This is a genomic window from Pararcticibacter amylolyticus (assembly GCF_003130405.1).
GTDB classification, from domain to species: Bacteria; Bacteroidota; Bacteroidia; order Sphingobacteriales; family Sphingobacteriaceae; genus Arcticibacter; species Arcticibacter amylolyticus.
Genome location: NZ_QEAS01000007.1, coordinates 89,754 through 146,290 on the forward strand (window position 1 = coordinate 89,754; position 56,537 = coordinate 146,290).

Below are 56,537 nucleotides of genomic sequence, written 5' to 3' on the forward strand. Positions count from 1 at the left end.
TTTTTGAAAAACGTAGCTATCTTTGTCGTCGAAAATCAGAATAAAATTTTCATTTTTTTATCAAACAGCAAATTTTTATGAAGAAAATTTTACTTTCCTTAGTTGTGGTAGCAATGATTGTTGCTTCTGCGGTGAATGCGTATGCTCAGGAAATAGTGAAGGGTAAAGTTGTAGATGCTTCGACAAAAGAAGCCTTACCCGGGGCCTCTGTGCTTCTGAAAGGGACAAAAAAGAGTGTATCTACGGGTTTAGATGGTTCTTTCTCGATTTCGGCAACTTCCCCCGGTACCCTTGTAATTTCCTACATTGGGTATATCCAGAAGGAGATCGAATTCAGTGGAGCGATTAATTTAGGTAATATTCAGATAGAACCTAATGCTACCTCCATGCAGGAGGTGACCGTTACCGGTAATGTGGCTATAGACCGGAAGACTCCCGTTGCATTTTCTACCGTCAAGGCTGTGGATATTGAATCCAAAGGGGTGAACAGAGAGTTTCCCGAACTATTGAAAAGTACCCCTTCGGTCTACACAACTAAAGCCGGCGGTGCTTTCGGTGACTCACGTATCGTTATCCGTGGTTTTTCTCAGGAAAATATAGCGGTAATGGTGAACGGGGTTCCTGTAAATGATATGGAGAACCAAAGAGTTTACTGGTCTAACTGGGCTGGCTTAACTGACGTTACAAGCAGCATGCAGGTTCAGAGAGGCTTAGGTGCTTCAAAGTTGTCTGTTAGTTCAGTAGGTGGTACTATTAATATCGTTACCAAACCTACAGAGATGACCGCTGGTGGTTCCGTAAGCGCTAATATGGGGAACGACGATTTTATGAAGTATACGGTGAGCTATTCAAGTGGTAAATTGCCGAGCGGACTGGCTTTGACGGTACTGGGAAGTTTAAACCAGGGAGACGGATATGTTCAGGGGACTCAGTACAGAGGCTGGAACTGGTTTGCATCTCTCGGTTACGAGATCAATTCAAAACACTTGTTAACTTTCACAGCAACCGGTGCTCCTCAATGGCATAACCAGAGGTCTTTCTCTTTACCGTACCAAACTTACTACGGAAATCCTAATGATCCTTCAGTTATCGCTAGAGGAAGTAAATACAATGACTCATGGGGCTATTTAAATGGCGAGGAGTTCAACGCTAAGAAGAATTTCTATCATAAGCCGGTGTTTAATTTAAATCATTACTGGAATATCTCTGATAAACTTGAGTTAAATTCAATCGCTTATTATTCCATTGGACGGGGTGGCGGTACTGCGGCTAGTGGCCGCATTAATAATACCACTTATGAAAGATTGCCTAGAACAGAGGATGGCCTTATCAACTGGGACGATATTTCAAAATGGAATTCTGGTACTGCAGTGAATGGCTTCGGTGCCCAAACCGCGAATACGCCTATTGCTTCGGGAACTTATCAGGGACAATATCAGTTAAGTACGTCTGGAAACAACTCAGGAATCTCTCGGATTTCTTCTATGAACGAGCATAACTGGTATGGGTTAATCAGTAATCTTGGTTATAGAATCAATGATAAATTCAACCTTTCTGCCGGTATCGACTATCGTGGTTATAAGGGATTGCACTACCAGAGAGTTGAAGATTTCATTGGTGGAGATGTCTTCTTTGAAACGAAAGATGCAAACGAAAATCCTAAGTACATCTTAAATGGAGATAAAAAAAGTACAGTAGGATATGACAATCCCGGCTACGTTCAGCAATATGGTGGTCAGGCATCTTTAGAGTATACATATGGTTCATGGGATATTTTTGTAGCAGGTGCTGCTAATAATACAAGCTATCAGAGAGAAGATAAATTTTTAGCTTCGGATGATGAGAACCGTAAGACGCCTAAATACAACTACTTTGCCTACACAGCTAAAGGCGGAGCTAACTATCGTATTGATGAAAAGCACAACGTGTTTGCCAATATTGGTTATTTCACGCGTGCTCCTTTCTACAACGCGATTTTTGCGGCGAACAGCAACTTGCCTAATAAGATCAATAAGGATCTGGAAAATGAGAAGGTCTTTGGTACAGAGTTGGGTTATAGCTTCCGCAGCAGGGTGTTCAGTGCGAATGTGAATCTTTACAGGACTATGTGGTCAGATAAGACCATCTCCGGATCTTCCTATGTAGAACAAGGTGTCCGCTATCGTGATCTCACTGTAGGTGCAAAGCAGTTGAGCCAGGGATTAGAGATTGACATGGCAACTACGCCGATTCGTAAACTCGAGCTTACTGGTATGTTTTCATTAGGTAACTTTGAATACAAAGATAATGCGCAGGCTTTAAAGATTAATGACGACACTAATACACCTACCAGCGACTTTAAGACAGTATACATTAAAGGTCTTAAGGTAGGGGATGTTGCTCACGTGACTTATGCATTGGGCGCTAGCTACGAGGTAGTAAAGAATGTTCGCGTAAGGGCAGATCTCAACTCTTTTGATAAGTTGTATGCAAGATATCTATACGAGCAGCGCACTGCAGTGGAGAGCGCTGGTACACAGCCATGGCAGCTTCCTTCTTATACATTAGTAGATGCTGGTGTGTCTTACCGATTCAATCTGTATAAGACTCCGATAACTTTGAGATTCAACGTGGACAATATTTTTGATGAAAAATATATTGCGGAATCTTACACTGATACTAAGTTTGATCCAACCGATGCTACCGATTTTGAAATTGGAAAAGGAGGATCAGGTAAGAGGAATACTGTTTTCCCTGGATGGGGCAGAACATGGAACCTGGGGCTTAAGGTCAATTTCTAAGATCTTCCCATAAAAAAGAAGCCGTCTCATAGCAAAATGAGGCGGCTTCTTTTTTATGGGAGTTGTTGTGAGTTTACTACTTCCAGATTGTATTTGACTCTCTGGGATATTTTCATTTCTTACATTTGCCTTTATAACTTTCTTAATATTCACTGCATTGCCATGAGAGTTTTTACCGTTACTATCTATAGTCTAATTTTCTACGGCTTTACACTTAGTTCTGCCTTTGCTCAAACCGATACTACCCAACGCATAGAACCTGGCAGAAGAAATAGCCAGGGACAACAACAGAAGCCTTACGTAATTCTAATTTCAGCGGATGGTTTCCGGTATGATTTTGCTACAAAGTATAATGCAACTTTTCTTCAATCGATGAAGAAGAAAGGCGTTAGCTCCCCTTATATGCAGCCGTCGTTTCCTTCATTGACTTTTCCGAATCATTATACGCTTGTTACAGGGCTGTATCCATCTCATCATGGCCTCATCGGTAATTCTTTCCAGGATCCGGAGAACAAAGAGTGGTATTCAAAATCAAAAAAGGAGGCCGTAACAGCTGGTAAATGGTATGGAGGGACGCCGTTATGGGTTTTGGCAGAACAACAGCAGATGGTGAGTGCCAGTTTTTATTGGGCCGGCTCGGAGGCGGACATTAAAGGTTTACGGCCAACATATTGGTATCCTTACAATGAAAAGATTTCTATGGACAGGAGGATTGCAACCGTAGTAAAATGGCTGAAGCTTCCAGAGGAACAAAGGCCGCACCTGATTACGTTTTATTTGCCGGAGGTTGATAATGCCGGACATGATTTTGGGCCTGATTCCAAGGAGGTTGAAGATGCTGTATCTGTTGTGGATTCTGCTGTCAGAAAATTAACAGAAGAGGTTGCGAAGACTGGCTTACCTGTTAACTTTATCTTCGTTTCAGACCATGGCCTTACGAAGGTTAATAACGAAAATCCTATTAAGATTTCTGAAATCCCGGCTGATACCACAAAATATACGATTTCGGGAAGTGGTACTATGGTTGAAGTCTTTGTTAAGAATAAGGGGGATGTCAATGCGGTTTACGATAAGCTAAAGCACAATGCTATGGGATATAAGGTGTATACGAAGTACAATACCCCTTCTTACTGGCACTTTTCGACCAATGATGATGTTTTCGGACGGATTGCTGATATTTTGCTTGAACCTCAGTGTCCTGAGTATTTCTCTGATAAGAAAGCTAAACCGGGTGCTCATGGCTATGATCCTGTAAAAGTAAAAGATATGCGGGCGATTTTTATTGCATGGGGACCGGCTTTTAAGTCATCTTTAAAAATCAGAGCTTTCGAAAATGTTCATATTTATCCATTAATTGTTAGAATTCTTGGATTGAACATGTCAGAAGAAATAGATGGAAGGAGAAGCGTGCTGGAGAATACTTTAAATGCTAGAGTTAATTGACAGGAATCGTATTTCATATTGTGAGCAGGGTAAAACTGAAGACATGTTTGTACCAAACGACGTTTTATGTTTTTGATATCTTGCAGGAAAATACAGACTATATTTGTAGTATGAGGTTTATTATTAGCCGATTTTCGATATTTTCCTTCATTTAGTCATTTAAAACTTAACCTTTGAAATGGATGCATTCTGTAAGTGATTTGTTGACTTATAAACAACAATAGTAGATTTTTAAGTTGTTTCGGGTGATTTTTGCTTGAAACCCTGAGAAAAGAATCTACTGCAGTGGTTAAGAAAGATAGGTTGCGATTAATTTGATTAAATAAGACTTGATGTTTTTATTTAAATTCAACATGTGTTGATATTTATTTATCGTTAATCTTGGGATTAAGTGGTTCATTTTGTTATTTTTATAAATAGATGAACCGGGATCGCTTGACCAAATCAATGTTGTATTACTTAAGAGATGAACCGAGAATTAGAAGTGAATAATGTTGTTTCTTGATTGTTCAGATTAGTAAAAAAATCAATTTAACTTCAAAATTCAAACCATGAATATTAGAAAGGCATTACTTTTTATTATTTGCATTCTTGCGGTCATCTCTATAACATGTAGAAAAGATGTTGATAATAGAGAACGCAAGTCCATTGTCTTTACTTTAGAAGAAGTAAAGGCACAATTCCTCAAAAAGAAAATAGAGAAAAAGCTCGTTTACTTGGTAAATGATACAATAACGGCACAATGGGCCCCTGTTTGGACAAATAATTCTTTTTTTAAAGAGGAATATATATATTCCTCTTCAACAGGTATTTAGAGTTAATAACAAAAATAGGATCACTGCTCAAAACGAGACGAAAAGGTATTTAATTGCAAAAAAAAGTGCTGACACAATACAGTTCTTTTTAGCAAAGTATGTAAATGATCCGTCTGCAGAAAAAAGAGTGGGGAAAGAAAGTACAGTAAATTTTAAAGGCTTTAACGGATTGGCTGTCATATCTTCACTTGACAATGGATCTCAGAGAGCAGTACAATACAAACAAGGGAAAGAAACGACGAGTAAGAAGGCGACTGTAAGTTCATGTATAAAATGGTATTTTGCTGAATTCTATAGTATCTGTAATGGCCAGAATGATTTTGCAGAAACGTTTTCTCAAAATTCAGTTGCTTGTCCGCAGAGAGCACCGGCAGGTTATTGCGGTGGATGCGGCTATTGTGGTGTTCCTGGAACTTGTCAATATCCTTGGAGTAAAATATCAGAGATCGTTATAGAAAATTGTAATAACCCCGATCCTACCAATCCCGATCCAGATCCAAGCGATCCACCTACTAATCCTCCCTTACCTCCCGATAACGGTCTTATATTCGCAAGGTTGGAAATGACAACTAATACAACCTCTGGCCATAATGGAGACGATGAATACACAAGAAATTCAGCTCATTTGTACGTGAGATTTTATAAGGATTTTCATTGTACAATACCAATAGCCGCAGATCCGTCAATTTCCTTTGGCATAGCTGTTATTTATAGAAGTTCATGGTATAATGGAGGTACGTATAATGAGTCTACAATTACCGCGAGTAACGCAAATAATAACCAATATCAGTTAGATCTGGGAGTTTATAATACATATGACTATTATAAATATTACGACCTATCAATGGGGTACATGGAAGAGATTTCATCATGGGAGTATACCTTGGCGGGAGGGGAAAAATATAACGCAATTTTAAATCCATACTATTACTGATTCAAATGAGAGCAAGTTCTGTCTTAATTAGCCTCTAAGACGATTAAAGCGAAGGAATAAGGATCTCTGTATATGGGAGGAGGGACCTTGTTCCTTTTTGCATACTATACAAAAAGACTAAAATATATGCAAACGATTGAATAGCTCAAAAAGGGGCTACTATCTCTGGAGTCAGTTTAATATTATAGTTTTTGATAAAAAACCATATAATCAGTCCGGGTTGCCCCGGTACTGAACTTTTATGGCCGATAAGATTGGTGCCAAAATTTATATAAAAGGGAGACGCAGGGTAAGCATAGCTCTTTCTCATTCCTTCTTCTAAGAGGTGCTGTCCAGCTCCCGGATAAGTCCGGGAACTCAACAACATATCTGTTACGGCTATTGCTTCCCTAAACCAAGCCGTTTGGTTTTTATTTCTGTAGCCTTATTACCTGCTATAAGAACGTCAAAATGTAGTAATGCTGGTGTTTTTTTATTGAACGTGTGTGCATCAACTCTCTAAAGATAGCACAGAGTATTTCTTTTGTAAAAAAACTTACATGAATGTGGAGATTGTAGTGATGAATGCTCGTATTGTGAAGACGAATGAAACATTCATGTATATGGAACAGTTGAAATTTTACCCAAAACTCATACTCCGTAGCCCATCAAGGAGTATTGAAGAGTACGCATCCGCTTCACTGGATCAACTCTTGGCAGATCGTGATTTTAAGCAGGCTTTAAAGCATGCCAACCCCATGTTCTTCGGACTCCTCTCCAAAAAGGCATTCAACGCAGAGAAGTTGAATGATCAGGAAATTTCTACATTGAAAAAGTATCTGAACAGAATGTGCTTCAGGCCTACCCCGTTTGGATTGTTCTCCTCTTTTTCCGTCGTTGATTGGAACGGGGAGAATCTACCGGCCGTTTTTCTAAGAGAACAACAACGCGTTCATGTGTTGCCTGATCAGATTATCAACCATTTGCTTAATAGCTTGCTGAAGGAAAATACCGATCCTTCCGCACTACATTACAGGAGTAATGTATCATGTTATATCATTCACCAGGAGATAAGGTACTTACAAACATGTATTGTAAAAGGTACGATTGAGTATCAACTGCAAAGTGTTCCTGCAAACTTCGTAAACCGTAAGATCCTGAAATTTTGCGATAAGGGGAGGTCTTTAGCTGAAATTATCAGGTTTTTAATGGAGCAGGTATCCTGTGATTCTGAAGAAGCTCAGCATTATTGTGAATTCCTCATAGAAAATGGAATGCTGGTTTCCGCATTCTTTTTTAATGTTACGGGAACTCCTTATTGGTCAAGATTTATTGATAAAGTTAGTGAGGATACGCCATTGCGTAGTGTGCTTTTGGATCTCGATGAGAAACTGAAATTGTCTGACCTGGATAAGGCCGGTGAAACAGTGAAGAAGCTTATGGCGGTTAATGGTTATCCCGAAAGTGAAGAAAAATCACTGTTGTATGTTAATTTTGAAAGAAAAATCACGCCTGGAGGCGGTTTGTCATCCTTTATCCAGCCTCTCATTCTGGATGCGATAGACTGTTGTAAACGACTTAGTCTTCCTGCCGTTGCTCCGGATATGACACAGTTTATCCGGCTGTTCAAAGATCGCTATGATTTGCAGCAGATACCTTTGCTGCAAGTGCTCGACCCGGAAGCTGGTATAGGATATGGAAATACGAATTACGAGGTGCTTCTTTTAAAGGATCTTACTTTTAAAGATCAGGCTGAAAGTCCCGGAAATAAATGGTCGGACGTACATGTTCTTCTTTTGAAATTATGGAACGAGGGCCGGGTTACAAAAGGAGGACTTCCTTTGATCATGATAGACAAAGAAGCCTTGTATGCGCTGCCTGCTTCCGAAAATGTTTCTCTGCCTCCCAGTTCGTCTGTTATCTTCAGACTTACAGGAGAAAACGTTTTTATTGAGTCTGCCGGCGGGGCCACTGCGATGCAGCTGGCCGGGCGATTTACCTTGTTTAGTGAAGAGTTGCTGAATGCAATGAGGGATATTGCGCGTGCTGAAGAAAGACTAAATCCCGAAGTTGTATTTGCAGAAATTATTCACTTAACGGGTGCGCATACCGATAACATCAATTTACGGGAAAATATCTATGAGTTTGATCTGATCGTTTCGGGGCAATCGGTATTGCGGCCGGAGAAACAGATATTTTTAAATGATCTCCTTGTTTCAGTGCGAAACAACAAGGTGGTTTTGTATTCCAGGAGACTTGATAAAGTGATCGTACCCAGACTAAGTTCCGCATATAATTATCGACTTAATGATCTTCCTGTCTTTCGGTTCCTTTGTGACGTTCAAAACCAGGGTATCCAGCCGAATCTCTCTCTGGATCTTTCCGCTCTTTTCCCCGGATTGGACTTTTATCCCAGGGTAATGTACAAAAATAGTATTTTGTATCCGGCCACCTGGCGTCTTAAAGAATCAGTGATCCGAAAGATCTTGTCAGCATCTCCTGATGATCAAATTCGGTTATTTAATGAGTTTGCTGATGAAGCTATTTTAACTGAATATTTTTCTATTAACCAAAGCGACAGATACCTGGTGTTTAACCGTAAGTCAGAGAATGATATTCGTTTTTTTCTAAAAACTGTAGCTAACAAGGAGGATGTGATATTGAAGGAGTTTTTTACTCCTGATTCTGCTTTATTTAGCCTGCGGGATGAGCAGAGCAAGTTATACGGACATCAGCTCATATGCTTCCTGGTAAATGATAAAAACGTATATAACGGAGGTTTTGTAGGGCATGCACCCGCTATTAAAAAGCAAAGACTTTTTTTGCCCGGCAGTGAATGGCTTTATATAAAAATTTATTGTAAACCCATCGCAGCGAATCATCTGTTAAGTCATGTACTGATGCCGCTTATCAGCAAGAAGCAGCATGCTATAAGTAAATGGTTTTTTATACGATACAGTGATCCTCATCCGCATATCCGTTTGAGATTGAAGCTGTTTAATGAAGAGCCGGCTGGCATTATTGGATTTATCAGTAACCGGCTTGAAAAAGAGATCCATAGTGGTATAATAGTGTCTTATGTAGTGGATGCCTATCAAAGAGAACTTGAACGCTACGGGGCTGCAATAGAACTGGTTGAAGATGTTTTTCATGAAGGTTCGTTGCTGGTAGCCAGCCTTCTGAGAGGACTTCATGACTTTGAACAGACAGCTACAGAGTATTCTGTCACTTTTGTCAGCCTCTTGAGTTTGTTTAAATCTGTTAATTCAGATCTCTCCTTTAATATAGATCTTTTTGAAGACTATTATTCGGGCTTGTTTGCAGAATTCAGGGGAAATAAGCTACTAAAGATACAGCTCGATCAAAAGTACCGGATGTTTAAGAGAGATCTGGAGAGATGGGAGAGGTCGGGAGAAAAAGAGATTTATTCCTTTTCTGCAAGAAAACATCAGCGGAGCTTTAATAAAGCTGTCCGCTTGTTGCTTCAAGCCATTCCCCAAAAGGGATATAAAAAATACCTGTCGGACATGGTACATATGCAGATCAACCGGATCTTAACTGATGAACATCGTAAGCAGGAACTGGTAATTTCCTATTGTTTGTTTAAGCACTATACGTCTATGTACAAGAGGCAATATCAGGAAGTATGACACGTTAAATCTTCCTTTTTGAGTTAAGAAGCCGTTTTGACAACTTTTCCAGAAACGGTATTCTAAAGGTAGTGCCGATATCGATTTTTTCTCCGTTTACAAGAAATATGCGGTTGCCTTCTACTGCTTTAATTTTCCGGTTGTTAATGATTGTCGATTTGTGTACACGTGAAAAATGCTCCTCCGGGAGAAATTGTTCAATTTCAGCCATTGTGAGGTAAACCAGGTGCTTTTCATTTTCCAGATTGATCTCTATGTAGTTTCCTTCGGATTTTACGAAAACAATCTCGGCAAATTCAAATCGTATGATTTTTCCTTTAAACTCACTTTTTGCAAAAAAGAAGTCCTCCTCTTTTGGAGGACTTGCTGTTTCTTTAGAAGCAAGGTGCTTCCTTGCTTTTTGTATGCTCTTTAAAAATCGCTGATACTGAACCGGCTTTACAAGGAAGTCGAACGCTTCTTTTTCAAACGCCTGTACTGCAAATCGGGGATGCGCCGTTGTAAAGATGATCAGGCTGTATACAGAAACATATCCGGCAAACTCCAGCCCGGAAAGCTGCGGCATATCTACATCAGCAAAAATGACATCGGGAAAATGAGTTTTGCCGATCTCACTTAATGCATGTAGTGGATTGGTTGTCGTACCAATCAATTTAAGCCCATCAGTCTTCCCTATATACTCTTCCAGAATTTCAATAGCATGAAATTCGTCATCCACTATGTAACAAGTCATGTTTCTATAAAGATAGTTTTAATTCAGTAAAGAAAATTGATCCTTCTTTTTTTGTTTCCAAATGAAACCTTTCCGGGTAATGCGTGGCGAGCCGGGTCTTCACATTGCTTAATCCAATGTTTCTTCCCGGAAGAGGATGTGAAGGCCTGATTTTATTCCTGCTTGTAAACGATAGTTCGTCGTTGTTTACGCTTATTTCAATTAATGCCGGGTTTTTATGGTCTGTCAGGTCGCCGTGTTTATAGATGTTTTCAACAAGGGTAAGAAGGATGAGTGGAGGTACTCTGATATCTTCAAAATCTCCGTTGAAATTTGCGTCTACATATAATTGATTTCTGAACCGAAGCTGGTTTAACTTCAGGAAGTTTTCAATTTGTTCAACTTCCTGATCAAGGTGAGTCTTGTTATCATCACTGATGTCTTCCAGTGAATACTGCATGAGTTGGGATAGCAGCATGATGCATTCTGCGGCTTCGGCAGAAGTACGTCTGACACTGTTATAGATAAAATTAAGAGTATTGAAGAGTAAGTGAGGATTGATCTGGGATTGTAGAAAGGCGTTTTCTGCTTTTATGAGGTTCTTTTCTACTTCCAGTTTGTGTTTTTCTGCATCGCTGAGTTTTTTTCTGTAATCGAGGAGGTACTTTGCGGCGCTGTATCCTATACTGAATGTCATAAACTGAACACCTCTGGTAAGATTTCTAAAAACGTGTTCCCAGTCGGTCTCTTTCTTTCGTTGTACAGGGTAATATCCCATTACATAATAATCCATAACCGTTTTTACAGCGAGATAAAGGATCAGCCCTAAGAGTGTTAATACTATAAATACATAAGGTGCTTTTGATTTGGAGAAACAATACTCCAGAATACAAAAAGAACTGAAATAAAAATATCCAATGTTTAAAATGTAATATGCAATATAAGTGGAGGGGCCATAAATAAAGGAACCGAAGCTGATATAGATACTGAGTAATTCATAGATGATGAAAATTGTCCAGACTAGTAAATGTTGAATATATGTTTGCCGGAGGAGCTCTCTGAATTGTTTTCTTTTTGTCATTGAAATGTAATCACACTGGTTTCATCTTTCTAAACCTTACGCTCGTGTAAAAAAATTTTCTGACAGAGCATAAGCCATCAACTTGGGAAAAAGCAAAATTATGAAAAAGCTCAATTCCAAGAAACTGGTTTGTAAGGCAACCGTTCGTTTTAAATTTAAGGGGAAATCGATTACTAACAGTTTTAACTTTCCGACTGATCCAACAAATCCCACTGTTACAAGTAGTAGTCTTGTATATTGATATTAAATAAATCCTGCGAGGATTTTTAATGTGCTTTTAATATTCTCTTAATATTAAACCGCTTCTTTTGGCTCAGTAAGATCCGTCGATTCATGGTTGTCTGTTTTCTGGATACAATTATTGGATTTATCGTCAATGGTTATCCGAAAAGGAAGGGCCTGTAGAAATATTTTATATTCAGTTTAGTAAAAACCGCATATAAAATATTTCTATCTTAGTTGATAGAACACTGATATAACGCTGGTTAGCTGGTACGAGCATGGAAGAAGATAAGTTTTTATTGAGAAGAATGCAGGAGGGCAGCAGTGAGGCGTTTGATGCCCTTTATGAAAAGTACTGGGAAGTCGTCTATTCAGCCGCATTTAAGAGACTTACTGACGCTGATTATGCAAAAGATATCACCCAGGATATTTTTCTTCAGCTTTGGACGAGGCGGGAGGAGCTGCTTATAGACAATTTGCCGGGTTATCTTTTTACAGCAGTAAGAAATAATGTATTTAAATGGCTGGAGAAAGAGCAGAAATATACTCCTATTCCTGAACTGCTTTCACAACTCGAAATATCCAAAGATCAGGCGGACGCTTACATCCTGAAAAAGGAATTTCTGAACGTTTATGAAATGCTTGTCGGTTCTCTTACTCCTTCACAACAAGTTATTTTTAAGATGCGGTTTAACCAGGATCTCTCCACAGAAGAGATCGCAGAGCAACTAAATATTTCGCGCAAAACCGTACAAAATCAATTAGGCAAGAGCATTGCGCAATTGCGCCAATCACTCACTATCATTTGCCTTTTATCAATTCTCGGACTTTTTTAAAAAAAGTTAAAATTCCTGTGGGACTTTTTCGTGTTCGGCGGTCATTGATATAAAGAGCCGCTAAATGAACATGGATAGAGATGAGTTTCTCCGGATCCTGAGCAAATACAGAAGGGGAGAAGCTACTGACGCAGAGAAAGAGTTCCTGCATTCGTATTACAATCTTTTTGATGCCCGGGAAAGTCCTTTGGATATTATCAGCACAACTGAGAAGGAATCTCTGAAGGACAGCATGAAAAAAGAACTGCAGCGGCAAATAGCTTTGGATAGAAAGGGGGAAGTACGGGATCTTCATCGTCGTCGTTCTGTCTTACGCTGGATGGCGGCTGCGGTGGTTCTGGTCGTATCGGCTCTTACTATTTGGTTCTATCAAAATAATGAAAAAAGAATAAGTACCCGGAATCTGGCAGAAGCCAACCCCGTTAAAGCTAAGCGGCAGGATATAGCGCCGGGTGGTAACAAAGCTACATTGACACTTGCAGACGGATCTTCGGTAGTATTGGACAACGCTGGGGCAGGATTGGTGGCGGATCAGTCGGGTGCCTCCGTAAATAAAACTAAAGATGGCGAACTGATATACAGTCCTCATGAAACGAATAACAGTTCAGCAATTTCTTACAACACGGTTTCTATACCAAGAGGAGGGCAGTATTCTCTTGTGCTTTCCGACGGCACGAAGGTTTGGCTGAACTCCGCTTCTTCGATTCGCTTTCCTACTATTTTCAGCGATAATGAAAGGCGTATAGAAGTTACCGGGGAAGCCTATTTTGAAGTCAGTCATGTTTTCTCAAAAGCGGGCGACAGAATCCCGTTCATTGTCAGTTCGCGTGATCAGGAGATAAAAGTATTGGGTACTCATTTTAATATCAGTGCTTACGAAGACGAGGAGCATACATCTACTACATTACTGGAAGGAAGTGTTATCGTGAAAGCTGCAGGCAGTACAGGAAAAGAAGTAAAACTGCAACCCGGCCAGCAGGCTGTTGTCAATCCGGCTTCTTCATCTATCAGGGTACAGGATGCCGATCTCGAAAAAGCAGTTGCATGGAAAAACGGATACTTCAAATTCGACAAAGAAGATTTACCTGCCATCATGCGGCAGGTGTCGCGCTGGTATGACGTAGACGTGGAATACAGGGGCAAGGTTCAGTCGGACCAGTTTGTCGGGAAGATCAGAAGAACAGCTTACGTTTCCGGGGTTTTGCGCATTCTTGAATTAAGCAATGTGAACTGTCACATTGAGGGAAGAAAAATAATTGTAGGAAATAACTAAATAAGGCAGAAACTATGAAAACATAACTACACGCCCCTGAAGTTTGATCCAAAAGAACCGGAAGTGCTGCAACACCACCGGTTCGGTTCCCCGAAGGGATAGCCGGATTAACAAAAGATTTTATCTCGAACTCATCCATTAATCCAAACATCACAAATGTATGCATTTACACTCTCATGGTAAAATGCCTGGGATCAGGACGTTTTTATCATCCAAACCGTTTCTGGTAATGAAACTCACAGCAATTTTACTCACAATTACTTGTCTGCAGCTCAGCGCGAGAAGCTTTTCCCAAAATGTAAGTGTCTCGGTGAGAAATGTGCCGCTGGAGAAAGTATTAGCGGCCATAGAAAAGCAAAGCGGCTATTTTGTGTTCTATAAATACAATGAACTGAAACAGGCTAAGCCCGTTACTCTTCAGCTCAATAACGTGCCCCTTCTGAAGGCTTTGGAAGAAAGCTTCAGGGAACAGCCGTTTAAATATGTTATTGAGAACAATACGATTATAGTTACAAAGAAGACTGAAAAGGAGCGGGAAAAAGAGGCTCAGTTAATAGAAGTCAGGGGAAAGATTACCGATACAGAAGGACAGCCGCTGCCGGGAGCGACAGTCAGGGTGAAAAACTCGAATCAGGCGGTTGTTTCTGATGTGAACGGGACGTTTGTTCTGGGAAATGTAAAAGACAATGCTGTTCTTGTGGTAAGTTATACCGGCTTTGCTCAGCAGGAAATTCCTGTGAATGGAAGAACACAGGTAAATATCAGCCTGAAAGAGGATTTGCAGAACCTGAGTGAGGTGGTGGTTGTGGGGTATGGAACACAGAAGAAGGTAAATCTGACGGGTTCCGTAAGTGTGGTCACAGGCGCTGATATTGAGAACCGCCCCGTCAGAAATACCACATCTGCGTTACAGGGCTTAATGGCTGGGGTGACAGTAGTGAGCAGTACTGCCCTTCCCGGGAATAATGCTACTTCGATCCGTGTCAGAGGAATCGGAACGCTGAATGATGCTAATCCTCTACTGGTCGTGGACGGTGTGCCGGGAGGAAATATGAATATTCTTAATCCGGATGATATAGAGAGCATTTCTGTTTTAAAGGATGCTTCTTCTTCTTCTATTTACGGGGTACGGGGATCCAATGGAGTTATACTGGTCACCACAAAAAAGGGAAAAGGAGAACAGCCGTCTATTGGCTATAGCAATTACTTTGGTTTTCAAACCCCCACTGCTTTGCCCAAAAGGCTGGGATCGGTTGATTATATGCAACTACTTAATGAGTCGCGGGTGAATGTGGGGCTTAATCCTACTTATACCGATGGCCAGATTGAAATAGCCAGAAGTGGTTCAGATCCGAACTATTATGCCAATACCGACTGGGTAGATGCAATCATGAAAAAAAGCGCACCCCAGCAGAACCATAATGTAAGTATAAATGGTGGGGCAAAAAATCTGAACTACTACCTATCGTATGGTTATCTGAAAGAAGGAGGCCTGGTTACGGGTGATAAATATAAAGCCAAAAGGCAAAACATCCGGGCTAGACTGAACACAACCCTTTTCGACAGACTGGACTTGGATGCAAATGTGGGTTATATAGACAGGAATTATGCAGGATCGTCCGAGAGCGTTACATCTGCCGGTGGTCCCATTTATGCATCTATGCAGATCATTCCGCTCGTTCCTGTACGTTTTACTACAGGAGGTTGGGGGTATATCGGTGGGTCTCGTAATCCTGTAGCAGTGACAACTGACGGTGGAACGAACGATTTTGGTTCTCAGGAAATCACAGCGAATCTGCAGTCGAAGCTGAACCTTGGTAAGGGCTTAAGCTTAAAAGGGCAGTATGCTGTGATCCGCTCCAATTCTAAAAGAACAGTTTTCAATAAAACGATCAATTATTATAGCCCGGACGACGGTTCTTTAATTTATCAGACCAATCCAACAAACAGTTTGACTGCATCTGATTATACCAATTTCTATCAGTCGTTTTTAGGACTTGCAGAATATGAGAGAACTCTTGCCGAAAAACATGAACTAAAGGCGATGATAGCGTTTTCAAGGGAAGAAGAGATCAGTGATAATTTTTCGGCAAGCCGCCTGAGTCTTCCTTCCCAGGATGTACCTAATTTAAATATTGGTACAACCCAGCAGGAGAATAAAGCTAATGCCGAACAATGGGCATTACAATCAGTTTTTGGAAGGTTAAACTACATTTATAATAAGAAATACCTGGTGGAAGGAAACTTCAGGTATGATGGATCCTCACGCTTTATAAGCAGCCTCCGTTGGGACTGGTTTGCTTCAGGGTCCTTGGGATGGGTGTTTTCTGAGGAAAGCTTTTTCGAACCATTGAAAAAGGTGTTTGATTTTGGTAAGATCAGAGCTTCTTATGGGAACCAGGGAAATGATAATGTATTGAATTCTGATGGTGACCGGCTAAATTATGGGTTCCTGGCAACGATAGGTCCTGTTCAGACCATGCCCCTTGGGAATACCCCCCAAATTGGATACAGGCAAAATGGGGTTGCTAATGAGATAATAAGGTGGGAAGCGGGATCAAAACAAGATATCGGTATTGACCTCACTATGCTGAAAAGCCGCCTTGGGATTACAGCAGACTATTTTGTGAATAAAACCAACGCTATTCTTTTAAATGTTCCTCTTCCGGATGTAATGGGAATACGAGGTAATTATCCTCCTCAGAACGCCGGAAAAGTAGAGAACAGAGGGTGGGAGTTACTCTTGTCATGGAAAGACAGAATAAAGAAGGTAGGTTATGGAGCCAGTTTCAATATTTCGGATGTAAAAAATGAAGTAACAAGTCTTGGTGGTGTCGCTACAACACCTGCAGACCGGGTTCGGATGTTAGGTTATCCGATTGATGCTTTCTATGGATTTGTTTCTAATGGAATTGCACAGGAAGCTGATTTTGATTATAACCCTGCAACGAAGACATATACCCCGAGATTTCCTTACGACTCTCAGTACACACCTAAGCCGGGAGATATCATGCTGAAAGACCTTAACGGAGATGGTAAAATCACTACTGCCGACGACAGGCAGGTAATCGGGAATGCCATTCCCCGCTATACCTTTGGATTTCGTGGTGATGCGGAATGGAAAGGTCTGGACTTCCAGTTCTTCCTTCAGGGAGTTGGAAAAGCGAATGGTTTAATTACAGGCTCCGCAAGACACGCGTTTACTTCCGAATCCACTATGCCGCAGGATGTTCATCTAGACAGATGGACCATCGATAATCCGGATGCAACTTATCCCCGTCTGACCTATAATCAAACTTATAATCAACGCTTATCAACGTTCTGGCTGGAAGATGCTTCGTATCTCCGTCTTAAAAACATACAGCTTGGATATACATTGCCGGCTTCTCTTCTTCAGAAGGTCAGGGTAAGCCGTCTGAGGATATATGCGTCTGCCGACAACCTGTTCACCCGGTCAGACTACTTTCACGGATATGATCCGGAAAGCCCGGTAACTTCCGGAGGATACTACCCTCAGGTGAAAACATTTGTGTTTGGTTTGAACGTCAATTTGAAATAAGATACAATGAAACGATTAACACTATTTATCATTATAATATCGGGGTTGGCGCTATCGTCCTGTAAAAAGGATTTTCTCAATCGTGTGCCACTGGACCAGATTGTGGATGAAACATTCTGGACTACGGAAAATCAGCTTGTGCTGGCTGCGAACGGTCTATATGCCAATATCAAGAATAAGAATACGGTCGATATGGATCAGATTGGCGATAATACCTACAATTCCAGTACAACAGATTACAGAAATATTGCTGCCGGCCGGTATGGCATAGATGTAAACACTATCAATAATGAGTGGGGGAGTATGTATTCGGCAATCCGGGAATGTAACGTCTTTCTTGCTAACTACAACAGGGCCACAACGGTTAGTGAAGCCAGGCGGGAAGAACTTGCTGCGGAAGCAAGGGTGATAAGAGCCTATACCTATGCGTATCTGACTCTTTTTTACGGGGATGTTCCTTTGATTACCACTCCAATTACAATAGAAGAGGCATACGGCCCTCGTGATCCGGCGGAGAAGATTCAGGACTTTATCCTGAATGAGCTGCAGGAAGCTTCCGAACACCTGAAGGCTGAACTGCCAGCAGCTGACAAAAGTGACCTGGGCCGTATTCGTAAGGGAGCAGCTTTGGGGTTGAAAGCCCGGTATGCGCTTTACTTTGGTCGTTACGATGTGGCAGAGAAAGCAGCGAAGGATGTAATGGATTTGGGAGTTTATCAGCTTTACAATACGGGTAATCCGGATAATACATATAATAATTTTTTCACCTGGGCCGGCAAAATGAAAAATGGAAATAATAAGGAAACCATTATTGCCCGTCTCAATCTGATAAATGAGAGTGTACACAACCTAAGCCGGGAGATCCAGGTGCCTGATCAGAGTTCAAGATTTAATCCAACAAAGTCGTTGGTTGATGCTTATCTGTGCTCTGATGGTCTGCCTATAGACAAGTCTCCATTATACAAAGAGACTTCGTATAATGATGTATTTCAAAATCGAGATCCCCGGATGAAACAAACTGTTTTAGCGCCTGGAGCTCAATGGGGGGGCAGATATGATGGAAAGCCGGGAAATACGAATCCCGATATTTTTACTACGCCGAAATTCCTTTCAGATAGAAGAGGGTGTGTTACCGTCACTGGATATTACTTCACGAAGTATGTTGAATTGTCAGCAGTTGGAAAAGTGGGACAGGATGAAAATGATATTCATGTATTGCGTTATGGAGAGATACTTCTTACTTATGCTGAGGCTCGTTTTGAACAGGGTAAACTCACTCAGGATGATCTGGATAAAACCGTTAACCTATTGAGAGGGCGCGTCGGAATGCATCCTATGATTCTGACAGAGCTGGCGGCAAATGATATGGATCTCCGTACGGAGATCAGGCGTGAACGCCGGGTTGAACTTGTCCTGGAAGGTCAGAGATACTTTGATATTAAACGCTGGAAGCAAGGTAGCCTATTGGCCGAACCGATCAAAGGCATGAAAAAATCGTGGGCTATGGTTCAGGCCGATGTTAGCAATTTAAGGGCTGATGCTCAGGGATATATAATAGTGGATGACGACCGCAGTTTTACTGATCCCAAGAATTATCTGTGGCCTGTGCCAATGATACAGCGTGACCGGAACCCTAACCTGGGACAGAATCCCGGATGGGAATAGAAAATCAAGATGTTAGCATGGCAGATAAGATATTAATGAGAAAAAAGACTAGATCGGATATGTTAAAAGTGAAAATGTTAAAGGGAATGTGGCTGGCAATGATCATACTGGCTGCCTCATGCGGGAAATCTGGTTCTGACGGATCTGAAGAACCCGAAAAGCCAGTGGAAGAAACGCTAAAGACGATAAAAGCCGGACAAACCATCAAGGTGATGACCTATAACATCCATCATGCGAACCCACCTGCGCAGGCAAATGTGATAGATATGGCAGCCATTGCAGCAGTGATCAATGCCGAAAAGCCGGATTTTGTCGCACTTCAGGAAGTGGATAAGAATACAAAACGTTCCGGTGTCTCTCTCAACCAGGCGCAGGATCTGGCGACCAGGACTAAAATGACCATGTTCTTCTCCAGGTCGATTGATTATGATGGTGGAGAATACGGGGTTGCTGTATTATCACGCTATGAAATAACAGATAAGACACGCTACGCTTTACCTCTCGCTCAGGGATCAAACGGTGAACTTCGCTCGGTTGCGATGATCTCTGTCGCTACGGAAGGAGGGACCGGCAAGTTCTATTTTGCATCTACTCATCTGGAAGTTTCGGATAACGCGAGCCGCCTGGCGCAGGTGAATGAGCTGCTAAGGATTAATTCTGGAATTCAGTCGCCTTTTGTCCTGGCGGGCGATTTCAATGCGGTTCCGGGCAGCGAGTCGATTACAACCCTGCAGCAGGGTCTTACAGCAGGGTGTATTTCTGGTTGCCCGCTGACATCGCCGGCGGTAAGTCCCGCACGGACTATCGATTATATTTTTCTCAATCAGCATGCATCATCGGCATTTTCAGTTCAAAGCTATCGTACAGCCAGTGAAGCCCTGGCTTCAGATCACAGAGCTGTAGTAGCTGAGTTAAAATTTAAATAGAGTATGAAATATTTTATAAGGAAGGAATTGTTTAAGAGTTTACTGTTACCAGTACTGTTCATTGTGCCGGCATTAAGTTCCTATGCACAGAAAAAGAAGACAGATGTCAGCATAAGGGTGTTAAGCTATAATATTCATCATTGCAACCCGCCTTCCAAAGCAAAGGAAGGGCTTATCGATATTCAGGCGATAGCAAAGGTGATCAGGGATTCGAAAGCCGATCTGGTGGCTTTGCAGGAAGTGGATGTTCATACCGCGCGTTCCGGCAAGGATGTACACCAGGCCAGGGAGTTGGCGAAGCTGACCGAAATGCATGCGTTTTTTGTGAAGACGATTGATCATCAGGGAGGTGATTACGGCATTGCTGTTTTGTCGAAATATCCTATCCTTGATTCGGCTGCTTATAAGCTTCCTATGCAGGAAGGATCAGGAGGGGAGCCAAGAGGTCTTGCCGTTATTACAATACAGTTAAAAGGAGGAAAGAAACTGAGATTTGCAAGCACGCATCTCGATTTAAAAGCTGTAAACAAGCCATTGCAGGCTGCTGAACTGATCCGTCTTCTGGATAACGGAAAGACCCCGGTAATTCTGGGGGGCGATTTTAATTCGGTGCCTGACAGTGAAGTTATTTCTATCCTGGATAAAGCATTTACCCGGACCTGTACCGGCAACTGTGGGTTTACCATACCTGAAGTGAATCCTAACAGGACAATTGATTACATCATGTTCAGGAAACCAGGACAACTGGAAGTTTTGTCGCACCGGGTAATTAATGAACCATATGCCTCCGATCATTTACCCATCGTTGCGGAATTTAAAGTGAAATAAAGACCAGGTTATAAAGGATTTTTATAGATGAAAAGATTTATGCTTCTGCTTTTAGCAATAGGATTGTTAAATGCATCCTGTAAAAAAGATGAAAAAACAGGGAACAGGCCTGATCCGGTGGTGAGTTCTATTTCTCCGGAGAGAGGCCGTGCCGGCACTGTATTAACAATTAGCGGTGAAAACTTCAGCCGTCTTCGTACAGATAACATAATCAGGATAAATGGAATTGAGTCTAAAATTGTAACGTTCAATGAACAGAATATTTATGTGGAAGTGCCGGAAAGCGAAGCGGTTGGGAATGTTCCGGTAAGTGTATCTATAGCTGGACGCCCGGTTGAAGGTCTTTCATTTGAGTATATGGAACCTATTATTCCCTATACGACAGAAACATTTGCCGGTGATGGAACGGCTTCGTTTGCGGACGGAACAGGTGTTGCTGCTAAGTTCAATAATCCTGAAGGGGTTGCCATTGATTCAAAAGGAAATATCATCGTGGCAGACCGGGTTAATAACCGGATTCGGAAAATAACGCCGGATGGCGTAGTCAGTACGCTTGCGGGTACCGGTACGGCTGGAAGAGTAGACGGGCCAGCTGCGACCGCCCGTTTCAGCGGGCCCTGGAAGGTTGCTGTTGATAAGAATGATAATATTATCGTCGCTGACCGTACGAATAACATGATCCGTAAAATCAGCGCTGATGGCATCGTGTCTACTATTGCCGGGAATGGTACCGCCGGAACCGCGGACGGTCTGGGTACGGCAGCCCGCTTCAGCTATCCCCAGGATGTAGAAGTGGATGACAACGGAATTATCTATGTAGTCGATTATACTAACGACCGGATCAGGAAAATTACTCCGGATGGGACGGTTTCTACTCTGGCAGGAAGCTCGACCGGTTATGCAGATGGTACGGGAACCGATGCAAAGTTTGATAAACCCTGCGGGATTGCCATCGCTCACGATGGAAATCTGCTGGTAGTGGACAGGAACAATCAAAGGGTCAGGAAGGTAACTCCTCAGGGAGTGGTAACTACCTTCGCCGGGAGCGGAACTAAAGGACTGGTAGACGGAGATCTTGCCACTGCTGCTTTTTCGGAGCCATATGGATTGTGTGTGGATAAGAACGGGAATATTTTCGTGGCTGATCTGGCAGGGCATGCTATACGGAAAATAACCATTTATGGAGAGGTCATTACTATTGCCGGAAACGGGACAGGCGGATTTGCTGATGGCACTGTTGCATCTGCCGTCATGCTAAAAAATCCGACGGATGTAGTAACGGATAGCCAGGGAAGGGTCTATGTCGCTGATCTCGCCAATCATAGGGTTCGCCGTCTGGTACAGCAAAGTAAATAATTGGAATACTATTAACAAGAAGAGCATACGCAGGGAAGCGTATGCTCTTTATGGACATTTTATCAATGTATAAGAAAATCATATTGTTCTTTATCCTGGCTTCATGGAACGGAATTAACGTGGAAGCAAGACAAGTGGATGTGGGGAGTATCACAGCTAGTTCCCGCAACGTAATACGTCGCACGATCGGAAATAGAGCCGACGCCATTGATCTCCAGGTTGTTCCATCTGAGAATGGAACGGATGTTTATGAAATTGAAGCCCGTGGTGGGGTGCTCACCGTCAGGGGAAGCAGTCCTTCAGCTATCTGCTCAGGTTTTTATGAGTATTTAAGAAAAGCCTGCAAAAGTATGGTAAGCTGGAGCGGAAGCAATCTTCATATACCTCTTAAATGGCCTGACTATTCTAAAGTGAAGGTAGTGTCTCCCTATAGGTATCGTTATTATCTCAATGTCGTGACGTTTGGTTATACTACTCCATATTGGGACTGGGCGCGCTGGGAGAAGGAGCTTGACTGGATGGCCTTGCACGGTGTAAACCTGCCGCTGGCTACAGTGGCAAGTGAAACCATCGCAGCAAGGGTTTGGAAGAAACTCGGCTTAAGCAATAAAGAAACAGATGCTTTTTTTACCGGACCCGCGCATCTTCCCTGGCATAGAATGGGAAACCTGAATAAGTGGGATGGTCCTGTCCCCTCAGACTGGCACAAAGATCAGTTAGATCTGCAGCATAAGATACTGAAACGTATGCGTGAGCTGGGAATGAACCCGGTGGCACCTGCCTTTGCCGGTTTTGTTCCGGAAGGATTTAAAAAGAAGCATCCTGAACTCCATGTGAATGCATTAAAGTGGGGAGGATTTCCCGCGGAGTATAACGCGTATGTCCTTTCGCCTGGCTCTCCGTGGTTTAAGACAATCGGAAAGATGTTTGTAGAAGAATGGGAGAAGGAATTCGGAAAGAATACGTTTTATTTATCCGACAGCTTTAATGAAATGGATGTGCCAGTGCCAAAAGATCATCCGGAACAGAAATATCCTCTCCTTGCCGGGTATGGCGAATCTATTTATAACTCTATAAAAGCCGGGAATCCTGATGCCGTTTGGGTAACCCAGGGATGGACATTCGGTTATCAGCACAAGTTCTGGGATCAGAGGTCATTGCAGGCGATGCTTTCAAAGGTGCCTGACGACAGGATGCTGATCCTTGATCTGGCTAACGAGTATCCTGAATATGTTTGGAAAATACCTATGGTCTGGAAAACACACCAGGGCTTCTACGGAAAACAATGGATATACAGCTTCGTGCCAAACTTCGGCGGTAAAACTCCGTGGACAGGTGTTTTATCTTTGTATGCGTCGGGTTCGGCTGAGGCTTTAAAATCGCCGTTCAGCAAAAATCTCGTTGGCTTTGGTTCTGCTCCTGAGGGTATAGAGAACAATGAGGTGGTGTATGAACTTCTGGCTGACATGGGATGGAAAAGAGACGCGGTGGATCTTGACAAATGGCTGGATGAATATTGCCGCTCACGTTACGGTGCTTATCCGGATAAGATGAAACTTGCCTGGGAGCAGTTGAGAAAGTCTGCATACGGGAGTTTTGGATCCTATCCACGGTTTTTATGGCAGCTGGTGGTACCGGATACGCGAAGAAAGGGAAGTGTGAATTCCGATTCTTTGTTTATGAGATCAGCAGAGAATTTTCTGGATTGCTCGGAAGAGTTGAAAGCCAGTAAACTATACCAGAATGATGCCATTGAGATTGCCATGCTGTATCTGGGGGTAAGGGCTGATCAATGGTACTCCCGGGCGTTGAAGGCTGATGCTCAAAACGATCAGACTGTGAAACGCAAAGCGGGAGAAAAAGCTGTTGAGATCCTTTACCAGATTGACCGCTTGCTTGAGTCACATCCAAATAACCGTTTACAGACCTGGGTAGATTATGCACGGTCACACGGAAAGACAGAAGAGGAAAAGAATTATTACGAGGCCAATGCAAAACGTCTGATTACAACGTGGGGCGGTGTTCAGAACGATTATGCAGCCAGGATATGGAGCGGGCTGATCCGTGATTATTATATTCCAAGGATTCAAAAGCATCTCGCAAATGCCGGCTTCAGACGTTTGGATTGGGAGGAAAAGTGGATAAAGACGCCGGGGGGTAGCAGGGTTGAACCTTTTGATGATCCCATACAAAAGGCGAAAGAGCTGGTTGCAGCTTATGGGAGTATTGAGTTGTAAGTTATAAGGTGAATCGGGTGGATACTTTGATTCAGGTGATCTAACAAGCCGTTTATCTTTAAACAGTGGTACGATAGTGAAAATAGTTATTTACAAACATTATTATCTGTCAGGGCTGGTAGCCCTGCTTATTGTTCTTTCTGCTTTTTCCGGTTATTCGCAGACTAGCGGGAATCCGACGGACAAGCTTCAGGCTGTGCGTGACCTTATTAAGCGCGTCCTGCCCCGCCATGCTGACCAGTTTGAGATCGGGGTTATTCCGAAGGTGAATGATAAGGATGTTTTCGAAATAGAAAACGGGCGGGGCAAGATCGTTTTGCGCGGAAGCAACGGCGTTTCGGTAGCCAGTGCTCTTCATTTCTACCTGAAAAAGTATACCCATAGTGACATCAGCTGGAATGGAAGTAATTTAAAACTTCCCGTAAAGTTGCCTGCCATAAAGGGCAAGGTAAGGGAAACTACGCCCTACCGTTATCGCTATTATTTAAATTATTGCACGTTTAACTACAGTATGAGCTGGTGGGACTGGGAAAGATGGGAGAAAGAGATAGACTGGATGGCGCTTAATGGGATCAATATGCCGCTTGCTATAACAGGGCAGAATTCGGTGTGGAGCAGGGTTTATAAAGGTATGGGCTTTACGGATAAAGATCTCGAATCTTTTTTCAGCGGCCCGGCCTACTTCAACTGGTTCTGGATGGGCAACCTTGACGGCTGGGGAGGACCTTTACCTCAAAGCTTCATGGAAAAGCACGAGGAGCTGCAAAAGAAGATCCTTTCGAGAGAAAGAGAGCTGGGAATGACGCCAATTCTTCCTGCCTTTACAGGACATGTACCCCCGGCATTTAAAGATAAATTTCCGGATGCGAATTTGAAGAAAACGGATTGGGCCGGATTTCCGGAGGTGTATATCCTGGATCCGGACGACCCGATGTTCACCGAAATTGGAAGGAAATTTCTCGAAGAAGAGATCAAAACCTTTGGTACAGATCATTTATACTCATCAGATACCTTTAATGAAAACGCTCCACCGACCAATGATCCCGTTTTCTTGAATGCTGTTAGTAAAAAGGTGTATCAGTCTATGGCGGCAGCTGATCCAAAGGCTGTCTGGATAATGCAGGGCTGGTTGTTTCATTTTCATTCTAAGTTCTGGCAGCAGGAGCAGATTAAAGCGTTGCTGAATGCTGTCCCCGACGATAAGATGATTATCCTCGATTTATGGAGTGAAAATCATCCTGTCTGGAACAGAACGGAAGCCTATTATGGAAAACCCTGGATCTGGTGTATGCTGCATAATTTTGGTGGTAATATTAGCCTGTACGGAAGAATGGATGAGGTGGCGAAAGGCCCTGCCGGGGCATTAAATAGTCCCGAGTCCGGAAAATTGATGGGTATTGGCCTTACGCCGGAAGCCATTGAGCAGAATCCGGTGATGTATGCACTGATGATGGAGAATGTCTGGAGAGATAAGCCAGTTGATGTTGACAGTTGGTTAAAGGACTATTCAAGAAGACGGTATGGAAAACAAGATCCGGATGCAGAACGCGCATGGCAGATATTAAAGGAGACGGTTTACACAGGGGGAATCAGAAGCGGCGGACCGGAGTCGATTATTACGGGGCGCCCGACATTCAATAAAAGTACAGGTGGGACGGATACACGCAAAAACTATAAGCCGGCAAACCTTATCCCAGCCTGGGAGCTTTTAATAAAGGCATCGCCGCGGCTAAAGGATAGTGAAGGATTTAAGTATGATTTAGTTGATCTGACACGGCAGGTCCTGGCAAATTATGCAGATACGGTTCAACAGATGTTCGCATCGGCCTATCAAAAGAAAGACTATGCTGTATTCGATAATCAAAGTAAGATGTTCCTGGGTATAATAGAAGATATGGATCTCCTTTTGGGAGCAAGAAAAGATTTTCTGCTCGGCGTCTGGTTGAATTCAGCAAAGTCTTACGGCACGAACGAGCAGGAAAAACGCTTGTATGAGAGAAATGCCCGTAACCTGATCACCCTGTGGGGAGACCGTAATTCGGGCCTGCATGAGTATTCAAACCGTCAGTGGAACGGAATGCTCAGTCATTTTTATCTTCCGCGCTGGACACAGTTTTTCGGTTATCTTAATCAGTGCAAAGGACAAGGGAAGGAACCTGATTTTAAATTATTTGAAGAACGAATAAAAGATTGGGAATGGCAATGGGTTAACTCAACTGATGAATTTAAAGATCGGGCCGAAGGAGATCCGGTTGAGATTGCTTTAACTTTGTACAGAAAATATCATGATAAGATTATAGCACTTTACTAACGAATGATAGCAGGATAATGATCATGGAGCGTGAAGTGTATGGGCAATTCTTATCTTTAACGCAAATGATCTTATGCAAATAAAGATTACGATAGCAGCTGTTTTCCTCTGTTGGGGTGTTAACTGCGCGGTGGCGCAGTCGCTCGTAGATAAGTTTGATGACCGGATCCTGATAAAGGTGGCAGACAACAGGACGGAAGCGAAGAATGATATATTTCTTTTTCTCTCTAAGACTAATAACTATGTTAATATAGCGGTGCCTGTTGGTATGTTTGCTGCCGGCCTTATGGATGGCGACCAGCAAACGCGCAGGGATGCGATGTATGTTGCCAGTAGTTCTGCCGTATCGTTTTTACTGACTAACCTGATAAAGGTAGTCGTGAAACGCCCCCGGCCATTTATTAGAAATGTGAAGGTTGTGCCTTTATACCGGGCAGGGGGATATTCATTCCCGTCGGGACATACTTCTTCATCTTTTACCACTGCTACAGCTTTGTCTTCCGTGTACCCGAAGTGGTATGTTATTGCGCCTTCTTATCTCTGGGCTTCATCTGTCAGTTATTCCAGGATCTATCTGGGAGTCCATCACCCCAGTGATGTTTTGACCGGTGCTGCCCTGGGCGCGGGATCAGCGCTTTCACTGAAATTTATAAAAAAGGAGTAGTAAATCTTACACAACCAATTTAACCGATATAATGCAAAAAAATGAACAACTTTAAACAAATCTGTTTTGCCTCCGTATTTATCCTCCTCTGCTGTCTGAGTGCAGTGGCCCAACGGAAAACCGTCTCATCGCCCGATGGTAAAATCACTCTGAATATTGACCTTTCTGAGGCTATAAAATGGTCTGCTTCATACCAAGGGAAAGAAGTGATATCGCCATCAGCAATATCGCTGGTAGTAAACAAGGAAGTACTGGGTAAAAAGCCGAAGCTTCTTTCTGAAACTAAGAGGAAGATTGACGAACGGATCAATGTTGATGTACCCAGAAAAAATAAGGTTGAGCACAATTTCTGTAATGAACTGAGACTGAATTTTAAGAACTATGCTGTTTCTTTTCGCGCGTATAATGAGGGCGTGGCATATCGTTTTGAAACGGGCTTTAAGAACGGGATTGAAGTGAATAGTGAAGAGTTGAATGTAAATTTTAATAAGGACAGCCAGGTGTTTTTCCCGGAAGAGGAAAGTATGATATCTCACTACGAGCGGTCATATGTGGATACGGCGCTGGTATCCTTGTCATCCAGCCGTTTTTGCTCTTTGCCGGTTCTGGTTACTTCTGCAGGGGTAAGAGTGTTGATCACAGAAGCAGATCTCTTTGACTATCCTAACATGTTCCTGTCGGCTACCGGTGGAAATTCGCTGAAATCAAAGTTTCCCCCTGTCGTTCTGGAAGCTGAAGCTGACCCCGGTAAACCCGACAGAAATGAGAGAATAGTTAAGGAAGCGGGCTATATAGCCAAAATAAGTGGCTCCAGAACGCTGCCATGGCGGGTGTTCACGATGACGCCTGATGATCGTGTACTGGCGGAAAGTGATATGGTATTTAAGTTATCACGCCCTGTCGCCATCGATACAAAATGGATTAAGCCGGGAAAAGTGGCCTGGGACTGGTGGAACGCTAACAATATTTACGGAGTGGATTTTGCGGCAGGCATAAATACCGCAACGTATAAATATTATATAGATTTTGCTGCCAAATATGGTTTGGAATATATCATTCTCGACGAGGGCTGGTCAAAAACTACTACGGATCTGACGGAACCTAATCCGGATCTTAATCTTCAGGAACTTATTAATTATGGAAAGAGTAAAGGAGTTGGCGTAATTCTGTGGATGCTATGGAAGCCGTTGGACGAGAATATGGACGTGTTGCTTGACAAGTTCGCTCAGTGGGGGGCGAAAGGAATAAAGGTCGACTTTATGCAGCGTGCAGATCAGTACATGGTCAATTATTACGAGCGTGTAGCGAAGGAGTGTGCGAAACGTCACTTGCTGGTAGATTTTCACGGCGCTTTTAAGCCGGCCGGTTTGCATCGCGCTTATCCTAATTTTATGAGCAACGAAGGTGTTAAGGGAGCGGAAAATAATAAATGGAGCAAGCTTGTTACTCCTGATCATAACCTGATGCTTCCTTTCATCCGGCAGGTAGCCGGTCCGGTTGATTATACCCCCGGGGCTATGAATAATGCGAATAAAATCAGTTTCAGGGAGATCTTTGATAATCCAATGAGTATGGGTACCCGTTGTCATCAATTTGCGATGTATGTGGTTTACGAAAGTCCTTTGCAGATGCTGGCTGATAATCCTACTCATTACTATAAAGAAGCCGAGTCGGCTGAATTTATATCCCGTATTCCGGCTGTCTGGGATGAGACGAAGGTGCTGGATGCTAAGGTTGGCGAATACATCCTTGTTGCCAGAAAGAAGGCTTCTAAATGGTACGTAGGAGCAATGACTGACTGGACTGCCCGGACGATGACCCTTGATTGCTCTTTTCTCCCTCGCGGAAATTACCGGATAGAAATTATGCAGGACGGTATTAATGCAGAGCGGAACGGCAATGACTATAAAAAAATGGTTCAGAAGATCACGAACGGGACTAAGCTGAACCTTAAACTTGCTTCCGGCGGAGGATGGGCTGCTATCATAGAAAAGGCCGATTAGTATGCGTATCCTCATCGCTCCTAATGCGTTTAAAAATAGCCTGGATGCGGCAGCTGCCGCACAGGCTATTCAGGAAGGTTTGAAGAAGAGCGGACTGGAATGTGTATGCGAGTGTTTTCCTGTGGGAGATGGAGGGGATGGTACGGGGAAATTGCTGGTAGAGCGCAAAGGGGGCCGCTTTATAAAAACGGAGACAACAGACTCCCTGGGAAGAAAAATTGCCGCTTCCTATGGACTTATTAACGAAGGGCGTACTGTCGTTGTTGAAATGGCTGAGGCTTCCGGTATCAAATTGCTTAAACAAGACGACCTTAACCCACTTTATGCGGTTACTGACGGCACGGGTATCTTAATCAGGAATGCGCTTGATCGTTCTATTGACGAAATTGTTGTTGCCATGGGAGGGTCGGCAACTGTAGACGGCGGATCGGGTATCCTTAGGGTATTGGGTGTTCGTTTCCTTGAACCAGGAGGCAGGGAAATTACTGATCTTCCAATTGGACTGAAGGGACTAGATTCGATCGATCTTTCAGGGCTGGATCAGAGGATTCTTCAATGTAAGGTTGTGGTGATGTGTGATGTGGAGAACAGGCTTTTGGGAGAGGAGGGAGCAGCAGCTGTATTTGGTCCTCAAAAGGGGGCAACAAAAGAGGTGATTTTGCATCTCGAAGAGGCTCTTTCCAGGCTCAGAGATATTGCATTAAAAGTGACAGGTGTGGATATGTCGGAAGTAAAAGGAGGCGGCACAGCCGGAGGGGCGGCTGCGGGTCTCTATGCTTTTCTGAATGCCTCTCTTGTAGATGGAATAAGTTACTACCTGGATTCTACCGGGTTTAAAGATAAGCTGGAACATGCTGACCTTGTCATCACCGGGGAAGGAAGTATCGACATGCAGACATTGCAGGGAAAAGGTCCTTTCGGAGTAGCTTTAATGGCCAGGGAGAAGAAAATTCCGGTAATTGGCTTTGCTGGAAAAATACCTTTAAATGAAATTCCCGAACTTAGTGAGTATTTCCATGCGCTTCTGCCAATAGGTAATGGGCCTGCTGATGTAAATTCTGCGATGGCAGATACATACCTCAATCTCTTAAGAACGGCCTTTAATACCGGTGCCCTTTTGAAACTAAGTTCGGGCATTTGAACCCGATTTTGCATGTAAGCGACAAACAATTCTCTTTTTCCGGCTGTATTGATAAACATGTCGTTAACCGCACAAATAGTATGGCTTTTTGTACTGGCGATTCCGATAGCGTGTATAGCCTGGACTATAACCCATGAAGAAATATTCAGGGAGCCACGGGAATACTGCGTTCGCTGCAGCCGCGAGGGGAAGACCGCTTTAAAACGGAAATTCTTTTATCTTTTTACCTGTGAATATTGCTTTAGTCATTATGTCACAATCTTTATACTGGTCCTCAGTGGTTTTAAACTCCTGTTGCCCGACTGGCGGGGATACATTCTGTCGGGGTTTTCACTTGTATGGATCGCCAATGTGTACATGAGCCTTTATAACCTGGTGAGGATTGATCTTAAGAAGGAGAAACTGCAGGCAAAAAAAGAAGAACAAGAACTGGAAGGATAGTGGATATCTCAGACTTTAATGATAATATTTTTTCTGTACATAGGCCAAAGGATCAATAACCAGAAGAGCACAAACGCAATTGCCCATGCGAGTGATGCGTTGATATCAGAAAGCCACGGTGTAAAGAACGAGTCGTATAGCCATTGCTGCAAGCCAACTTCTTCGCCTTTCATATTTACTTTGATCCTCCACATAATCTTAACGATGATAGCAGACAGAAAAAATACTGTTATGGCGTTGACTCCGTAGGCGACAAACGGGGGAGTCCATTTTTTATATCCCTGTACATCAATTAACCAGTATAGAAATCCAAGCATCATCATGGCAAGTCCTCCTGCATACAGGACATAGGAGCTGGTCCAAAGTGATTTGTTGATCGGGAAGGCTAAGCCCCATATCTGGCCAAGAATAGCGGTAGCAAATCCTGCAACGAACAGCCAGGCGATCTTCTCACTTTTGGTTCTATCTTTTCTTCTGATCCAGGTTCCGGTGAGCATACCGAGAATGCCAGTTCCGATTGCAGGGAGAGTGCTTAAAACACCTTCAGGATCCCATGTCTTCGCGGATTTCCAGGTGTGCTGCTCTGTAATGATAAGCCGGTCTATCCATGCCGCCAGATTCGTCTCTTTACCTAGATTGGGATCTCCCACTCCGGGCACAGGCACAAGTGTCATAAGCGCCCAATAAAGCAGCAGGATAAAAATCAGTATGTAAAACTGTGTTTTGGAATTCGTCTTAACGAACAAAAACGCACTAAGAAAGAAAACAATCCCTATTCGCTGGAGTACGCCAAAAACACGCACTGTGCTAAAGTCGAATGAAGGAAAAAGTGCAAGAAAGAGGCCAAGAAGAAATAATATCGCCCCTCTTTTCAAAGCGCGTAATATTAATTGATGGTGTTGTGAGGGGTCTTCTTTTTTGGAGCTCATGGCGAACACGATGGCGACTCCTACAATAAATAAAAATGAAGGGAATACGAGGTCTGTAGGGGTACAGCCGTTCCAGTCTGCGTGTTCCAGTGGAGGGTAGATATGTCCCCAGTTTCCCGGGTTGTTGACGAGGATCATTGCTGCCACTGTGATACCCCTGAATACATCAAGAGAGAGAAGGCGTTGTTTCGGGATCATGCCTGATTTATTTGGTTGTTATAATTAAAAGAAAGCTAAATATAGCTATTATCTTCGTTTTTTTTGATTGAAATGTGTTTGGACACATCTTAATGATGTGCATGTTGTGCATTTTTATGCTTTTTTGTGTTAAATGTATGTAGTAATTTGCATTATTACTTATATAAGTTTAATTTCACTTGTCAATTTTGCCGTGCTATTTATGAAAGTTCACAATGTGATATTTGAAATGCCCGGGAAGTATATTCCTCCTGTATGAAACAATGTCCATACCCGGAACAATCTAACTGCTCGTCCAGGTGCCAGTTAAATTTTGGTATAACTAAGGTCAAAATTTCTATAAAAATCAACAATTAATTAAACAAACAGCAAACATGAAAAAGGATTTACTAAAATTTTTCATTTTCCTGATGTTCTGCTCTTTTCAATCTTATGCGCAGGAAAAGACCGTTACTGGCAGGGTAACGTCGGCAGAGGATGGGATACCTCTGCCCGGAGTATCAGTGAAAATTAAAGGGTCGGAAAAAGGTACGAGTACTGCCCCGGATGGAAACTATTCAATCAGGGTTTCTCAGGGACAAACTCTGATATTTTCTTTCATAGGGACCCAGTCGCAGGAAATACCGGTAGGAACATCGAATGTGCTTAATGTGTCTATGCGGGCAGATTCCCGGTCTCTGAATGAGGTAGTTGTAACAGCCCTCGGTGTTAAGCAGGACAGGCGTTCTTTGGGATATGCAGTTCAGGAGATTTCGTCGGATGTACTTGCACGGACGAATCAAACAAATCCTCTTAACGCCTTAAAAGGTACAGCCGCGGGTGTGCAGATTACAAGCGGCGGTGGAGCTGCGGGAGCGGGATCAAGAATTCAAATCAGAGGGGTGAATTCCCTCAATCCTTCCGCTAATAATCAACCTTTGTTTGTAGTGGACGGAATCCCGATCTCTAATAATACAGATCAGTTTGGGCTTGATCCGAATAATCGTTCTGGAGGAGATACCTTTCAGAATACAAACCGTGCGGCGGATATTAATCCTGATGATATCGAAACGGTATCTATCTTAAAGGGGCCCGCAGCTTCGGTTTTGTATGGCCTTCGCGCAGCGAACGGAGCGGTAGTGATCACCACTAAATCAGGAAAGGCTGGCAAGACGTCTTTCAATTATAAGGCATCTTACAGCTTTGATGATGTGGCCAGGACACCTTCTATTCAGACCAGGTTTGGTAATGGCAACAATAATGCGTTCGTTCCTAGCCTGAATTCATGGGGACCGGTGATAGACAGCAGTTTGCCGGTTTATAACCTCTATGATCTGTTTTTCAAAACAGGAAACCAACTTCAAAATTCCTTTACATTCAGCGGAGGAAGCGAGAAGGCTACCTATTTTACGTCTATCTCAAATCTTGATCAGAAAGGGGTAGTGCCGAATTCCGATTTCGGAAAAACGTCTATCCGTATAGCAGGTACTTTGAGCGCATCTGATAAGTTTAAGTTTGAAGGATCTGCTAACTATATCAATTCTGGTGGGAAAAACCCAAGGGCTGGAACGGCCTCGGGTGTGATCAGCTATCTCATCCGGCATACCAATACGGTGGATCCTTTAGATTATTTAAATCCGGATGGTACACAGAAGGTATATAATGCCAGTATCGATAATCCTTTTTATTTTTCTGAAAACGCTTTTCTCAAAGACAATGTAAACAGGCTCCTCGGGAATGTTGGGGTTGATTATACGGCTAATAAATGGCTTTCTTTTAATTATAAAGTTGGGATTGACCATTATACCGATTTTAGGACTGCATATGTCGAAAGCGGACTTATTCTTTCAAGCAGACTTGGATCTATGGCAGAACAACGTATCGGTTATACCGAAATTAATTCCAATTTTTTTGCGAAAGCAGTAAAAGATTTTGGAAATAAGTGGATCGGTAATTTTTTACTGGGACACAGCTACACGCATATCAAAAAATCCGATATCTCATTGAATGGAGCTCAGGCAATTGTGCCGAACTTTGAGTCTATTAACAACTATAATGTTTATACAACGACTACCTATCCCGGGGAGAGAAATATTATAGGGGTGTTTGCAGATGCCAAGTTCAGCTATGATAATACTGTATTTCTGGACCTTACTGCCAGAAATGACTGGTCCTCCACGCTTCCTAAAAGTAACAGGTCCTTCTTTTATCCTTCTGTAAGTCTTGCTTATGTATTTTCGGAAACTTTGGGATTATCGGATAATCCCATTATGAATTTCGGGAAGCTGAGGTTGTCTTATGCAGAGGTAGGAAAGGATGCTGATCCCTACCAGGTAGGTACCTACTACTCAACTCTGCAGGCATTTAGCGGAGTTTCGGGTGTAAGGCGCGATATTAGGGTCGGTTCCGAAAACCTTCGCCCTGAGCGGACAAAAGGTCTTGAATTTGGTGGTGAGTTTAAGTTCCTGAGGGATAAGATCTCGCTTGATGCGAACTATGCCATCACAAATAGTATCGATCAGATCGTGCCAGTTCCTGTTAGTTATGCATCAGGTTTTGATATCAATGTGACCAATGCCGGGAAGATCAGGAACAGGTCGCTGGAACTCATATTGTCGGCTGATATCATCAGTAAGAACGATTTTCGCTGGAGTATGAACGCAAATTGGGCCAGGACTAAAGGCCGTGTTCTGGCAATGCCACCGGGAGTGAATGAGATTATATTCAATCCCGAATCTCCGTGGGTGAAACAGATTATAAAAACAGGCGGAAGGCCCGGGGACTGGTATGGCTGGCCTATGTTGCGTGTAGATGACAAGGATAGTGAATATTATGGGCAGCTGATTATTGGTCCGACAGGAATACCCGGTATTACAACTGATCTTGCAAAGAACTACCTGGTGGGAAATGCTTATCCCGACTGGACAGGAGGATTAGGAAGTACACTTTCTTATAAAGGAGCTTCGTTGTCTTTTCTTTTTAACTTCAGAAAGGGAGGCGATGTGTTTGATATCGCCCGGCGCTTAAGATATGAAACCGGAATAGGTGCTGAAACAGAACTGCGAAATACTTTAGTCGTATTCAAGGGTGTGAAAAATATAGGTACTGCTGCTGCGCCGGTATATGTGCCGAATGATATTCCGGCAACAATAGATCAGGCTTTCTACAATGCGACTTACAGTTACAGGCTTTCTTCCGAGAATAACGGACTCCAGGATGGATCCTGGGTAAGATTGCAGAATGTCTCTCTCTCCTATAGTCTTCCCGCGTCTTTGTTAAAGCGTACGTTTATTAAATCTGCATCGGTTTCTGTAACAGGGAATAATTTATGGGTAAGTACTCCTTTTGTTGGTTTTGACCCTGAATCAAGTACTTATGGAGCGGGCTCGAATGCTGTCGGATATGTAGGAACGGGCATTCCGGCAACAAGAAGCTTTTTTATGGGATTAAATGTGAATTTTTAACTTTTAAAAAATGAAAGTATCATATAAAAAACACGCGGTGACCTTTTTGTCGATGGCTATGGTCATGACCGCTTGCAATAAACAGCTGGACATAAATGTGGACCCGTCGAAACTAACATCTGATCAGGTGAGTCTTTCAGCTCTTCTTCCTTCAACTATTCAGTTTACGGCTACATCTTTTTATAATGCCGGACAATACGGAAATTATTATCCTCAATATTTTGCCGGAAATGCAGGTCAGGAAGCCCAGATCGAATCTTACAATCCCTACGGTTTCGATAATATCTGGGAATCAGCGTACCGCGATGCCATGCCAAATTTAAAAGATATGATAAGCCGGGCTCAAACTGCCGGAGCTCCTCAATATCGGGGTATAGGAAAACTTTTGCTTGCATTGAACCTGATGCAATGTTCGGACATCTGGGGTGATGTTCCATATTCAGAGGCATTTCTTGGGCTAAGTAACCTGAGTCCGAAATATGATCCGCAATCAGAGATCTACAATAATTACCTGAAAGATCTTCTCGACGAGGCAATAACCGATCTTTCTCAGCCTATACCGGCGTCAACTGTTTTACAGGTGGGTTCTACGGATCTGGTTTACGGGGGAGGAACCGCTGGTGCCGCCAATTGGCTTAAAGCTGCTTACGGAGCGAGGGCGCGATATTACATTCATCTTTCTCTGAAAGACGCCTCAAATCTTCAGAAAGCTGCATCTGACGCGTCTCAGGCCATTAGTGACCAGACGGGAGCCCTCGATCTTCAATTGAAATATAGCCAGGAGCGGCCTAATCCCTGGTTTACATATCTTTCCAATACAGCAGCGACTTCCAGATCGGCAAGGCCCGCTCAGTATTTTGTTAATCTGCTGAATGGTAATTCATACTATAGTGGTATTGTAGACCCAAGAATATCAAAATTTGTCGACAAGGGAACTGCTGCTACGTATATTGGTAAACCTGCAGGAGTCAGGAATGGCGTGGCGACGACTGACATTACTGCTAATACATTTTATGGCCAGCGTACCTCTGTTATTCCTATTCTTACCTATGCGGAAATTCAGTTTATAAGGGCTGAAGCTTTATTCAATACCAATAAGACGGACGCGTATGCCGCTTACCTCAATGGGATCAAGGGTAGTATGAAGAAATTGGGGGTGTCTGATACAGATGCTGGTACTTATATCAATAACCCGGCGGTTTCAAAAGGAGCTCAAAGTTTTACGCTTACGGATATTATGCTGCAAAAGTATATAGCTAACTTCATGCAGCTGGAAACATGGTCGGATATGAGAAGATATCAGTACAGTACAACGATCTATCCCGGTTTGACAAAACCTGATAACATTCCAAACGCTTTAAATCCATGGGTTCAAAGAGGGAATTTTCCTGACAACGAGCCGGGCAGGAACCCAAATGTCCCAAGTTCTGATCAATGGACAAAAATATGGTTGTTTAACAATTAATACTCTGAGTGATGAAACGATACATTATAAAAGGATTTCTGGGCGTTCTCGCCATGGCGGCTGTCTTTCAGTCCTGCAAGAAGAATGATCCCGACCAGTGGCTAAAGGATAATATTGAAATAGTAGGAAAGTTACCGGTTCCTGTGTCTTTAAGTGTGGTAGCGCCGCAAACAGCTAATGTGCAGCCGGGAAGTGCTGTGAACCTGGATTTAAGATACTGGTCGGAAGCAGAGATTGAACAGGTTGTTTTCAGGGATAGTGTGGGAACCAATGCAAAAAGGGTGTTTCTTACTGCGCCTTATCAGAAGGCCTATTCGGCTGTCACCAGGACAGATTCGTTAAGAACGGTCTACCAGGTGCCTGCCGGGCTTGCTGCTTCGACTAAAATTATTATAGAAGCGGAGGTTCAGAATAAAAATGGATTAAAAAAGAGTATAACAACGACTTTGAGTGTTCAATAGGATAAACGTTTCTAAGTACCTCTAAATAATTAGGGCCAGGTTATGTGTTAAAGCAAGCCTGGCTTTATTATTGTCGTGCCTTATGATGCATTTTTAAATTTAATGCTGCATATTCTTGCATAATTGCATGAAAGTGCTTATCTTCACACTAAACTAATTATAAATTTTCATGCTGTATGTTGCGTCTCTCTGATTAACTATGTGGTTTTCTATTTTATTATCTTTTTCTGTGAAGATAAAAGGAAGATGTCATGCAGTAACAAAAAGCTGAATGTTTGAAAATCATAATGGATAATGTTTTTCAGGGAAATTATGCCTGGATAGCGTATAGAATCTAGTTCGTGTGTAGTGTTTCGGTTTTGGCTTGTTGTTTTTCATGAGCTCTCTTTTTTTTGCTATTATTTGCGTTTTATTGTTGGTTTTTTTTGAAATAAATAAGATAACGCATTGTTTTGCTTGCAGGTTTTACTAATTTAGTGTCCAAGTCTTTGTTTGATTGTGCGTTTTTGTAATTGTTTATGCATTATTTTTTATAAACGCTGTAAAAGGCGCAGTTTCGCTATTCAATAAAAATAAATAATATGAAAAAAAGGTTACTTGCACTCGTTTTGAGTATGGTCTTCATGATTGTGCATTCAATGGCACAGCAAAAGACGATCACAGGCAGGGTTACATCAGCGGATGATGGAACCGCCTTACCCGGAGTTTCTATAAAGATCAAGGGGACGTCTTTAGGATCCAGTACGGATGTAAATGGGAGGTACAGCATCAGCGCCTCCACTGGCCAGATACTGGTGTTTTCATTTATAGGAGCGGCTACCCAGGAGAAAGTGGTTAGGACGGAAAGTGTCATCAATGTCCTTCTGGGCGCTGACGTTAAATCTTTAAACGAGGTGGTAGTTGTTGGATATGGAACGCAGAAACGGGCTAATCTGACTGGTGCCGTTTCGACTGTTGATACAGAGGTTTTGCAGTCAAGGCCGGTTGTTGATGTGGGAAGAGCATTGCAAGGCACCACACCGGGATTAAGCATAACCACGCCTAGCGGGGCAATCGGAGTGAATCCATCAATTAAATTAAGGGGAGCCACGGGGACTTTGACAGGTACGGCTGGCGCGCAGCCTCTGATATTAGTTGACAATGTTGAAATTCCCAGTTTACAGCTTGTAAATCCCGATGATATTGAATCGATTTCGGTATTGAAAGATGCTGCATCTTCTTCTATATATGGGACGCGAGCTGCTTGGGGAGTAATATTGATTACCACAAAATCGGGAAAAAAGGGCTCCCCAAGCAGGATAACTTATTCTAATAATTTGTCAATCAGCGCCCCTACGACTACACCCAAAATAGCTTCAGGGGCAGAAGGTGCTGAAATGGCTCTTCTGGCATATAGAAGAACGAATCCTAGTCAGCCTTCTTTTGGTTTTATTGGAGTAACCATAGATGATATAGCAGTTCAAAAAATGAGGCAATGGCAGGAGGAATTTGGAGGTAAAGATTTAGGCGCAGAAATGGTGCCCGGGAGGGATTTTGAAATCAGAGAGAATAAATTGTTTTTTTATCGTTCCTGGGACGCTGGAGAGATGTTTATGCGGGATTGGACTCCCCAACAGAATCACAATATTTCTGTGTCTGGTGGAAGTGAAAAGACTACTTACAATTTAGGGTTAGGTTTTACAGGTCAGGAAGGGGTCTTGAAAGCAAATCCAGACAAGTTTAATAAATATAATTTAAGTTTAGGTGTAACCACTACTGTAAATTCTTGGTTGGATGTCCGGAGTAAAGTTCTATATGCTAATACTCTGCTTTCTCAGCCATTTCAGTTTGCAGCTGCCGTTTATGATCCATGGTATTATTTATACAGATGGCCGGCGATATTTCCCTATGGTACCTATGAAGGCAGGCCATTCAGGAACGCAATAACAGAGGTTGACCAAGCTAAAATGAACGAAACAACGAATGCTCTTACCAGGGTTAGTGTTGGTGGAACTTTAAAGCCTCTAAAGGGATTGACAGTTGATGCGGATTACACTTTTACAGGAGTGAATACACATGACCATCAAACGGGGGGCTCGGTTACTGCAATTGATTTTTGGAGTGGTTTAGTAGATGGACAGATGCCATATCGGACTTATACAAATAGCTCATATAATAAAGCTTTTTATAGGTCTGATTGGAGTGGGCTTAATTCAGGAAAAGCGTTTGCAACATATCAAAAAGACCTAAAAGATCATTCTTTCAAACTGATAGCTGGAGGAGACGTTGAGGTGTATACGAATAATTGGCAATCATCTTCGAGGGCCGATCTTATTGATCCGGAGAAAGGTGAACTAGCATTGGCCACAGGTGAACAATTAGTAGACGGGCGGCACGGTCGCTGGAATACTGCCGGCGTTTTCGGTAGAATTAATTACGATTTTAAGGACCGGTACTTGCTGGAAATAAACGGAAGATATGATGGATCTTCAAGGTTGTCTCCTAACAAAAAGTGGGGTTTCTTTCCGTCAATGTCAGCAGGATATATAATTAGCGAAGAACCATTTCTGCAATTCGTTAAGCCTTTTCTGTCTTATTTGAAATTTCGTGGATCCTGGGGCGAAATAGGGAATCAGAATACCACAGTTAGTAATATTTATCTTGTACTTCCTACAACAAATTCTGATTGGCTTATTGGAGATAAAAAGGTGCTGATTGCCAATCCTCCATCCCCTATTTCAGGAAATCTCACGTGGGAAACAGTGGGGACCCTTGATTTTGGAGCTGATGCTAAATTTCTCAAAGATAAATTAGGTGTTAGTTTCGATTGGTATCGCCGCACAACAAGTGACATGCATTCTGCCGGAGTTGCTTTGCCAAGTTCCTATGGCGCAGATGCTCCGAAACGAAACTATGGGGAACTTCGGACTACCGGCTGGGAACTGGCAATAGATTTTAATCATACACTTGATAATGGTCTCCGCTTTAATATTACAGGAACGCTGTCTGATTTTAAAGAAAGCCTAACGAAGTTCGAGGGATCACGTCTGATTTCGGGGAATTACCAGGGAAAAACATTAGGAGAAATTTGGGGGTATGAGACCGACAGATATTTTACGAAGAGTGATTTTGTTCAGGATGCAAATGGAAATCTCGTTATGCAGGATGGTAAATATATTCTGAAAGAAGGAATACCAAGCCAAGCACAGTTTGAAGGAAGTGGGTTCTTTTATGGACCCGGAGATGTAAAGTATAAAGATCTAAATGGTGACGGAGTAATTTTTAGAGGCGATAACACTGTTGAAAATCCCGGGGATCAGAGAGTGATTGGAAATTCGACTCCGCGCTATCAATATGGGCTGAGACTGGGAGCTGATTGGAAAGGATTTGATTTCAACCTCTTTATGCAGGGGGTTGGAAAGAGAAGCTATTGGGCTCAGGGACCGATGTTCATTCCCGGCTGGCGCCCCGGAGAAGCCTGGTATGCTAACCAGCTTGACTATTGGAGAGAGGATCATCCTGATGCTTTTTATCCCAGGCCCACCGTTATCGGAGAGGCAAGCGCCAAGAATTTTTATCCTCAGACTAAATATTTGCTAAACCTGGCATATCTACGTCTAAAAAATCTGGCTTTAGGGTACACATTGCCTAATAGAATAACCAGTAAACTGCACATGGAAAGATTACGAGTGTATTTTAGTGGTGAGAATCTATTGGAGTTTGATAAGTTAGGAGATATCCCTATCGATCCGGAAGTGAATGTAACAGAAGCTGGGGCAAATGACCCAGCAGCGTTTGGGCGTGTCTATCCCTATCGCAGAACATTATCTTTTGGACTTCAAGTTACACTATAATTAAGCTAACGGTAATGAAAAAGAATATAATTATAATCATACTTTGTACAATTGCATTGGTTAGTTGTAAAAAGGATTTTTTAGAAAAACCTCCATTGGATCAGCTGGACGACGAGACATTTTTTGTTAATGAGTCAAATGTCAGAACTTTTGCCTATAGTTTTTATGTAAAAACAACCACTCATCCTGACAATGAATTTAACGCCTATGGTTCAGGAAATACATGGGGGGCGTTTTTTTCCGGTCAATCATTGAACGACGATTTTGCTCCTGGAACACCAACGGAATACACCAGGGTTGTTCCGGCTTCAGAGAAAACCAAGTGGAATTTTGAAGTTGTACGAAGGGCTAATTATTTTATTGAAAAAGTTCAGAGTATGCCCGTTAGTGACAAGATGAGTGATGAGGCAAAAATGCACTGGACTGGTATAGGCCGATTCTTTCGTGGACTGGAATATTATAGTTTGGTGAAAAGATATGGAGATATCCCCTGGTTCGATAAAGCTCTTGCTGAGAATGAAAGCGATGAAATTTACAGGCCAAGGGATCCAAGAAGTTCGGTTATGGATAAAGTTCTGGAAGATTTTAAGTATGCTGTGCAAAATGTAAGGGTTAACGATGGGACAAAAGGTTTAACAGTAAATAAGTACGTAGTGCTGGCATTTATGTCACGGGTTTTTCTTTTTGAAGGAACATGGCAAAAATATCATGAAAACAACAATGAAAAAGCAAAAGAGTATCTTGAAGCCGCAAAATGGGCGGCAACCCAAGTAATTTCATCTAATATTTATAGTCTTGGAAACTATAGGAGTGTTTTTAGTTCTTTGGATCTTACGGGGAATCCTGAGGTTATTATGTTCAGACAATATGTTGATGGAGTACTGACTCATAATTTAATGACATATAACAATAAAGAACCGCAAACTGGTGCTTCCAAAGATCTTATTGAATCTTATCTTGCATCCGACGGGTTACCCATTAAGATATCAAACTTATATCAGGGAGACCGTACGATAGTTAACGTAATGGCCAACAGAGATCCCAGATTATCTGAGACATTTGCTCCTGACTTGAGAATATCAGGAGAAATCTCGAATTATTCGACTACCGGCTATGCATCGAGAAAGTTTTTAAACGAATCCATAAAAGATCAAAATAGCGGAACTCTTGCTTTGAATCCAACAGATGCTCCTATAATCAGATATGGGGAAGTGCTTGTAAATTATGCTGAAGCATCTGCAGAACTTGCTACTGTCGGGGGGGATGCGTTATCAAATGCTGATTTGGATAAATCGATCAATGTATTGAGGAGCCGGTCTGGGATTAATATGCCACGTCTTACCCTGGAGGGTGATAAATTTAAAGTGAATGGAATTGTTTACGATGACCCGGACAGGGATCCTACTGTTCCTTCTGTAATCTGGGAAATTAGAAGAGAGCGCAGAATAGAACTTGTGTTTGAAGGGTTTAGATGGGATGATTTAAGAAGGTGGAAGAAGGGTGAGTATACAGATACTGAAGCAAATCCTGATATTAATAGAGGGATGTGGATAAAGAAATCTGAGCATCCAAATATGTCGGCTTCGATAATCCTTAATAAGGATCAAAATGTTACTGAGGGGTACATAACACCTGCGTGGAATACTCAATCTGTTCGCCGCTTTTCTAATCCGAGAGTTTATCTCAGCCCTGTTCCTCAAGATCAGATTGTTCTATATAAAGAGCATGGTGTAGAGCTCAAGCAAAATCCCGGTTGGGAGTAGTTTTTATACAGAATCCTCTCTTTGATTAAGTGAAGAGGGGGGCTTTTTTTCGTTAGGATATTGTTATGCTTCTAAGTAAAAGAATGTTTCTTGCCAGTGTTTTTTTTCTCTGGTCTTTAGCTCTTCTATCCCAGTCTCTTCCTCCCAAGCGAGAGTTACGAGGTGTCTGGGTAGCAACTGTTCAGAACATAGACTGGCCCTCAAAGCGTGGACTGGCCTCTGATGTTCAAAGGCAGGAGCTGATCAGAATCTTTGATGAACATCAAAAGACAGGGATCAATGCAATAGTTCTTCAGGTCAGGCCGGTTGCGGACGCGTTGTATGCAAAGAGCCGGGAGCCCTGGAGTATGTTTTTGTCGGGTAAGCAGGGACAGCCTTCGCTGCCGGTGTATGATCCGCTGGAATTTGCGGTGGGTGAGGCGCATAAAAGGGGGATGGAATTGCATGCGTGGTTTAATCCTTACAGGGCGACGACTGATACTATTGATTCGAATACGAGTGAACAACATATTTCGCGTACGAAGCCGGAATGGTTTTTTACTTACGGTGGAAAGAAATATTTTAATCCGGCGCTGCCGGAAGTGAGAGCCTATATTGTCCAGGTGATTATGGATGTGGTGAGGAACTATGATATCGACGGGGTTCATTTCGATGACTATTTTTATCCGTATCCGGTTAAGGGGCAGATTTTGCCTGATTCTGCATTGTTTTCAAAATATGGGCAGGGTTTTTCTTCTGTTGATGACTGGAGGCGGAACAATGTCGATCTTTTGATAAAAACTCTTTCCGACAGTATTCATAGTGCTAAGCGTTATGTGAAGTTTGGTATCAGCCCTTTTGGTATATGGCGGAATAAGAAAGATGATCCTGAAGGGTCGGAAACGAATGGGCTGTCAGGCTATAGTGCATTATATGCTGACGCGCGGAAGTGGATGAAGGAGGGATGGGTGGACTATAATGTCCCGCAGGTTTACTTTCCGTTTAATTATGCTCCGGCGGCGTATGAAAAGCTGGTGGACTGGTGGAGCAATAACGCATTTGGAAAGCATTTGTACATCGGGCAGGGTGTTTACCGGGCGACTGAGGACAAGGAAGGCTGGCGCGACAGGAAGCAATTGCCTGAACAGGTGCGCTATCTCCGCCAAAATGAGAGGGTGCAGGGGAGTGTGTATTTTAGTTCCAAGTCGCTTACTAATAATCTTGCCGGTTTCCGGGACTCTCTGAAGAATGATTTTTATAAATACCCTGCGCTGCAGCCTCAGATGATCTGGCTGGATGCTATTCCTCCTCTTGCTCCGCTTGAACTCGAGGCGACGGCTTCGCAGGAAGGTGTTAAGTTGAAATGGAATCCACCGCTTCCTGTCAGAGATGGAGAATCTGCCTACGGGTATGTCGTATACCGTTTCGACAAGAAAGAGCGGGTTGACATCAATAATCCCAAGAATATTATTCACATTGGCTTTAACCGGAGTGAGACTTTCTATACGGACAAGTCTTACGGGCACACGGGCAAATATGTTTATTTGGTTACCGCGATCGACCGCCTCAAAAATGAAAGTACTCCTTCAAATGTTGCGAAGGTGAAAGTAAAATGATAATCAATGTAAACTCCGATAAATTATGAGGAAAGGTCTCCTTTTGATTCTTTGTCTGGCATTTCTGACTACAGTAAAAGCTGAAGGGGATGCCTGGATCAGGATTAACCAGTTGGGATATACTCCCGCAGGTATAAAGGTGGCTGTATGGGTGAGTAAATCTGAGCAGAAGATAGGCAGCTTTCAGGTGGTAAATGCTGAAGCCAATAAAACGGTATATTCAGGAAAAGCCGGGAAGGCCTACGGTAAATATGGCTCCTTTATGCAATCATTTCGTCTTGATTTCTCTGCTTTTCAGGCTCCGGGCAAATATTATTTGACAGCCGGATCTGCAAAGTCGCCCGTCTTCAGGATCGGAGAGGATGTTTATAAAGGCACTGCCGACTTTGCTTTGCGTTACATGAGGCAACAGCGCAGCGGATTTAATCCTTTTCTTAAGGATTCATGTCATACCACGGACGGGTATACCATGTATGGCCCTATGCCGGATAGTACCCGCATTGATGTCGCCGGAGGCTGGCACGATGCTACTGACTATCTTCAGTATAGCACCACTTCCGCCAATGCAACGTATCATTTGCTTGCCGCTTATCGTGATTTTTCGCAGGTTTTTACAGACAAGCACCAGGCAAACGGACTGGATGGCGCGAATGGCACGGCAGATGTGCTGGACGAAGCAAAGTGGGGGCTTGGCTGGCTTCTGAAGATGCATCCGAAAGAGGATTGGTTATTTAATCAGTTGGCGGACGACCGGGATCACCAGGGGATGCGCCTGCCTACACATGACAGTGTTGATTATGGCGTCGGTCCGGGAAAAGGAAGGTCGGTGTATTTTGCGTCGGGACAACCACAGGGGCTCGGAAAGTATAAGAACCGGGCTACTGGTGTTGCCTCTACGGCCGGGAAATTTGCCTCGGCTTTTGCCCTTGGAGCCGTTCTTTATGAAAGAAAGGACCCGTCGTTATCGGCCCTGCTGAAGAACAAGGCACTTTCAGCCTACCTTTTGGGTGAGCAGAAGCCGGGAGTGTGTCAGACTGCTCCGAATGTCTCGCCTTATTTTTACGAAGAGGACAACTGGGTGGATGATATGGAACTTGGAGCTGCCGCCATTTATCAGCTGACGGCCGAGAAGAAGTATTTTCAGCAGGCTTTTCGGTATGGTTTAAAGGAGAAGGTCACTCCCTGGCTGGGTGCTGATACGGCACGTCATTACCAGTGGTACCCTTTCCATAATTTCGGACATTATGAACTCGCATTAAAAGCTGATCAGAAGACAAGGAAAGATCTCGTGAAATTCTATAAGGAGGGGATTGAACGGGTTTGGAAGAAAGCGAAAGAGAATGCTTTTTTCAGGGGTGTGCCTTTTATCTGGTGTTCAAATAATCTGACCACTTCTTTCGCAATCCAGTGTAATTTGTATGAACGGTTAAGTGGCGATAAGGAGTTTTCGGAGCTGGAGCAGGCGAATTTTGACTGGCTGTTCGGCTGTAATCCATGGGGAACAGGAATGGTATATGGATTGCCGGGAAACGGAGACACTCCTTCTGATCCGCATTCGTCTCTTTCTCATTTGTATAGGTATCCCCTGGACGGCGGACTTGTGGACGGACCGGTTTACGGGGCCATTTATAAACAGCTTAAGGGTGTCACTTTGCATGGTGCAGATCCTTATGCGGAGTTCCAGTCCGACCTGGTCGTCTACCACGATGATTACGGAGACTACAGTACCAATGAGCCGACCATGGATGGAACAGCTTCCCTTGTATATTTACTGGCAGCAAAAGAAGCGGGGCTGAAGGAGGGAGCCTCCGCAAAAAAGTAGTAGTTGATAGGTTTGGCGCTATTATCCGGGGGGATCCGGGAAAAAAGGCAATAGCCCTTGTTTTTACGGGAGATGAGTTTGCAGACGGGGGAAATGTGATCGCAGAGACATTGAAAAAGCATCATGTGAAATCATCCTTCTTTTTTACCGGAAGGTTTTACAGGAATCCGGAGTTCAGGTCCCTGATAATGAGATTGAAGAAAGACGGGCATTATATGGGTTCACATTCGGATCAGCATTTGCTTTATTGCGACTGGAGAAAAAGAGATAGTCTGCTTGTTTCACGCAGCCAGTTTGAAGCTGATCTGAGAGAAAGTTATAAAACATTGCTTGGATTTGGTATTAAAAAGAAGAATGCATTGTTTTTTCTGCCGCCTTATGAATGGTATAATGCCACAATCGCAGGGTGGACACGACAGGAAGGCCTGCTGCTCGTGAACTTTAGTCCCGGAACCCGTTCTACCGCCGACTATACCTATCCGGAAATGGGAAAACCATATCTCCCGTCGGATGAAATATTTAAGTCGGTAATTGATTTTGAATTAAGGGATAAGAACGGGATGAATGGTTTTATCCTGCTTGTTCATGCAGGTACAGATCCGAGAAGGAAAGATAAATTCTACAACAGGCTGGACGGGTTGCTGGAGGTGCTGAAGCGTAAGGGATACCGGTTTAAAACCATTGACAGGTTGTTGAGTAGTTTGCGTTTTTGTGCATGTTTGTGTAAGAAACTGTAAATAATGTTTGTGTTTAAGTGAATAGTTTGTATTTTTAATCAGGAATAAAACGAATTGGGGAAATCGGAAGATGCGTTTTTGTGCCTGATTTGTTTTTAGTCTGCAATATCTTCACAACTTACCGGAATGAAACGTATTTTTAAGAAACTGGCTTTGCCATTATTGGTTCTGTTCCTTACTAAAGGAAATGCGCAACCGCTCAGGTTTGCTTTTGTCACCGACACGCACATCGGGAATAGTACAGGTGCTGAAGATCTCAGGAGAACTGTAAAAGACATTAATGATAACAGCTCCCTTCAATTTGTGGTTATAACAGGTGATATTACTGAGTTTGGTGCAGATGAAGAGCTGGCAACGGCAAAACGGATACTTGACAGTCTTAACAAACCCTGGCATATTATTGCCGGAAATCACGACTCCAACTGGTCGGAGAGCGGCAGCAATAGTTTCAGAAAAGTTTTCGGGGGCGAGACTTTCTCCTTTGAGCAAGGGGGATACCTGTTTACCGGTACAAGTTCAGGTCCTAATATGCGTATGGGGCCGGGACAGGTTCCAAGAGAGAATATTGTATGGCTCGACTCTGTCCTTAACCATATGAAAGATCCCCGTATGCCGGTTATTTACCTGAATCATTATCCCCAGGATTCTTCTCAGAATAACTGGTATGAGGCGATTGACAGGCTGAAGAAACGAAATGTCCAGTTGATTCTGTGCGGGCACGGTCATTCGAATCATCGTTATGAGTTTGACGGTATACCGGGAGTGATGGGACGGTCTAATCTTCGCGCGAAGGACAGCATAGGAGGATATAACATTGTTACTATAAAAAACGAAGAGGCTGTATTTGAAGAAAGAAGGCCTGTTGTGCAGACACAGCGGCAGTGGCTGCAGGTTAAACTTGAAGATCATCACTTTAGTTCTGACACGACAAAATACTTCAGACCTTCCTACGCTGTTAACGGGCGCTATCCATCAGTTAAGGTTCTTTGGGAATACCAGGACAAGAGCGATGTTGGTGCGGGAACTGTCGTCTCAAAGGGTTTGGTAATAGCTACAAATACCAGCGGGCATATTTATGCCCTCGATGAAAAAACAGGGAAACAGAAATGGGTTTACAAAACAGGGGGAAAGATCTATTCAACACCGGCAACGGAGGGCAGATTTGTCGTCGCCGGATCTTCAGATAATTATATCTATTGTCTTGATGTATCAGACGGGAAGCTGGTCTGGAAATTTCCTGCTCAAAAGCCTGTACTGGGGGCTCCGGTTATTCATAATAAGAATGTTTACATTGGCAGTTCAGACGGTCATTTTCGTGCGCTTAGCGTGAGTACTGGAAAGCTTATATGGGACTTTGATCAGGTGAAAGGTTTTGTTGTTAGCCGGCCGCTGATCTATCAGGGAAAGATCTACTTTGGATGCTGGGCAAATGATTTTTATGCTCTTGATCTGGAGACGGGAAAATTAGTGTGGAAGTGGAACAATGGCTCATCTAACAGAATGTTTTCTCCTGCTTCCTGCTATCCCGTTGGAAGTAACGGGCGTGTCTTTATCGTTGCCCCTGACCGCTATATGACTGCTTTTGATGCCAGCACAGGTAAAGCAATCTGGAGAAAACAAATGAAGGACAAGAGGGTGCGTGAATCAATGGGACTCTCTGCCGATAGTTCCCTTATTTATGTGAAGACGATGGACGGGCAGGTGTATGGTGTATCCGCCAGGGCTGACTCTATGGAGATTGCCTGGCAGTCGGCACTCCAGTTGCCGTACGAACTTACACCTTCGGCAATAGTTGAAAATAACGGAATTGTGTATGTCCCTTCTCATTCGGGACTTGCTTCTGCAATCGACAGAAAAGATGGATCTGTTTTATGGCAGTATAAGATATCAAATAGCCTTATGAATCCTGTGATGCCTTTATCCCGGGATAAGGTAGTGCTGAGCACGATGGATGGTAAGATTACTTGTCTCGAATACAAGAGTAATAAAGGTAAATAATGAAGATATGAAAGCTGTTTATCTGGTGCTCCTGTTTTTTGTGGTTAATCTCCCGGTCCGGGCGGCGGGAACGGGTGATTCTTTGGAGTTTAAGAAAGCCAATGAACTTATTGAAAGTACACGGAAGAAGTTTGCTCCCGACAAACGAACGGCCCTCTTTGCAGCTGAATTTACTGTAACCAGCCCTCTTGCTGTTCACGTTGAAACAACAGAGCCTGATGCTGTTTTACATCTGAAACGGCTTTTTACTGACGCCGGCCTGAGTATTCTGATTAAAGAACATATTTTGCCTGATTCTGATCTGCATGGCCTTATCTATGGCCTTGCAAACCTCTCTGTCTGCAACAACAGGGTCCGTCCGGAACAATCAGCAGAACTGGTTACTCAAGTATTGCTTGGGACGCCTGTCATAATCCTGAAGAAGGAGAGGGGATACTATCTGGTCCGTACTCCCGATCAGTATTTATCGTGGATCGAAGATAATGCTGTCGCAGCGATGGATAAATTTGCTTTTGATTCATGGAAGCAGGAAAATAAAGTGGTGTTTACTGCAGATTACGGCCATGCTTTTGAGGAGCCCTCTTTTGACGCCACCCGCGTTTCTGATCTGGTTGCGGGCAATATCCTTGTGTTAAAGGGAAAAGCAGGAAAGTTTTATCGGGTGATCTACCCTGATGGCCGCACTGGCTATGTGCCGGTGAAGCAGTGCCGCCCGTATTCAAAATGGGCAGGCAGAAAAGACCCGGATCCGTCACAAATAATCAATACAGCAAAAATGATGACGGGAGTGCCCTATCTTTGGGGCGGAACGTCAGTTAAAGGTGTCGATTGCAGTGGTTTTACTAAAACCAGTTATTTTCTTAACGGAATTATTCTGGCAAGAGATGCATCGCAGCAGGCTCTTTATGGAGAAAAGATTGATATTTACGAAAATGATTCTTTAAGCGTTACCAAATGCCTGAAGAACCTCCTTCCCGGTGATCTTTTGTTTTTTGGCACCAGGAGGGCCGATAGGAGCGATAGGGTTACTCATACGGCTATTTATATAGGGAAGGGCGAATTTATCCAGTCATCAGGGATGGTGAGGATCAGCAGCCTGGTCAGGAGTTCTCCCCTTTATGACACCTATCATTCTCCGGGCTTATTGAGTGCCAGAAGGATACTGACGGCTATCGGAACGGAAGGGATCACCAGAGTCAGGGAACATTCTTTATATCAGAATATATCAAATTAAGATCCGGACATGTCAGGAAGAAGAGACTTTATTAAAACATCGGGTTTAATCACGGGAGCAACCATGGTAATGGGAACAGATAATTTATTTGCTTCTGCTAAAGGAAAGTATGCAGGCAAAGGTTCGTTGAAATTGCGCTTCAGGCCTTATACGCTGAATTTGAAACATGCTTTTAACCTGGCAACCAGTTCACGTACCACCACGCCTGTAGTTCTTACCGAGATAGAATACGATGGTATCATTGGATATGGAGAGGCTTCTATGCCTCCTTATCTGGGGGAATCACATGAATCGGTATTAAAATTCCTTTCAAAAGTCGATCTTTCCCGGTTCGATGATCCCTTTCAAATGGAGAATATTCTTCATTATGTGGATGGTATCGAAGACGGAAATAAGGCAGCAAAGGCTTCTGTAGATATTGCCCTGCATGACCTTACAGGGAAGATCATGAAACAGCCCTGGCACCGGATCTGGGGATATGATCCGTCCAAAACGCCTGTTACTTCTTTTACAATTGGTATTGATACACCTGAGGTGGTCAGGCAGAAAGTGAAGGAAGCCGATCCCTATAAGATTCTGAAAGTAAAGCTCGGCAGGGATACTGATAAGCAGATGATTGAAACTATCAGGGAAATAACAGATAAGCCGTTATGTGTAGACGTTAATCAGGGCTGGAAAGACAGGCAGTTCGCTCTTGATATGGCTCATTGGCTCAAAGAGAAGGGAGTGGTCTTCCTGGAACAGCCGATGCCTAAAGAGCAAATTGACGATATGGCCTGGCTTACAGAAAGAAGTCCGGTTCCGACGATCGGTGACGAGTCCGTTCAGCGCCTTGATGATGTGCTGAGGGCCTATAAAGTATATAGCGGGATTAATATAAAACTAATGAAATGTACCGGTATGCGGGAAGCGCACAAAATGCTGACTCTTGCCCGTGCCCTCGGTATGAAGGTCATGATGGGGTGTATGACTGAAACCTCCTGCGCTATTTCGGCGGCAGCCCAGTTAGCACCGATGGTGGATTGGGCGGATCTTGATGGTGCCCTGCTGATCAGCAATGATGTCTTTAAAGGTACAACGGTTGTAAACGGGAAGGTCACTTTGAACCCTTCTCCTGGTATTGGTGTGTCTAAATTATGATGATGAATACTTTCTTGCCATTTTTAAACATTCAGAAACGCAGACTTTATGGCCTGATCTGCATCTTTTTACTGGTGTTTTCCTCTCAGCCACTCGTTGCTCAACGGTTCCTGGAAGAGGCTCCTTCATCGAAACGCTGGGCAGACAGTATTCTCAACAAGCTTTCAAGGCGTCAGAAAATTGCTCAGCTGATGGTCATCCGCATGTCGGAAAGGCGAGGGGATGGAGTCGCGTTTTATGAGAAAGAAGTTTCAAAATACCTGAAGAAGTATAACATCGGATCAATTTGCCTTTTTCAGGGCACCCCGCTCCAGCAGGCAGAGGTTGTGAACCGCCTTCAGCAAAAGGCCAAAACACCACTTTTAGTGTGCGTGGATGGCGAGACCGGTGTGGGGATGCGGTTTGCCGGAGTGGTGCCTTACCCTGACCAGTTGACAATTGGAGCTGTGCAGGATGCCCGGATCGCTTACCAGGTAGGAAGAGCAATAGGTGAGCAGTGCAAACGGATAGGCATTCAGGTGGATTACGCCCCTGTTGTAGATATTAATAATAACCCGGCGAACCCCGTTATTAATTTCAGGTCGTTCGGAGAAGATAAATACAAAGTTGCTTTGCTGGGTACACAGATCATGAAAGGAATGCAGGATGAGGGTATAATGGCTTGCGCCAAACATTTCCCCGGACATGGGGATGTTGCTGTAGATTCTCATCTTGATTTACCGGTGATCAATAAGTCGGTTGCGCAACTGGATTCACTCGAACTCTATCCTTTCAGGGAACTGGTGAAACAGGGAGTAGGCAGTGTCATGGTAGCCCATTTATATATTCCGTCCATTGATGATACCCCGAACAGGGCGACTTCCCTGTCTCCGGCAAATATTAAAGGACTATTACGCCAGCAACTCGGATTTAAGGGACTCACCTTTACTGATGCGCTGGAAATGAAGGGTGTTGCGAAGTTTTATCCGCAGGGGGAAGCTGCTGTGCAGTCACTTATAGCCGGAAATGATATGCTTTGTCTTCCCGGAGATATTAAAGGGAGCATTCGCAAGGTGAGAAGGGCGATCCGCAAAAACCAGCTGAACTGGAAAGATATCGACGATAAGGTTTACCGGGTTTTACTGGCTAAATATAACCTCGGGCTTAACGCCAGGGGAAGTATTGACACCAGCGCATTAACTTCTGACCTCAATACAAAAGCGATCCAGGTAAAGAAGGATGTTTATGCAAATGCAATCACACTTTTAAGAAAGGATGCCGGGATGAGCTTCCCGATCTCTAAAAGTAAGAAAGTTGCTTATGTGGGGATAGGGATTGAAGGAGAGAATCATTTTGCGGGTTTGTTAAAGAAGTCGTTTGATGCGGATTGTTTCTATTTTAAGAATACGGCTGATACTGCTGCCGCTGCAAGTTTGCTGGCGCGTATAGCTAATGGGTACGATATTGTCCTGATGGGCTTACATCATTACAGGAAATATCCCGCTTCTAATTTTGGTATCAGTCAGGCTTCTGCATCTCTTGCCAGCCAGCTCAGCGAAAGAGATAATACGATCAGCCTTGTTTTTGGTAATCCCTACGCGATATCCAACCTGCCCGGTGCGAAGAACCTGATTGCCTGTTACGAAGACGACAGCCTAATGCACGAAATTGCGGTAAATGTGCTGGAAGGTAAACTTTCACCTAAAGGAAAGCTGCCGGTGACTGTTGCTCCGTCTTTTGCGTATGGTAGTGGTATTATTCAAAACGAGTACTTCCCGTTGGCTCAACCGGAAGCTGCGGGACTGGATGAGACGGAATTAAATCATATTGATGATGTAGCATTGAATGCTATAGAGAAAGGGGCTACTCCTGGTTGTGTTGTTCTGGTGGCGAAGGATGGGAAAGTGGTATTCAACAGGGCCTACGGGCACATGAATTATGATAAAAAAGAGCCTGTAACTGTCGAATCAGTGTATGATCTGGCTTCTGTGACCAAGATCTCGGCGACTACGGTAAGCGTAATGAAATTATACGAAGAGGGAAAGCTCAGTATCGAAAAAACATTAGGAGATTACCTTCCCTGGGTAAGGGGATCTGATAAGGCTTCTCTCAAACTAAAAGATATACTATTGCACCAGGCAGGGCTTGTTGCCTTTATCCCTTTTTATAAAGAAACCCTGGATCCTTCGGGAAAACCGAAACCGGGATTTTACAAACCTGCTCCTGACAGCACATATTCGGTAAGGGTTGCAGAGAATATGTATATGCGTAAGAATTGGACAGATACGCTCTATCAAAGGATCCTTCAAAGTAAGCTCGGACCGGCTAACAAATATGTATACAGTGATAATGATTTTATCTTCCTGGGTAAAGTAGTTGAGCAGATAACCGGTATGTCGCTGGATCAGTATGCACGTAAAACATTCTATGAGCCTTTGCATATGCCCACAACAGGCTTTAAGCCGCGTGAGCATCTCCCACTGAACAAGATCGCTCCAACGGAGAATGAGAAGTATTTCCGGCTTCAGCAGATCAGGGGAGATGTGCATGATCCGGGAGCGGCGATGTTTGGCGGAATCGCAGGCCATGCAGGCTTGTTCAGCAATGCCTATGACCTGGCCCAGCTTTATCAGATGCTGCTTAACGGTGGCGAACTTAACGGTGTGCGGTTATTCAAAAAGGAAACGATCGACTTCTTCACGGCCTATCATAGTGAGATCAGCAGGCGCGGTCTGGGATTCGACAAGCCGGAAAAAGATAATGCGACCAGAAATGAGCCGTATCCATCTCTAAGTGCATCTCCTCAGACTTTTGGGCATACCGGTTTTACGGGCATTTGTGTCTGGGCGGATCCGAAGTATAATCTTCTGTATATATTTATGTCTAACAGGGTTTGTCCCTACGGAGACAATAATAATCTTGGAAAACTGAATGTTAGGACTGATATTCAGGAGATTATCTATAAGGCCATAAAAAATAAAAAGTGATGAGATCTGTAGGGGTATTAATAGTACTTTGTATGATCAGCATGATTTCTTCTGCTCAGAAAACTGATAAGTGGTTCGGTAGTTTGCTGCTAAAGGAAGGAAGCCCTGCTTTTAAAAAGGTACTGGATGCGCCTTCGGTATATCAATACCAGGTGATCTATACCCGGATTGACAGGGACAGAAATAATAAGCCCCATTTTAAATCTTTTTATCTCAATACGGATGCCGGCAGGTATTTCAATCCTGCATCTACCGTAAAATTGCCTGCAGCCCTGATAGCCCTGGAGAAATTAAACGATCTGAAAATAACCGGGGTTGACAAGTACTCCCCTATGATTACGGACAGTGTTTTTAGCGGGCAGACAAAGGTGCTGAAGGATGAAACATCTGAAAACGGTTATCCTTCTGTTGCCCATTATATAAAAAAAGTCTTCCTCGTGAGTGATAATGACGCTTACAACAGGCTGTACGAATGGGACGGGCAGCAGGACCTAAACGAAAAATTATGGCAGAAAGGGTACGTGAATACCCGGATCAACCGCAGGTTTGTTCCTTTGAGCGAAGAGGAAAACCGGCATACCAATCCGGTTAGTTTCCTGAAAGAGGGAAAGACAGTTTATACCCAGGCTCCCGCTTACAGCAAGGTGACTTTTGATTTTAGCAGAAAAGTGTTGATTGGGAAAGCTCACTATAACAGAAGTGACGTTTTGGTGAACGAACCAATGGATTTTAGCCGGCATAACAACTTTCCTCTGGAAGAGCAGCAAGCGATGCTTCGTGCTATCTTGTTTCCCGAAGCGGTAAAACGGAAACAAACATTCCGTCTTTCCTCAGACGACTATCATTTTCTTTATCAATATATGTCCATGTTGCCGCGGGAAAGCCGGTATCCCAGGTATGATACCACGGAGTTTTTTGATGGCTATGCTAAATTCTTTTTAGGCAGGGATGGAAAAAGCGTCTTACCTTCGGCGGTGCGTATTTTCAGCAAGGCAGGCTGGGCTTACGGGTTTATGACCGATAATGCTTACGTGGCAGATATGGAGAATAATATAGAATTTTTGATTTCAGCAACTATCTATGTAAATAGCGATGGGATATTGAACGATGATAAGTATGACTATGACACGATAGGCTATCCCTTTTTTAAAGAACTGGGAGAAATAATCTATAAAAACGAATTGAACAGGAAGAAAAGATATAAGCCGGATTTCAGCAAATTTAGATGAGCATAGATTTTGCTGTAACTTTGGTGTGACAGTTAGAATAAATTATTAGAATGGAAATAGTAACAGAGAAAGACTCAAATTACAACGATCTTGAAAAAATGTCCCTTAGGGAGGTATTGGTTAATATAAATAATGAAGATAAGACGGTTCCTCTTGCTGTAGAGAAGGCGCTGCCCCAGATAGAGAATCTATCGGCGATCACCTCTGCAAAAATGCGGGAAGGCGGTCGTTTGTTTTATATAGGTGCCGGAACGAGCGGGCGTCTCGGCATCCTGGACGCATCTGAATGTCCGCCTACTTTTGGGGTACCATTTGATTGGGTGATTGGCATTATTGCGGGGGGAGATTCGGCTATCAGGAAAGCGGTGGAATTTGCGGAAGATGACCAGGAACAGGCCTGGACAGATTTGCAGGAATATGGAATTAATTCAGGGGACGTTGTGGTTGGGATCGCCGCATCGGGCACTACTCCTTACGTTATCGGCGGACTGAGAAAGGCTAATGAAAACGGTGTTACTACAGGTTGTATTGTGTGTAATTCGGGAAGCCCGGTAGCGGCAGAAGCGCAATATCCGGTTGAAGTGGTGGTCGGTCCTGAGTTCCTTTCGGGATCTACTAGGATGAAGTCAGGCACAGCTCAGAAGCTTGTTCTGAATATGCTGACCACCTCTGTTATGATACAGCTTGGCCGTGTGAAAGGGAATAAGATGGTCGATATGCAATTGACAAATAACAAACTCTACAGCCGGGGAGTGAAGATCATCGTAAAGGAAACAGGAACGGATGAACAAACGGCGTCTGAGCTTCTGGAAAAATATGGAAATGTCAGAAAAGCTATTGAGGCGGTAGGGCAATGAAATAGCTGATT

Annotated in this window: 35 protein-coding genes; 32 read left to right on the plus strand and 3 right to left on the minus strand. The window is 43.3% G+C overall.

Translation table 11 applies throughout. The annotated features are described in order from the left end of the window. Positions 1-77 precede the first annotated feature (77 nt). The 5 genes from DDR33_RS09785 to DDR33_RS09810 all read left to right on the plus strand — a co-directional run bounded on the left by DDR33_RS09785 (position 78) and on the right by DDR33_RS09810 (position 9,601). Positions 78-2,780 (plus strand): TonB-dependent receptor, encoded by a 2,703-nt coding sequence (locus DDR33_RS09785; protein ID WP_109415600.1) that lies wholly within the window; start codon positions 78-80, stop codon positions 2,778-2,780. Positions 2,781-2,942: 162 nt separating this feature from the next. After that, positions 2,943-4,223 carry an alkaline phosphatase family protein gene (locus DDR33_RS09790; RefSeq protein ID WP_109415601.1) on the plus strand — a complete coding sequence of 427 codons (1,281 nt, stop codon included), beginning with the start codon at positions 2,943-2,945 and terminating at the stop codon, positions 4,221-4,223. 551 nt (positions 4,224-4,774) lie between these two features. Beyond that, positions 4,775-5,038 carry a hypothetical protein gene (locus DDR33_RS09795; RefSeq protein ID WP_109415602.1) on the plus strand — a complete coding sequence of 88 codons (264 nt, stop codon included), beginning with the start codon at positions 4,775-4,777 and terminating at the stop codon, positions 5,036-5,038. A 127-nt stretch (positions 5,039-5,165) separates the two neighbouring features. Next, positions 5,166-5,972 (plus strand): hypothetical protein, encoded by an 807-nt coding sequence (locus DDR33_RS25560; protein ID WP_146198736.1) that lies wholly within the window; start codon positions 5,166-5,168, stop codon positions 5,970-5,972. Between the two features lie 539 nt (positions 5,973-6,511). Next, positions 6,512-9,601, plus strand: a complete 3,090-nt coding sequence (locus DDR33_RS09810) for a lantibiotic dehydratase (protein ID WP_109415605.1) — start codon at positions 6,512-6,514, stop codon at positions 9,599-9,601. A 4-nt stretch (positions 9,602-9,605) separates the two neighbouring features. Here the strand turns inward: DDR33_RS09810 and DDR33_RS09815 are convergent, their stop codons facing one another. Both DDR33_RS09815 and DDR33_RS09820 read right to left on the minus strand, forming a co-directional pair. Then, positions 9,606-10,334, minus strand: coding sequence for a LytR/AlgR family response regulator transcription factor (locus DDR33_RS09815; RefSeq protein WP_109415606.1), 729 nt, complete (start codon positions 10,332-10,334; stop codon positions 9,606-9,608). A 4-nt stretch (positions 10,335-10,338) separates the two neighbouring features. Further along, positions 10,339-11,394: a sensor histidine kinase gene (locus tag DDR33_RS09820; RefSeq protein WP_109415607.1), complete on the minus strand. Its 1,056-nt coding sequence runs from the start codon at positions 11,392-11,394 to the stop codon at positions 10,339-10,341. A gap of 500 nt (positions 11,395-11,894) precedes the next feature. Between DDR33_RS09820 and DDR33_RS09825 the strand changes: the two genes are divergently transcribed. The 13 genes from DDR33_RS09825 to DDR33_RS09885 all read left to right on the plus strand — a co-directional run bounded on the left by DDR33_RS09825 (position 11,895) and on the right by DDR33_RS09885 (position 30,856). Beyond that, positions 11,895-12,452, plus strand: a complete 558-nt coding sequence (locus DDR33_RS09825; protein WP_109415608.1) for an RNA polymerase sigma factor — start codon at positions 11,895-11,897, stop codon at positions 12,450-12,452. Between the two features lie 64 nt (positions 12,453-12,516). Further along, positions 12,517-13,725, plus strand: coding sequence for a FecR family protein (locus DDR33_RS09830; protein WP_109415609.1), 1,209 nt, complete (start codon positions 12,517-12,519; stop codon positions 13,723-13,725). A 229-nt stretch (positions 13,726-13,954) separates the two neighbouring features. Next, positions 13,955-17,284: a TonB-dependent receptor gene (locus DDR33_RS09835; protein WP_238387745.1), complete on the plus strand. Its 3,330-nt coding sequence runs from the start codon at positions 13,955-13,957 to the stop codon at positions 17,282-17,284. A gap of 6 nt (positions 17,285-17,290) precedes the next feature. Further along, a complete protein-coding gene (locus tag DDR33_RS09840) occupies positions 17,291-18,949 on the plus strand; it encodes a RagB/SusD family nutrient uptake outer membrane protein (protein WP_109415611.1) in 1,659 nt (552 codons plus the stop codon). 59 nt (positions 18,950-19,008) lie between these two features. After that, complete coding sequence (locus tag DDR33_RS09845; protein WP_238387746.1) at positions 19,009-19,875, plus strand: endonuclease/exonuclease/phosphatase family protein; 867 nt, start codon at positions 19,009-19,011, stop codon at positions 19,873-19,875. 3 nt (positions 19,876-19,878) lie between these two features. Further along, entirely contained in the window at positions 19,879-20,703 is an 825-nt protein-coding gene (locus DDR33_RS09850) for an endonuclease/exonuclease/phosphatase family protein (protein WP_109415613.1), read from the plus strand. A 27-nt stretch (positions 20,704-20,730) separates the two neighbouring features. Then, on the plus strand, positions 20,731-22,059 hold the full coding sequence (locus DDR33_RS09855; RefSeq protein ID WP_109415614.1) for an IPT/TIG domain-containing protein: 1,329 nt from the start codon (positions 20,731-20,733) through the stop codon (positions 22,057-22,059). Between the two features lie 65 nt (positions 22,060-22,124). After that, positions 22,125-24,296 (plus strand): alpha-N-acetylglucosaminidase, encoded by a 2,172-nt coding sequence (locus tag DDR33_RS09860; protein WP_202913705.1) that lies wholly within the window; start codon positions 22,125-22,127, stop codon positions 24,294-24,296. A 76-nt stretch (positions 24,297-24,372) separates the two neighbouring features. Further along, on the plus strand, positions 24,373-26,607 hold the full coding sequence (locus DDR33_RS09865) for an alpha-N-acetylglucosaminidase (protein WP_238387747.1): 2,235 nt from the start codon (positions 24,373-24,375) through the stop codon (positions 26,605-26,607). A 73-nt stretch (positions 26,608-26,680) separates the two neighbouring features. Continuing rightward, positions 26,681-27,271, plus strand: a complete 591-nt coding sequence (locus DDR33_RS09870) for a phosphatase PAP2 family protein (RefSeq protein ID WP_109415615.1) — start codon at positions 26,681-26,683, stop codon at positions 27,269-27,271. 41 nt (positions 27,272-27,312) lie between these two features. Next, positions 27,313-29,274: a glycoside hydrolase family 97 protein gene (locus DDR33_RS09875; RefSeq protein ID WP_109415616.1), complete on the plus strand. Its 1,962-nt coding sequence runs from the start codon at positions 27,313-27,315 to the stop codon at positions 29,272-29,274. Position 29,275: 1 nt separating this feature from the next. Beyond that, entirely contained in the window at positions 29,276-30,415 is a 1,140-nt protein-coding gene (locus DDR33_RS09880) for a glycerate kinase family protein (protein ID WP_109415617.1), read from the plus strand. A 57-nt stretch (positions 30,416-30,472) separates the two neighbouring features. Further along, complete coding sequence (locus DDR33_RS09885; protein ID WP_109415618.1) at positions 30,473-30,856, plus strand: hypothetical protein; 384 nt, start codon at positions 30,473-30,475, stop codon at positions 30,854-30,856. An 8-nt stretch (positions 30,857-30,864) separates the two neighbouring features. On the opposite strand, the gene DDR33_RS09890 is transcribed toward DDR33_RS09885, so the two are convergent. Then, complete coding sequence (locus DDR33_RS09890; protein WP_109415619.1) at positions 30,865-31,983, minus strand: acyltransferase family protein; 1,119 nt, start codon at positions 31,981-31,983, stop codon at positions 30,865-30,867. Positions 31,984-32,357: 374 nt separating this feature from the next. On the opposite strand from DDR33_RS09890, the gene DDR33_RS09895 reads away from it, so the two are divergent. The 14 genes from DDR33_RS09895 (at position 32,358) to murQ (ending at position 56,526) form a co-directional block, all read left to right on the plus strand. Next, positions 32,358-35,426: a SusC/RagA family TonB-linked outer membrane protein gene (locus DDR33_RS09895; RefSeq protein ID WP_109415620.1), complete on the plus strand. Its 3,069-nt coding sequence runs from the start codon at positions 32,358-32,360 to the stop codon at positions 35,424-35,426. Between the two features lie 10 nt (positions 35,427-35,436). Next, positions 35,437-36,891 carry a SusD/RagB family nutrient-binding outer membrane lipoprotein gene (locus tag DDR33_RS09900; RefSeq protein WP_109415621.1) on the plus strand — a complete coding sequence of 485 codons (1,455 nt, stop codon included), beginning with the start codon at positions 35,437-35,439 and terminating at the stop codon, positions 36,889-36,891. 11 nt (positions 36,892-36,902) lie between these two features. Next, a complete protein-coding gene (locus DDR33_RS09905) occupies positions 36,903-37,352 on the plus strand; it encodes a hypothetical protein (protein ID WP_109415622.1) in 450 nt (149 codons plus the stop codon). A 581-nt stretch (positions 37,353-37,933) separates the two neighbouring features. Then, positions 37,934-41,185 (plus strand): SusC/RagA family TonB-linked outer membrane protein, encoded by a 3,252-nt coding sequence (locus tag DDR33_RS09910; protein WP_109415623.1) that lies wholly within the window; start codon positions 37,934-37,936, stop codon positions 41,183-41,185. A 14-nt stretch (positions 41,186-41,199) separates the two neighbouring features. Then, positions 41,200-42,948: a RagB/SusD family nutrient uptake outer membrane protein gene (locus DDR33_RS09915; RefSeq protein ID WP_109415624.1), complete on the plus strand. Its 1,749-nt coding sequence runs from the start codon at positions 41,200-41,202 to the stop codon at positions 42,946-42,948. An 83-nt stretch (positions 42,949-43,031) separates the two neighbouring features. After that, positions 43,032-44,543, plus strand: a complete 1,512-nt coding sequence (locus DDR33_RS09920) for a glycoside hydrolase family 10 protein (protein ID WP_238387748.1) — start codon at positions 43,032-43,034, stop codon at positions 44,541-44,543. 25 nt (positions 44,544-44,568) lie between these two features. Continuing rightward, positions 44,569-46,365 (plus strand): glycoside hydrolase family 9 protein, encoded by a 1,797-nt coding sequence (locus tag DDR33_RS09925; RefSeq protein ID WP_202913706.1) that lies wholly within the window; start codon positions 44,569-44,571, stop codon positions 46,363-46,365. 50 nt (positions 46,366-46,415) lie between these two features. Next, the gene (locus tag DDR33_RS26455) at positions 46,416-47,102 is read left to right on the plus strand and encodes a polysaccharide deacetylase family protein (RefSeq protein WP_238387756.1); all 687 of its coding nucleotides are present in this window, start codon (positions 46,416-46,418) and stop codon (positions 47,100-47,102) included. Positions 47,103-47,228: 126 nt separating this feature from the next. Continuing rightward, complete coding sequence (locus tag DDR33_RS09930) at positions 47,229-49,100, plus strand: outer membrane protein assembly factor BamB family protein (RefSeq protein WP_109415626.1); 1,872 nt, start codon at positions 47,229-47,231, stop codon at positions 49,098-49,100. Positions 49,101-49,107: 7 nt separating this feature from the next. Then, positions 49,108-50,334 (plus strand): NlpC/P60 family protein, encoded by a 1,227-nt coding sequence (locus DDR33_RS09935; RefSeq protein WP_158280698.1) that lies wholly within the window; start codon positions 49,108-49,110, stop codon positions 50,332-50,334. 9 nt (positions 50,335-50,343) lie between these two features. Continuing rightward, positions 50,344-51,474: a dipeptide epimerase gene (locus DDR33_RS09940; protein ID WP_109415628.1), complete on the plus strand. Its 1,131-nt coding sequence runs from the start codon at positions 50,344-50,346 to the stop codon at positions 51,472-51,474. Then, positions 51,471-54,440 carry a glycoside hydrolase family 3 N-terminal domain-containing protein gene (locus DDR33_RS09945; protein ID WP_238387749.1) on the plus strand — a complete coding sequence of 990 codons (2,970 nt, stop codon included), beginning with the start codon at positions 51,471-51,473 and terminating at the stop codon, positions 54,438-54,440. Before DDR33_RS09940 ends, DDR33_RS09945 begins: the two co-directional genes overlap by 4 nt. 32 nt (positions 54,441-54,472) lie before the next feature. Beyond that, positions 54,473-55,669 (plus strand): serine hydrolase, encoded by a 1,197-nt coding sequence (locus DDR33_RS09950; protein WP_202913707.1) that lies wholly within the window; start codon positions 54,473-54,475, stop codon positions 55,667-55,669. Positions 55,670-55,719: 50 nt separating this feature from the next. Continuing rightward, positions 55,720-56,526: an N-acetylmuramic acid 6-phosphate etherase gene (gene murQ, locus DDR33_RS09955; RefSeq protein WP_109415630.1), complete on the plus strand. Its 807-nt coding sequence runs from the start codon at positions 55,720-55,722 to the stop codon at positions 56,524-56,526. Positions 56,527-56,537 lie beyond the last annotated feature (11 nt).

Excerpts from the sequence above, each read along its gene's own strand:
- DDR33_RS09785 (WP_109415600.1), top strand. The coding sequence starts at position 78 with ATGAAGAAAATTTTACTTTCCTTAGTTGTGGTAGCAATGATTGTTGCT.
- DDR33_RS09790 (WP_109415601.1), top strand. The coding sequence starts at position 2,943 with ATGAGAGTTTTTACCGTTACTATCTATAGTCTAATTTTCTACGGCTTT.
- DDR33_RS09795 (WP_109415602.1), top strand. The coding sequence starts at position 4,775 with ATGAATATTAGAAAGGCATTACTTTTTATTATTTGCATTCTTGCGGTC.
- DDR33_RS09810 (WP_109415605.1), top strand. The coding sequence starts at position 6,512 with ATGAATGTGGAGATTGTAGTGATGAATGCTCGTATTGTGAAGACGAAT.
- DDR33_RS09815 (WP_109415606.1), bottom strand. The coding sequence starts at position 10,334 with ATGACTTGTTACATAGTGGATGACGAATTTCATGCTATTGAAATTCTG.
- DDR33_RS09820 (WP_109415607.1), bottom strand. The coding sequence starts at position 11,394 with ATGACAAAAAGAAAACAATTCAGAGAGCTCCTCCGGCAAACATATATT.
- DDR33_RS09825 (WP_109415608.1), top strand. The coding sequence starts at position 11,895 with ATGGAAGAAGATAAGTTTTTATTGAGAAGAATGCAGGAGGGCAGCAGT.
- DDR33_RS09830 (WP_109415609.1), top strand. The coding sequence starts at position 12,517 with ATGAACATGGATAGAGATGAGTTTCTCCGGATCCTGAGCAAATACAGA.
- DDR33_RS09835 (WP_238387745.1), top strand. The coding sequence starts at position 13,955 with ATGAAACTCACAGCAATTTTACTCACAATTACTTGTCTGCAGCTCAGC.
- DDR33_RS09840 (WP_109415611.1), top strand. The coding sequence starts at position 17,291 with ATGAAACGATTAACACTATTTATCATTATAATATCGGGGTTGGCGCTA.
- DDR33_RS09845 (WP_238387746.1), top strand. The coding sequence starts at position 19,009 with ATGTTAAAAGTGAAAATGTTAAAGGGAATGTGGCTGGCAATGATCATA.
- DDR33_RS09850 (WP_109415613.1), top strand. The coding sequence starts at position 19,879 with ATGAAATATTTTATAAGGAAGGAATTGTTTAAGAGTTTACTGTTACCA.
- DDR33_RS09855 (WP_109415614.1), top strand. The coding sequence starts at position 20,731 with ATGAAAAGATTTATGCTTCTGCTTTTAGCAATAGGATTGTTAAATGCA.
- DDR33_RS09860 (WP_202913705.1), top strand. The coding sequence starts at position 22,125 with ATGTATAAGAAAATCATATTGTTCTTTATCCTGGCTTCATGGAACGGA.
- DDR33_RS09870 (WP_109415615.1), top strand. The coding sequence starts at position 26,681 with ATGCAAATAAAGATTACGATAGCAGCTGTTTTCCTCTGTTGGGGTGTT.
- DDR33_RS09875 (WP_109415616.1), top strand. The coding sequence starts at position 27,313 with ATGAACAACTTTAAACAAATCTGTTTTGCCTCCGTATTTATCCTCCTC.
- DDR33_RS09880 (WP_109415617.1), top strand. The coding sequence starts at position 29,276 with ATGCGTATCCTCATCGCTCCTAATGCGTTTAAAAATAGCCTGGATGCG.
- DDR33_RS09885 (WP_109415618.1), top strand. The coding sequence starts at position 30,473 with ATGTCGTTAACCGCACAAATAGTATGGCTTTTTGTACTGGCGATTCCG.
- DDR33_RS09890 (WP_109415619.1), bottom strand. The coding sequence starts at position 31,983 with ATGATCCCGAAACAACGCCTTCTCTCTCTTGATGTATTCAGGGGTATC.
- DDR33_RS09895 (WP_109415620.1), top strand. The coding sequence starts at position 32,358 with ATGAAAAAGGATTTACTAAAATTTTTCATTTTCCTGATGTTCTGCTCT.
- DDR33_RS09900 (WP_109415621.1), top strand. The coding sequence starts at position 35,437 with ATGAAAGTATCATATAAAAAACACGCGGTGACCTTTTTGTCGATGGCT.
- DDR33_RS09905 (WP_109415622.1), top strand. The coding sequence starts at position 36,903 with ATGAAACGATACATTATAAAAGGATTTCTGGGCGTTCTCGCCATGGCG.
- DDR33_RS09910 (WP_109415623.1), top strand. The coding sequence starts at position 37,934 with ATGAAAAAAAGGTTACTTGCACTCGTTTTGAGTATGGTCTTCATGATT.
- DDR33_RS09915 (WP_109415624.1), top strand. The coding sequence starts at position 41,200 with ATGAAAAAGAATATAATTATAATCATACTTTGTACAATTGCATTGGTT.
- DDR33_RS09920 (WP_238387748.1), top strand. The coding sequence starts at position 43,032 with ATGTTTCTTGCCAGTGTTTTTTTTCTCTGGTCTTTAGCTCTTCTATCC.
- DDR33_RS09925 (WP_202913706.1), top strand. The coding sequence starts at position 44,569 with ATGAGGAAAGGTCTCCTTTTGATTCTTTGTCTGGCATTTCTGACTACA.
- DDR33_RS09930 (WP_109415626.1), top strand. The coding sequence starts at position 47,229 with ATGAAACGTATTTTTAAGAAACTGGCTTTGCCATTATTGGTTCTGTTC.
- DDR33_RS09935 (WP_158280698.1), top strand. The coding sequence starts at position 49,108 with ATGAAAGCTGTTTATCTGGTGCTCCTGTTTTTTGTGGTTAATCTCCCG.
- DDR33_RS09940 (WP_109415628.1), top strand. The coding sequence starts at position 50,344 with ATGTCAGGAAGAAGAGACTTTATTAAAACATCGGGTTTAATCACGGGA.
- DDR33_RS09945 (WP_238387749.1), top strand. The coding sequence starts at position 51,471 with ATGATGATGAATACTTTCTTGCCATTTTTAAACATTCAGAAACGCAGA.
- DDR33_RS09950 (WP_202913707.1), top strand. The coding sequence starts at position 54,473 with ATGATCAGCATGATTTCTTCTGCTCAGAAAACTGATAAGTGGTTCGGT.
- murQ (WP_109415630.1), top strand. The coding sequence starts at position 55,720 with ATGGAAATAGTAACAGAGAAAGACTCAAATTACAACGATCTTGAAAAA.